Consider the following 54,544-nt stretch of genomic DNA (forward strand, 5'->3'; position numbering starts at 1 on the left):
AGGGGTGCGGTGCGTTGCGCGCCCCGGATTTTGAAGTGGCGGATGCTGAGCATCTGGAGGAGTGGCAGATCGAAGGGCGCCTCGACCTGCGCGGCGAACACGGGCGTGAGCGTGCCTGGTTTCGCTACACGCAGGTGGATGGCGGTTACAGCCTGGCGCTGATGCTCAAGGACCCCGTTGCAGAACCGGATGTCGTGCTCAGCGCGGTGGACCTGTTCGATGGCGCCGCCGAGATTCGCGCCCGCGATCACGAGGCCGCTGCCCTGGCGCGCCAGTTGCGCGATACCCTGCCGATGTCGCATCTGGCGTTCTGGCTGCGTGGTCTGCCTGCCACCCCTGAAGCTGAAATGGACTTCGGTGCACCGGGCCTGCTGACCCGTATGCGCGAAGACGAGTGGGATATCCACTACCGTGACCACATGCGCGTGCATGATTATCTTCTGCCGGAGCGTATGCGTCTGACCCGCAACGGTACACGACTTGATCTGGATATGGTGCGTGCGGAAACCGGTTACCTTTCCGGGCCGTGCCCGCAAGACTTCCTGCCTCAGGCGCTCACGCAGAACGCGCAGGGAGACCTGTCGAACGGCAAAACTGCCAGTGCGGCGTCGAGCCGCGACCGGGTGCGGGAGCTGGTGCCGGAAGACGGTTCTGCGCCGATGGCGCGATGGGTAGATCGCGAAGCCTTCTGCGCACAATTGTACCGGGTGCATGGCCGCATCCCCGACGGCCGCATCGGCCTGTTCGGGCCGGACTCCATGATGTGGACACTGCAGGCGCCGATGGCACCGGGCGCCTTCGGTGCCGGACGGGCGCTGCTGCTGCAGAACGCCCACCCGTGGATTACCCAGGGCATCGATGAGCACTCGGTGGTACGTGAGGATGCGTTAGGCCGCGCGCGGCGTACGTTCCAACACGTTTTCACCATGATCTACGGCAGCATGCCCCAGGTGATGCGCTCCGCCAATCAGGTGCACGCCATCCACGAGGCCATCGAAGGCGAGATGGACTACGATGCCGGCGCTTTCAAACGCGGCACCGAGTATCGCGCCAACGAAATCAACGCCATGATCTGGGTGCACGCCACCCTGTGGGAAACCCTGGCGATGATGTATGAGCAGCTCAAGGGCAAGCTCACGGACGAGCAGAAAGAGCAGTTCTATCAGGAGACCAAACTGTTCGCGATGCTGTTCGGCATTCCCGAGGAGGCCTTGCCGCAGGACTGGGACGAATTTATCGCTTACAACGAAGCCATGTGGGCCAGTCCCCAGCTTACGGTGACTGAGGCCACGATCCAGTTGCGCGATGATCTGTTCAAGCCGCAATCCGTGCTGCTGATTTTCCCCATGTGGGTGCAGAAGATCTCGACCGCGGCCAATCTGCCGCCGGAAGTGCGCGAGCAATATGACATGAACTACGGCGCCTGGCAGCGGATGAACTATTTCTGGATCAGGAACAGCGCCCGTGTGGGCTCCTGGGTGCTGCCCGGCCGTATCGAGAACAACCCGTTTCATCATGAAGCCCATGCCCGGCTGGAAGGGGAGCGTGTCGGCCCCTATCAGCGCTGGCTGATTCGTATGCTGATGGATCAGGAAAGGTTGGTGAACTGATGCGGCGCCGGGCAATGCTGGCTGTGGCAGTGCTGTGTACGCTGGCGTCGGTTGCCGGGGCCTATACCGGTCATATCCGCTATATGTCACAGGACGAGTTCCTGTCGTGGGCGTTCCCCGAGGCGTCACCACGCATGCAGTTCGTCATGATGAATGCGGGCTTGCGCGATGAAGCCGCTCATATCATGCAGCGGCGTGTCAGCGTGGCGCGCCAGCGCTACTGGCAGGCCGACGACCGAACCGCCTGGATCATGGAAGAGATTGGCAAGGAGTACCCCATCACCATGGGCTTCGTGGTGGGCCCGGAGGGCATCGAGCATGTACGCATTCTGGTCTACCGGGAGCCCCGTGGTGGCGAAGTGCATGAGCGCTTTTTCACCCGCCAGTTCGAAGGTGCGGTGCTGGCCAACGGTAACCGTCTGGATCGACCGATCGACAATATTACCGGTGCGACGCTCTCGGTGGATGCGGTAACGCGCGTGGCGCGTCTGGTGCTGCGCCTGCATGAAGAGGCCATGCGCTGATGGCCGCCTCGCGACGTGGCCGCTGGATGCGCTGGCATCGCTGGCTGGGCCTGGCGCTGTGGTTGCCGATCCTGTTTCTGGTCATCACCGGTGTGCTGATCGGCGTCAGCGATCTGCGCGGTTGGCAGCATGAGCCGGTGCAGGCGCGCCTGTTGTCGTCACTCTACGGTGTGCCACCCGATGTGCCCGCCACCGGGTACCGTGTTGGCGATCACTGGCTGACGCAGCAGGGCGGTCGTCTGCGCTTCAATGCCGAAGGCGTCGCGCGTTGTGCCGATACGCTGGTGGGCGCGGTGCGCTATCAGCATCTGGTTGCTGCATTGTGTGGCGAAACGCTGATCCTGCTGGATGACGAGGCTACGCTGGTCGAGATAATGAGCGGTGCGCCAGCGCGTGGGCGACGCCTGGGAACGGATCAGGCCGGACACCTGGTGCTGACGACCGGCACCGGTCAGCATGCGTTCGATGATTTCTCCGGCGCATGGCATGACCGCACCGCAGAGGACGCCGCGTGGGCACACGAGCGCCCGCTGCCCGTTGCCTTGCGGGATCAACTGGCGCAGGGGGCGCCATTGCCCGGCATCAGTCGCGAACGAGTGGTACTGGATCTGCACAGCGGGCGTCTGTTCGGCCGCGCCGGTGTCTGGGTGGTGAATGCTGCCGCCATCCTGATGGCATTGCTGGCCTTGACCGGTGCCTGGACCTGGCTGGGGCGTTGGCGCCGACATTGAATCAGGGCACCAGCGTAATGGTGCTGCGCAGGGTAGCGCCGGGAATCACTATTTCGCCGAGCCGATTACCGCCAAAATAAACGTCGCCCCGCAGGACCTGTCCGGCATCCATCAGTCCCAGACCGGTGGTGCCCTGGGCCAGCCGGGGGGCGGCGCTGGCACCGATGCGTATCTGGTTTGATAACGTCAGGCTGGGCGGTGAGCCAGGCTGCTTCTCGCCCGCCGCCAGTACCTCAAGACGACCTTCTTCGAGCGTGATGTCCCCGCGCAGGTCGGCGAAGGTGAGTGCTACATCGGGACGGCCCGCTTCGTAGATGCTGTACCAGCTGCCCTGGCCGCTGGCGTGCAGGTCAGACGCCGCGTCATGGAGTGGCTCCAGGCGCATGGCGGCGCTGTAAGCAAGATGGTGTGCTCCCGCCGGGGGTGGCGACAGCCGGAAGTTGATCAGCCCTTCAAGATTCAGATCGGAACCGGCAATACGCACGACATCGGCACCGTCCGGCAGGCGAGCCATGCCGAGCAAGCCGCTGAACTGCATTCGGGTGCGGGGCGATAGCAGGTCGATGCCTCCGCTTTCAGGATCGTCGTCATCCATATTGCGAATCCAGATGCGTGTATCGTCAGCGGCGAGCAGGAAGCTTGAGCCCATGAAGCCGATGCCCATATTGACATCCCGATCACAGCCCGGGAGATCGGCTTCGCAGGTGTCGGCGATCATGAAATGCGCACCGTTGGCCCAGTTGTACCCTTGCGTGTCCCCGGCAAAGGTCTGACTCATCAACAGGATGTCAGCCATGAACCCGTGATGGCGGCTGCCGGCACCGGGAGAGGATTCATTGCCCCCGGGGTAGAGCGCGATATTGGCGTTGATATTCGGCAACGTGTAGATCAGCCCCCATCGATAATCCTGCGGGGCAGCGCCCAACGGGTCCACTCGCACCTGACTGGCATAGGCCAAAAGCTGGCCGTCGCGTAGCAGTATCATCAGGGTGTCGCCGTCCGAGCGGTTTATCGGGCCTGGATAACCGCTGACCTGGCCATGGACCAGAGAAAGGTATTGGCCGCCAGCCGCAGAGCAGCCACTGCCGTGCACGTTGGCGCCCCAGCATAGGCCGCCGGGACCGTGTGCGCCAGCGGGGACGACGTCAAAGGTGAGCGGGAAGGAGAAGCCCAGCGGTACCGGGTCGCCGTTGCTGTCCTGCAGGTTGCGCCAGTCCATGAAATCCAGCGCCATACGGTTGTCGCCGACGCGTCCGATACGCCATCGCATATCCTGCTCGGGGTCAAAAACATGCTGGTTGCCGGTGTTGTAATTCCAGCCGATATTGAGGTGCAAGCCGTCGGTGCGCGTATGCGTGTCGTACTGCCCGTCGGCCTCCGTGCCGTCCCATACGCCGCCAGTGCCGAGCAACACCTCGGTATCGTAGAGCCTGCCCTGCCACCCCAGATGCAGCAGCGGCAGGTCATGGGCGCCGTCCTGATAGCGCCAGTCGAACGCCAGTGCATAGTCGACCTGCCCCGCAACGCGAAGCCCCTGTTCTGTCAGGCTGACGGTGCCCGCTGGCAAATCCCAGAGAAAATGCAAGTTGTCCAGCGAAATGCCAGTGCTGGACGTATCTGTGGGGCGATAGCCCAGATGCGCGTCGTCCAGCGACAGCCGCAACCGGGCCAGTCCCTCCGAAGGGTCGGCATCCCGAAACAGACCCTGATTTTGCAGCAGAAAATCATAGCGGCCGTCCAGCGTCCAGCTACCGAAATGCCGGGTGCTGTTACCCAGGTCCAGTGCGGCCATTTCGAAGCGTGTGGGGGCCATGGACAGGGCCAGGGAGAGATATCCATCGCCATCACGGGCACCGGCATCCAGTGACAGATCGAGCCATGATGTGGCAGGGGACAGAGGTGTGTAGCGAATGTCTCGTGCACGCAACGTGCCAGCATCCGGTGTGCCGGGGTCGGCGTGAATGACGACGCTGTCAGCGCCGATGCCCATGCCGGAAAGCACGACCGAGATGCCGTCATGCCCGCTGACGTCAGCAAGCTGGGTATCGTTCAGCGGCTGCATTGCCGCAGCAGCGCAGGGCAGAAGCAGGCAGCCTGCCCAGAGAGCGGCGTTATCCAGGGGGCTCTTAACAGAACGTGCTGCTGCCATAGCAGTTCCTTGCAGGGCGGAGCGCGAACTCGGCGTTCTCGATCAGGTAGCCGGGTGGTCCCAGCAACTGAAGCGCATTGCCAATGGATAAGGTGCCGAGATTGCTGGACGGGTTGTAGACGTCCAGCAGCTTGACGCTGGGAGCGTTGAGCCACCAGCCTGTGTTCGCAGGCACGGCATAAGCGCTATTGCATCGGGGTGTGGCAAAGCCCGATACGGCGCAGGCATCAAAGGCGGTGTCCATGGTGCCATCCGCGATCATTTCCTGAATGGGGGTCTGTTTGCTGTAGCGTGGATAGGCAACCGGTTCTCTTTGGAATGACAGGAAGAAATCACCGGTGTCCTCGAACGTCAGCTTGTGGAGTAACCGCAAATCAGCCTTGAGCTGCGCCGAAACGGTATTCAGGCCGATCAATTCCAGAAAAGCCGTTATCCCACTGCCGGTGAGATCGAGTTCTGCAGCGCGCAGGCCCAGTGACTGCATTCGCGTGCCTGCCAGATCAACAAAGAAAGCATCATTGCGGCCGCTGCCACACAAGTCGCCGCCGTACTCGGTTCGGCCCACGCAGCCCGTGGCATTCAATGGCAAGGTAAAGGACAGGCAGGTGGACCCGACCATGATGCCAGCGCAAACCCTTGCCTCTACGCCCATGGTCAATGACATTTCGGCGCCCAGGAAGCCACTGACGCTATTGATGCCGGAATGACAGCCCACCACGCCAGCGCCGGTCGAGGCAGAAGGGTTGCACTGGTTTGAAAGCATGTTCTCCTGGTTGGTAACGGCTTGCTCGTAGACTCGCCCTATGCTCAGGGCGCCGTCTGCGCTTTGCGACCCGATCTTGATGCCAATGACCTCGCGTAGTGCCGGGTCATGGTCATTGCGTACCGCCAGCTCGATGTAGGGCCGCTTCAGCACAAAAGCACTCATGGGGTCGCCGAGATCTGTGCCATCACGCCCCATCAATGTGGCATAGTCGATGTCAATATCACACCCTGCGTATCCGGACAGATGATCGTTGATGCCGCCGCAGCCTAACTGAAGTTTTGAAATGTTCATGTTCAGTTCGAGTTCCCCTTCGAGACCCATGCGATAGAAGGTGAAGGGGGTCGAGAACGGGTTGCTTCCGGGCAGCTCGGTGCCGCTGATCTTGTCGGTAACAATCAGTCCCTGGGCCATGACATCGCCGAGCGCTTCATCTTCCAGGGGTGCCAGTCCGGTGTAGGGAAGTGCCGGCATGTGTTGATTCGCAGAGGCCTGATCGGGTATGGCGGCAGCCGCAAGAACGGGCAGAGCGCCTCCGAGCAGCGCAAGGCTGAGCGTTGAAAATAACGTCTTAATAGCCATACATCTGCATCCTGCCGTCAAACCGCATCCTTGCTGCTCCGCCGTCGCCGTAGGGACCATCTGCCATGCGGATGCCGAGCGCTGAGCCGGTAATGTTGTCATCCAGGTAGCCGGTGCTGCCGAACTCAGCGGTGATTCGTTCAACAGAGAAATAGAAATACAGGTCGTCATACCAGCTCGTATTGGCGGCGATATCGCTGTGATCGAAAGACAGCTGCAAGACAGGTACGTCATCCGGATCGAAGTCGGCAGGGAAGCGAGCCTGGCAGGCCGCGTCGCAGTACCCGGAAGGTGTCTCGGGTGTGCGCGCCGAGTCGACCCGCAAGGCGTTTATGGATAGCGCGCCGTGATAATCCTTGAGTACCAGCCAGCCATCATCAATGTCGTTGAATTTCAGGGCTAGACGGCAATCCGGTGTGCCGTTGCTGTGCTCGGCTGCGGTGGGGCAGGCCACAGGCGTGATATTGCCCAGCGCATCCATGTCGACATTAATCAGAAATTCGAAATGGAGTCCTATTCCCTGTTGCGCCGACACCTCTGCCAGGTCCTGATCGTCAAGCGGTTGCAAAGACCCGGCGGCGGCACCGCTGCTGAACATCCACAGAGCCAACAGGCGCTTCACAGGTTGGCACCGTAACTGGTGAAACGGATATGGTTAATCAGCATGCCTTCTATACGCGAGTCACCCAGGTTGGCGGTGTTGGTGCGAATAACCGGCTGCGAATGTGCTGCGGCGGGTGCGTGGCCAAAATAATGCGCTGGATTGACGCGGCTGACGTTGGTGATCGCCGCGCTGATGCTGAAGGCGCCACCATAGCCGCAGTTGAAGCGGGCGTTGCCAGTGGTCCCCGGTGTGCAGGATGCCGAGCCAACATAGTATCGGCCGGTTTGTCCGTGGCCGCTTCCCGCCGGGGTGTAAGCCCCGCCGCTTCCACCACTGCATCCGCTGCCTGTATGGCTGGGGCAGGTGTACTCGAACGTGCCAGGACGCACATCCACTGCAGTCAGGCGGTAGGCGTAGGCATCGAACGTCTGCCCTTCGCGCGCGCGGAAGAAGATGCCGCTGTCGATGGCATTGTAGGCATTGCGGGTGGCGTTGACGCTGGTGGGCGGGTTCGGACAGCCCACGCCCTGGCAAGGGAACCAGTTGCCCCAGCGGGAATAGCCATGGGTGACAAAGTAATTGTCCGGCACGGCGGTGGCGGGAGTGGCGCCGGGTGTGTGGTGCAACAGCGCTGCGCGCGCAGTGATGTAGCCAGCGTCCGGAGCGTCGGGAACAGCGAGGCTGTAAAAACGGCGCCATACTGCCGGCTGATCCTCCGGCAACTTCGGTATCTCAAGGATGAAGTTGCCGTCGTTGATGGTATTGCCCTCAGCATCGCGGGGCACATTGAGTACCAGGGCCTGATAGAAAAGTTGGCCCAGGGGCACGTAGGCGTCGACGTTGCGGAAGTGCAAGCCTTCGTGCGGTTCGAAGGCCACGGGTATGCCGAGTTGATCTGAGGCGCTGGCCGCTGTTTGTGCCATGCTGAAACGGAAGTCACCTTGCAGATGACTGTGATACATGAGCGCCAGTGTCTCGTTGCCGGGCTCGGTAAACTGGAACAGACGCAGTACGCTGTTGGCGGCGCTGCCCTGGATAATCGTCTGGCTCTTGAGGAGCCCATTGTTGGCGAGCGTGTCCGGATTTCTGCCTACCTCGATTTCACCCCAGAACGCAAAGCGATAGTCTTCCTGCCGGGTGGGCGCCAGAAGCTCGAGCACGGTGTGTGCTTCGCTGGTACTGCCTGACCAGGTAATAATGCCGTTGCCAATATCTCCGGCCGCGGCGCCGAGGCCGCTGTAATCCTGAACACGCAATACATAAGGGTTGTCGTGTGCAGCAAAGTGGCTGATGGTATTGCCGCGCGGGCAACCGAGGCCGTTGGCGCCCTGGCCGTTGCAGGGGTCCATGTTGCCGCCGCTTTCTGTCCAGGTGTAGCCGGGGCCAACAGCGGAAACACTGACGCCGTACCAACGTAAATCGCCGCGTTGCCAGTTGGTGTCGGGGTCAGTGCCACTGCCGATCTGTTCGAAGTAACTGGTGGGTTGGGTCAGCCAACGAAAATCTTCCCAGGTAAAGGTAATCCCCGCGCCATCCACTTCGGCCAGCTCCTCATCCATAAGCAGCGTCATGCCATCGCCAACCAGCGCGTTGGCAGCGGATAGCACGGGGTAAGTCATCGCAAGGATCAGGATTGCGATGAACATACAGTTAACACTTGTATGCTCAGCTGTGGCATTCATTGCCTTCTTCTTGTTGTTCTGTGGTTGTTATTATCAATCTGCATGGGACGGAGAGCTTGCCCGACCTGTTATGCAGGTGTATTCATGGTGGATGACGAAAGGGACATACGTCTTGCCGAAATGGGTCACAAACTTATGCGGATGGGTCAGTTACCACCAGCGGAACAGCAAGCGGGGTTTCGCACCGGTGTTCCCGGTGTTTACCTGTTGCTCTTGTGCGATGTGTGTCGTGATTTCGGGTTGCGGGATGCGGATCTGCTTGAAGGGTTGGGCATCAGCCGCGTGATGTTGTGCCAACCCGATAGCCAGATCTCGATGCTGACGGCCTACACGGCGGCACAGCGCGCCATCAGAAAACTCAGCGACAAGGGGTTGGGGCTGGCCTATGCCCGCGCATTTCGTGCCACCCTGATGGGGCCGGTCGGACTGCTCGCCCTGTCCAGCCCGTCGGTGCTGGCGGCGCTGGATGCGGTGATTCGCTTTACGGCGCTGCGCACCCCTTTTCTGACGGCCGCCTTCGAGGAAACGGAAGACCGTGTCGCGGTGCATGTGCGCTGCGATTTGCCGGTGAGTCGCGGGGTCATCCAGTTCTCCATGGAGGCCATGCTGGTGGGTCTGGCCAACGTGCTGGAACAGATGTGCGGGAAACGTATACCGGGGCTACGCATTCATATGGCCTGCCCTGAGCCGCCCTATTTTCGTCGATACAGGGACGACCTGCCTGCGCCCGTCATCTTCGATGCCGATTCCTGGTCGCTGGAAGGCGACCGGGATACCTTTCTGGGCGTGCCGCTGTTATCCAATCCGTCAATGGAAGTGTATGCGCGGGAACAGTGCGAACAGGAATTCATGCAGTTGTACGGCTCTCACACGGGTATTGCCGAGCGCATTCGTGACCACCTGTCACGCTGCGAGAGCGGCGAAGCCTTGCCCAGCCTGGAGCAGTTTGCGGACTGGCTGGGTGTCTCGACACGTACCTTGAAGCGGCGCTTGCGTAGCGAGGGCGTCAGTTTCCGGGAGCTGGTGGACGAAGAGCTGTATAGCCGGGCACGCCGTTTGCTGTCCCGCAGCCGTCTGTCTATTGCGGAGGTCGGTTACCAGCTGGGCTATCACGAGGCGGCGAGCTTCTCGCGCGCCTTCTCTCGCTGGGCCGGTATGAGCCCGCGGTCTTACCGGAACCAGCTCACTCATGACGTGCCGCATGCGGAGGCTGAGCGTTTTCGTCCTTGAGCCCGGGCGCCGGACTGTCTAGCCTCAGTGGTCCTGTCTTGTGATCACGATCTGAGGACCACAACAATGACCGAACTCTTTTCCATGACTGGCAAGCGTGTGCTGGTCACCGGCGCGTCGAGCGGTTTTGGCGCCCATTTTGCACGCGTACTGGCGGGGGCCGGTGCCGATCTGGTGCTGGCGGCACGCCGTGTGGAGCGACTGGAGGAAACCGCCGAGGCGGTGCGGGCCCTGGGCCGTGAAGCCACGGTCGTGCCGATGGATGTCTCGGACTATGCCAGTGTGAAAGCGGCGTTCGAGACCATGCCGCCGGTGCAGGTCGTGATTAACAACGCGGGCATCAACCGGATCAGTACCACCCATGAGCTGAGTGAGGGTGACTGGGACGCGGTGCTGGATACCAATCTCAAAGGCGTGTGGGCCGTGGCGCAGCAGGCGATACAGCGCTGGATGGCCGAGGGTCAGGGCGGCAATATCATCAACATTGCCTCGGTGCTGGGCCTGCGCGTCGGCCAGCAGCTGGGCGCTTACACGGCCTCCAAGGCGGCTGTGGTGCAGATGACCAAGTCCATTGCGCTGGATTATGCGCGCTATGGCATTCGCTGCAACGCCATCTGTCCGGGCTACTTCGAAACGGAGATCAATCGTGACTGGTTGCACAGCCCGGCAGGCGAAAAACAGATCAAGCGCATCCCGTTCCACCGTGTGGGCGACATGCCGGAAATGAGCGGCCCGCTATTGCTGCTGGCGTCCGATGCTTCCAGTTACATGAGCGGCGCGGCGGTCCCCGTGGACGGCGCGCATCTGTGCTCTACCCTCTGACGAATCACCAGGATCAATCTGATGGACTTTACCCTTCCCCCGCATATTGAAGCGCTGCGTCTGCAGGTCCGTGAGTTTGTGGCCGAGCATGTGATACCGCTCGAGCAGGACGCTGCCAATTATGACGGCCACGAGAACCTTGACGAGCGCATCGTGGCAGCACTGCGCGAAAAAGCGAAAGCGGCCGGGCTGTGGGCCTTCCAGATGCCGAAAAAACGCGGCGGCCTGGATGTCGGCGTGGTGGGCATGGCGGCGCTGTACGAGGAAGCCTCGCGGTCGCCGTTCGGCCCGCTGGCGTTCAACTGCTCGGCGCCGGATGACGGCACCATGATCCTGCTCAACAAGATTCTTTCCAGTGAGCAGAAAGACCGTTGGCTGCAACCGCTGATCGATGGCAAGGTGCGCTCGGCCTTTGCCATGACCGAACCGGATGGCGGCTGCGGGTCGGACCCGTCGCTGACCTATACCCGAGCCGAAAAGAAAGGCGATAAATGGGTGGTCAATGGTCGCAAATGGTTCATTACTGGCGCCGAGGGCGCGCAGCACTTCGTACTGATCGCCAAAACCGGCGACGACACCCGCAAGGGGCTGACGGCGTTTCTGTTCGATGCCGACCAGCCTGGCTGGGAGGTGGTGCGACGTATCGGCATCATGGGCCCGGAAGAGCATGGCGGTCATTGCGAACTGCGGTTCGACGGCCTGGAAATTCCCGACGAAAACCGGCTTCTTGAAATCGGTGATGGTCTGAAAGTCACCCAGATCCGTCTGGGCACCGCGCGTCTGACGCACTGCATGCGCTGGCTGGGCCTGGCAAAACGCTGCATGGAAATCGCCGGTGAATATGTGGAAAACCGCATGAGTTTCGGCAGCACCCTGGCCGAGCACGAAGGTGTGCAGTGGATGCTGGGCGAGGTCGCCAAGGACATTCATGTCGGGCGTCTGTTGACCATGCAGGCCGCCTGGAAACTGGATCAGGGCGATTTTGCCCGCAGCGAGATTTCCATGGCCAAGATCCATGTGGCGGATACGCTGCACAAGGCCGCCGATACGGCGATCCAGTTGTGCGGTGCGCGCGGCTATTCGAAAGATACCCTGCTGGAGTGGATCTATCGCTACGCCCGTCAGGCGCGTCTGGTAGACGGCGCCAGTGAGATTCACAAGATGGTCCTTTCCCGTGCCTACCTGAAGGAAAAGAACGATTTCTTCCGGTGGGGTGTATGAAGCCTGACGAGATCGAGCGCCTTGAACACTGGCTGACCGAACGTGCCGGTGAGCCGGTTTCACTGGGTGGCATCCGGGCCTTGTCCGGCGGCGCCATCCAGGAAAACTGGGCGGCGGATATCCAGTGCGGTGACGAGCTGATCGAAGCGGTTATTCGTTGTGATGCACCGTCCGCCGTGCCGGACAGTCTGGGGCGTGCTCAGGAATTTGCCCTGCTCAAGGCGGCCTATGCTGCCGGTGTGACGGTGCCAGGCCCCCTGTGGCTGGGAGACATCTCGGTACTGGGACGGGACTTTTTCATCATGCGCCGTGCCGCAGGCACCGCCGCCGGGCATCGGCTGGTCAAGGACCTGTCGCTGGCCCCGGATCGTGAAGCGCTGGTACGCCAGATCGGACGTGAGATGGCGCGGATACACAGCATCCGGCCACCACGCGAGGATCTGGATTTTCTGCCGGTGCCTGAAGACCATCCGGCGCTGGTCTTCATTCGTGAAAGTCGCGACTTCCTGGACAGCTACCACAGTGCCTTCCCGGCGCTGGAGTGGGGGCTGCGCTGGCTCGAAACCCACCTGCCCGAGCAAGCCCCCTTGTGTCTGGTGCACCGTGATTTCCGTACCGGCAATTACATGGTGAATGAGCACGGCCTTACCGCCGTGCTGGACTGGGAATTCACCAGCTGGTCGCAACCTCTGGAGGACCTGGGCTGGTTCTGTGCCCGTTGCTGGCGTTTCGGCCAGCTGGACGAGGCACTGGCCGCCGGGGGAGTCGGTTCCCGCGCCGCCCTGCTGGCCGGATATCAGGAGGTCAGTGGCCAGCAGATTGACGAGCAGGCGCTGTTCTACTGGGAAGTCTTTGCCCATGTGCGCTGGGCCATGATCGCCATCAAGCAGGGGGAGCGGCATATCTCCGGCAATGAGCCCTCTCTGGAACTGGCACTCACCGCGCATATCGTGCCGGAGCTTGAACTGCACATCCTGCGCATGACTGGCCTGTCGGAAAGGAGTTAACAGCAATGCGTATCCAGCCATCTGGTGCCAATCTGCTCGACACAGTGCGCACGCTGCTGCGTGACGACATCTTGCCGCATGTGCCGCGGGACAAGACCTATACCCTGCTCATGTCGCTGAACGCGCTGGGTATTGCCATGCGCCAGCTCGACAACGGCGACGATGCGGAAAACACGGAGTACGAAGCGCTGCGTGTGCTGCTGGACGAAGAGGGTTCCGCCGACGAACTGAACCGCATGTTCGCCACCCTGGTGCGCTCCGGCGCCGCAGACGCCGACGCAACACTGCAGGGCCTGCTCTGGCAGCAAACCCTGCAACGGGTCATCGAAAGCGCACCACGCTATCTGCGTCAGGAAGGGCTGCTCGGCCCGGATGTTTAGTCTGCCCTGTCGCAAAACATAACGAACATCTGGTCTCGTCGGGCGAACAGAAAGGAAGGCGTAACACCGAAATTGTCCCGGAAGGTGCGCGAAAGGTGTGCTGCATCCGAGAAGCCGGCATGGTGTGCGGCTTCCGTCAGGGAAGCGCCATCGAGCGCTGTCTCAATGGCCCGCCGGAGTCGGCGCCATAGCACGTAGCGTCTTACGGGGATGCCGATGGTGTCGGTGAATGCATGTGCAAGCCAGCTTTCCGAGGCCTGCGCGATGCGCGCCAGAGCGGCCAGCCGGACCGGCGTTTCCAGATGATCTCCCAGCCAGTCGAGCACGCGTTGCAAGCGTGGGTCAATCCTGTCGGCGCGAACGGCGGACAAACCGGGTAGCGCGTTGCAGAGGTCGTTGGCCAGCGCGACATCGTGCTGCCCCTCTGCCAATGCACGAAGTTGATCGAGCGGCAGCGCGCTCGTATTGACGGGAGCAATGCGGCCTCCCTTTTCGCCGATCAGGTGCTGTGCCAGCACCTCACACTCCTGGCTTTCCGGGTCGAAATAGAACATGGCCAACAGGCCCTGGTGTTGCATGATCTGATGCGATGTGTCCGACGGTATGAAGAAGGCCGGGCCGGGGGCGAGCAGATCGTCGTTGTCAGCGCGTATCTGCACTGGTGATGCATCAAGGCTGATACACAATTGGGCGGCATGGTGGCGATGGGCATGCGTATCCAGGCCCGGCCCGATAAAAAGCAGACGGTCCGGCCACAGGTAAAGCTGTAGTGCAGGCGTGATGGTCATGGTCTGCCAGTTTATTCAAGCGCCGCCTTGCCGGCCACCGGATACTGTCGGGGATGACAGATGCTGGAGGCGGGTATGGGATACGTAAAGTCGGTGGCGCGCTGGTTGGCCTGGCCGGTGCTTTTTTTCGGATTTGGTGGCGCCATCGTCATGGCGGGCGGCAGGGATAGCGGCGTTATCGTCATGCTGACGATACTGGCGGCCGCGCTAGGTTACTGCTTTCTGCTGGAGCGGCTGATTCCCTACCAGCCCGACTGGAACAGGAGCCAGGGTGATATCGGGAGAGATGTTCTGCATGCACTGGTCAATCTGACGCTCAATCGAGCCTCTCTGTGGCTGCTGCCTGTTTTCGCCATACTGGCCCTGGGTGGCGGGGTGTGGCCGCATCAGTGGCCCTATCTGCTTCAGGTGTTGATGGCCGTGCTGATACTGGATGCGGGGATTGCGATGGCACATCATGCCAGCCATCGTTTTTCATGGTTATGGCGATTTCATGCTGTCCACCATAGCCCGGGTCGGTTGTACGGTCTTAACGGACTGATGAAGCACCCGGTACATCAGAGTATAGAGGTGGGGGCTGGCGTGTTACCGCTGTTGTTGTTGGGTATCCCCTTCAATGTGGCGATCATCTTGCCATTTCTGGCCTCCATTGCACTGCTTTGCCAGCATATGAACGCGGATATTCGCACAGGCCCTTTGCGTTATCTGTTCGCGAATGCCGAGGTGCATCGTTTTCATCATCGCCGTCATGGCGAGGGCGACATCAATTTCGGCCTTTTCACCAATCTTTATGACCATGTGGCGGGCACTTTTCACTATCGATCTGGCGAAGCTCCCCGTGGCAGCCATGAGCTCGGCCTCAGAGGCCGCGAGGATTATCCGAAGGCGTATCTTGTGCAACTGCTTGAGCCGTTTCGGAGCGACAGGCGGCGTCGTGAGCCTTGATGGACAGACCCGGGCCCAGCGTCGATAGCACCTTGGTCAGTGTATCCAGTCGTGGATGGCCATACGGGTGGTATCAGTGCGGCGGGGCGGGGGAGGCCGGGCGGTAGCTGAGGGCTTCCAGCAGGTGCTGTTCCTGGAGGGTGTCTTCGTCGGCCAGATCGGCCAGGGTGCGGGCCACGCGGATCAGGCGATGCAGGCTGCGTGCAGACAGGCCCAGGCGCTCCATGCTGTGTTGCAGCCAGTCGCTGTGGGCGTGCAGCCAGGGGCTGAGTGTGGCCGGATCAAGTTGGCTGTTGAGTTGGCCCTGGCGGTGCAGCTGCCGTTGCCGGGCGGCGATAACGCGCTCGCGTACCGCGTCGCTGGTCTCGCCCTCATTCGGGCTGGCGAGGGCCGCGGCGGACACGGCTTCTACATCCAGGTGCAGGTCAATGCGATCCAGCAGCGGGCCAGACAGCTTTTGCTGATAGCGCCGCGCCTTGTCACAAAAGTAACCGCAGCTTCGTGCCGGGTCGCCCAGCCAGCCGCAGGGGCAGGGGTTCATGGCGGCGATGAGCTGGAAGCGTGCCGGAAATCGTGCCTGGCTTCTGGCCCGGGAGATATGCACTTCGCCGGTTTCGAGTGGTTCGCGCAGCACTTCCAGAACGTGCCGACTGAACTCGGGTAATTCATCCAGAAACAACACGCCGTGGTGCGCCAGCGAGATCTCGCCGGGCCGTGGCGTGCTGCCGCCGCCGACCAGAGCCGGGGCCGAGGCGGTATGGTGCGGCGAGCGAAAAGGCGGCAAGCGGAACTGTCCCAGGTCGCGCGACCGATGCAATGAATGCACGGCGGCGACCTCCAGGGCGGCCTCGTTGTCCAGTGGCGGCAGCAGGCCGGGAAGACGTTGGGCGAGCATGCTCTTGCCGCTGCCAGGCGGACCGCTGAGCAACAGCGAGTGGCCGCCCGCAGCGGCCAGCTCCAGCGCGCGACGAGCCTGGGGTTGGCCGCGCACGTCGCTCAGGCAGGGGGCCGAGAGGGGCGTGGCGGCAATAGTCGGTGCTGTGGCCGCCGCGATGATTTCCCGACCTTCGATATGCGAACACGCCGCGAGCAGCGAATCAGCGCCGTGCACAGCGCGATGCGCCAACGCCGCTTCGCTGGCGTTGCTGGCGGGCAGGATCAGGGCGCGGCCTGTGCGTTGGGCGGCCAGGGCCGCAGGCAATACGCCCTGCCCGGGGCGCAACTCGCCGCCCAGGGCCAGTTCGCCCAGACATTCGAAGGCATCAGGATCAGCGATGCGCAGTTGGCGGCTGGCGGCGAGGATACCCAAAGCGATGGGCAGGTCGTAGCGGCCACCGCCCTTGGGCAGCTCGGCAGGGGCCAGATTCACGGTGATGCGTCGCACCGGAAACTCGAAGCCGCTGTTGATCAGCGCCGAGCGTACCCGGTCGCGGCTTTCGCGCACGGCGGCTTCGGGCAGCCCGACAATGGAAAAACCGGGCAGGCCCGGGGAGAGGTGGGTTTCGACCTGGACATGCAGGGCGTCGATGCCCAGTAATGCGCGGGTGTGGAGCAGTGTGACAGACATGAAAAAGGCTCGCCGGATCTGATCCGACGAGCCTGACAAAGGTGGCCCGCGCTGTCTGTCAGTCAGCGCCGACGATGATTGTCAGTGTTCCGCCACACGAATACGGAAGAACAGGGCGTACAGGGTGGGCACGGCAATCAGCGTCAGTACGGTGGCGAAGGCCAGCCCGCCCATGATCGTGACCGCCATGCTGGAAAAGAATGCATCCCAGAGCAGCGGCACCATACCGAGGATGGTGGTCACGGCTGCCAGAAACACCGGACGCAAACGGCTGACGCTGGCATCCGTGAGCGCCAGCACCGCTTCCTTGCCGCTGTTGATCTGGGCGTCAATTTCATCCACCAGCACGATGGCATTTTTCATCAACATGCCGGAAAGGCTGAGGAAGCCCAGCAGCGCAGTGAACGTAAAGGGCATGCCGGTCAGCAGCAGGCCAAGCGTTACACCGCAAATGGACATGGGTACGATCAGCCAGATTACCGCTGGCTGGCGCAGCTTGCCGAACAGCAGAATGCTGATCACCAGCATGATCAGGAAACTCAGCGGCAATTGTGCGGCCAGTGATGATTGGGCTTCACGGGAGTCCTCGTATTCACCGCCCCATTCCATGCGGTAGCCGGGCGGCAAGGTGATGCCTTCGATGGCACCGCGCACGGCGCGGAACGCCTGGTCAGAGGTCAGATCTCCCTCCGGCTCGGCCTGTACCGTCAATGTGCGTACACGATTGCGTCGATGAATCAGAGCCTCTTCGCTGGTGGTGACGAAACCATCCACGACCTGGGTGACGGGCACATACGCTTGCTCGCTACCGCTCCACACCAGTCGATCGGCGAGGCGGGTAGCGTCGAGACGTTCGTAATCCGGTGGCCGGGCCACAATGGGAATCTGTTCATCGCCTTCCCGATAGGTGCCGGCTCGTACCCCGGCGGTGGCGAACTCCAGTGACTGGGCCAGCTCTGCACGGCCGACGCCGGCCACGCGTGCGCGCTCCTCATTGAACTGCGGCAGTATCACCAACTCGCGTTGTCGCCAGTCGGTGCGCACGTCGGTGACCCCTTCCGTGGCCAGCATGATGCTGCTGGCTTCATTGCCCAGGCGGCGCAACACATCAGTGTCCGGGCCGGAAAAACGGGCTTCGATCTTGGCGCCATCACCAGGGCCGAACATCAGGCGCTGGGTGTAGATCTCGGCGTCCGGGAACAGCGGCGGCAGCCTGTCGCGCAGTTCGTCGATCAGCGGCGGAATCTGGTTGCGGTGGCCGACGCGCACGATCAGCTGGCCGTAGGCGGTATTCGGTTGCTCTGGTGCATAGGTCAGCATGAAGCGACTGGCGCCCTGGCCGATAAAGCTCGACACCGACTGTACCTGCGGATACTCGCGCACCAGCTCATCGATTTTCGCCACATCACGCGCCGTGGCGCGAATATCGGTGCCCTGGGGCAGCGTATAGTTGACGTAGAACAGTGGCGTATTCGAGGCCGGAAAGAACGCCTGTTTGACGAAGCCGAAGCCGAACAGTGCCACCACCGTCAGGCCGGCCAGGGCCGCCAGGGTCTTGCCGCGGGCGCGCAAGGCCTTGCCCAATGCATCACGATAGAGCATGTAAGGCCGACCGGCATAAGGGTCCAGCTCGCTGGCGTTGGCGGCCACACGGAAAAAGTAGAAACCCAGCAGCGGTGTGGCGGTAATGGCCAGCACCCAGCTGAGCATCAGGGAAATTGCGATAACGGCGAACAGGGAAAACAGGAATTCGCCGGTCACATCCGGCGACAGGCCGATGCCGGCAAATGCCATGATGCCGATAACGGTTGCGCCGAGCAGTGGGATCTGTGTGCGTTTGGCCGCGTCACTGGCGGCATTTTTCGCCTGCATGCCGCGCTGCATGTTGATCAGCATGCCTTCGGCCACCACGATGGCGTTATCCACCAGCATGCCCATGGCGATAATCAATGCGCCCAGCGAGATGCGCTCCATCTCGATATGCAGCAGGCGCATGAACAACACGGTGCCGAGCACCGTCAGTAACAGGGTGGCGCCGACGACGATGCCGACCCGCCAGCCCATGGTCAGGCACAGTACGCCGATGACGATCAGCACCGACAACAACAGACTGAGAATGAAGCTGTTGATGGCATCGTCCACCACGACGTGCTGTTCGTAGATGGGGTGCAGGGTGACGCCCAGCGGTATGCGATTCTCCAGTGTCGCCAGATGCCGATCCACCGCGCGACCGACCTCGACGATATTGGCATCGGGCACCCCCGCCACGGCAAGTGTGAAGGCGGGTACGCCGTTGTAGCGAATCAGGTGGTCCGGCACTTCCGTGCTTTGCCGGTAGACATCGGCAATGTCCACCAGGCTGATCTGTTCCGTGGAGCCGGGGCGACCGATACGCAGACTTTCAATGCTGGCAACGGAGTCGAAACCGGGGCGGCTGGTCAGGCGGACACGGCGGTCACCAATGGTGATGGCGCCTGCACTTTCCACGGCATTTTCTGTCTGGATGGTGTTGAGCACCTGTTCAACCGGCAGCCCCAGTGTGGAAAGCCGCTCGTTGCTGATATCCACATAGATGGTTTCCGTCGGCTCGCCGGACGTGGTGACCTTGGCGACGCCCGGAACGGTCAGCAACTCTCGGCGCAGGAAGCGGGCCAGATTGCGGATTTCCTGGTCGCTGAACTCTGGCGCCGTGACGGCATAGAAAATGCCGAACACGTCACCGAAGTCGTCATTGATGCGTGGCGTACGTGCCCCCTCCGGCAGGTCGGGCCGGGCATCATTCACCTTGCGTCGCAGTTCATCCCACACCTGCGGCATCTTGCTGCCGTCGTACTGATCCTTGATCTGCACGGTAATTTCCGACACGCCGGGCATGGACTTCGAGGTGACGCGCTTGAGCTGCGGCAGCTGCTGCAGGGCAGATTCCAGCAGTTCGGTGACTTCTTCCTCGACTTCCTCCGCCGTGGCGCCGGGGTAGGAGGTCACCACCACCGCCTGCTTGAGGGTAAAGGCCGGATCTTCCAGCCGGCCGATCGATGACAGCGCCCAGAGCCCGCCAAGCAGACAGGCGGCAATGATCAGCCAGGTGTTGACCGGACGTTCGATGGAGACGCGGGCGATATCCATGGGGCGCTCCTTCAGTATTTTTCGAACGGGCGCACGCGCATACCGTCACGCAGGAAAACGGTGCCTGCGGTGACCAGCGTGTCGCCAGCGTCGAGTCCATCGATGATGGTGGCCTGGTCCAGCCCGAGCAGGCCGACCTTGACGGCGCGGGGTGAGACGGCGCGGCTTTCTTCATCGTAAATCCAGACACGGAACTCGCCGTCGGCGGTCATGTCCAGTGCGCCCACCGGAATCTGGAAGCTGGTGTCGGCGTGCGCACCGCGTGTGCGGATCTCCACCGTTACGGTCATGCCGGGCAGCACGTTGAAATCCTCCGGGCGCGGCATGCCGAAGCTGACCTGATAGGTCTGGGTCACGGCATCGGGCTCGGTTTCGTGCTCGCGGTATTCGAGCTTGAACGGCCGGTCCGGATGCTGTGAGAAAAAGGCGCTGACATCGAACAGGGATGCTTCGCTGGATATCCGCACCAGATGTTCCGGTACGTTGATATGCACCCGCAGTTCGGTGACATCCTGCACGCGCACGACGGTTGTGTTGGGCTGCACATTGGTGTGCCGGTCCACGAGTCGACGTGTCACCAGTGCATCAAAGGGCGCACTGATACGTGTATAGGAAAGATTTCGCCGTGCGTTATCCAGCGCCACGTCGGCCAGGTCATACTGGGTTTTGGCCTGGTCAAAGGCCGCCGGAGAGACGGTGCCACGTTCCAGCAGCGTGCGTTGGCGGTCCAGATCACGGCGTGCCTGCTCGCGCTGTACCTCGGCTTCGCGCACGGCGAGACGGTAATCGGTGGGGTCGAGCGCGGCAATCAGGCCGCCGGCCTGCACAACGCTGCCCTGTTGTACCGGCAATTCGGCGATCCGGCCGCCCACCTGGAAGGACAGGTCGACCGTGCTGACGGCGTCCACGCGGCCGACAAAGCGGCGGCTGGTCAGGCCGACATCGCCGCCCACCGTCATGACGCGAACCGGACGCAGGCCCGCGTCGTCGTCCTCAGGCGGCGTGTCGCCGCAGCCGCTGAGCAGAAACAGGCTGGCGCTGGCCAGTATCAGGGAAAGATGACGCAGGGTTTTCATGTCAGCAGCTCCTCGGTAAGGGCCAGCAAGCGACGATCAAGGCGTTGGCGGTGATCGGGATCAAGGGGGGACAGCGCCAGCAGGTCCTGAAACAGCAGGCCGTCGGCGGTGGCCCAGAGCAGCAGGGCCAGATCCAGATCGCCATCCCCGTTCTGCGCCACGATGCGTTCATACAATTGCCGGATATGCGCGCGCATCGGGTCCAGCAGTTGCGGTTTTTCTGCCGCGGCCGCCAGCACGGCCATGGCGACATCCGGGTCCAGCGAGCGGTGGGCTGGGTCGCGGGCGTGCATCATGGCGCGCAGCACGGAATGCGGTTTGTCCGTCAGCGATGCCTCCAGTGCCTCACGCGCGGCGGCGTTGCGCTCGATCAGTCGCTCAAGCATGCCATTGATCAGGGCATCCTTGTTCGGAAAGTGATACAGCACACCGCCCTTGCTCAGGCCGCTTTCGCGGGCTACAGCATCCAGCGTGACATGGCCGGCACCGTGCGTGGCGGCAATCTGCTGTGCGGCATCCAGAATCTGATCCCGGGTATTGGGTTCGCCGGGTGAGGGTTTTCGCCGTCGCATGTGGGTCTTCCGTCTGTTCCATACGGCCTGTTCTATACCGTCTGGTTGGTACAGTAAATGAGGCGCCATTATATCGCCGGGTTTCGGGGCGACAAGGGGGTGGCCTCAAAATCGGCGACTATAGGGTCGGGAAAGCCAAGCCAGACATCCCGATACGGACAATATAAGGCCTAGAGCAGAAGTGAGTACAAACTGATTTGTACCGGGAGGCACCAGGCAGGGGGTACATCGGTAGAACAGCGTGGCGGCGGCCAGTGCCATGACCAGCAGCGCCAGCAGGGTCATCAGCGTGATCGGGAGCAGGGGACGGTGCCGGTAGAGCTGCCACCCGGCGAGCACGAAGTAGAACAGCGACACGGGCATGGCGGCCAGCACCAGGAAGGCCAGTGGACGCTGGTTGATCTCGGGCAGCCTGTCGAGCAGGCCCGCGCGGCTGTCCCGGTAGAAACAGTGCAGGTCGCAACCGCTGTCGCTCACGGCATCGGGATTGGCGCCGTGGTGCAGCAGCAGTCGCACCAGGTCATCGCGGCCCAGCCGGGCCGCAGCCAGCACAGCGCTGTCCCCCAGTGCATTGCGTGCCTCAGGGTCGGCGCCATCAAGCAGCAACCATTCGACCACGGCCACATTCTGGCCGCCTTCCCCCAGATAGGCAGCGAGCAGGTCAGGGACACGTTCATGGCGATCAGGCATGGCCTCGGCCAGGGCGCTGATCAGTGGCAGGCGGGCGTTGCGCACCGCGTCGCGGAGCAGGGCGGGTTCGGGCAGGGCGCCCGCATCCAGCAGCGCTCGAACGCGTTGCAAATCACCCTGCCATACTGCGTGATGCAGGGCAGTGTCGCCCGTGCTGTCGGGGAGATCAGGAGGAAAGCCGGTGTCCAGCAGCCAGTCGGCGGTTCGCCGCCGCTCGGCGTGCAGCTCGGCCAGCAGCGTGGGGTGCTGTCGGGCCAGCAAGGTCACGCTTGCACCGTCCTGGTGCAATTGATCGAGGGTCTCGTCCGGCGCCTCGGCGCGCAGCGCCTGGGCCAGTGCGGCGGTCGGGTCCTCGGCCAGCGCTGGCCGAGTGGGCAAACCGAGGGTCAGCAGACCGAGGGTGAGCAGACCAGGCGTCAGGAGGGCCGCCAGACAGCGCAGCAGGAGCATCAGGAGTGGTCCTGATGCTCCAGTGCCGCCACCTGACGCTCCAGGGCCTCCAGCTTTTCGCGGGTGCGCGCCAGAACCTGCTGCTGGATATCAAACTCCTCGCGGCTGACCAGATCCAGCCGACCGATGGCCTCGCGCAGGACGGCCTGCACATTGCGCTCGACCTCCTCGCGGAATTCGCCGAGACCGGCGGGCAGCCGCCGGCTGATATCCGCCACCAGACGATCAATCAGGGGGACGTCATTCATGCTTAAAGCCTGTTATCGTGGGGCCGCCATGGTAACACGGTGTGCGTCGCTCCGGCGCGTGCACCAAATTGGGGAGTGCACCAAACCCGTGCGCTATAATGGCCCCCGCTGCGCAGGGGCAACCCTGTGTATCGCGTTTAACCCTCTGAATTTGCAAGCGATTTCAAAATAGGCATGGATCGTGCAATCAAGCAGGGCAACGCAGGTCGTGTTGCGGTGCGAACCGCGCAAGGCCTGTCAGGCCGGTTGGCAACAGCCGGTGGTAATGAGCAAGAGCCAGGTGCTCGCTGCTGAACAGGTATGAGGCGTCGCCTCATGCCTTAACAGGGGAACGGAAGGCGCCGCGAGTGCGGTGCAAGCCACAGGAGACTGACATGAAACTCGTCACAGCCATTATCAAGCCTTTCAAGCTTGACGACGTGCGCGAGGCGCTGTCCGAGATCGGGGTTCAGGGCATCACTGTCACCGAAGTGAAAGGCTTCGGGCGTCAGAAAGGCCACACCGAACTCTATCGCGGCGCCGAGTATGTCGTTGATTTTCTGCCGAAGGTGAAGATCGAAGTCGCCATCGCCGATGGCTCACTGGACCAGGTCATTGAAGCAATTTCGAAGGCCGCCAACACCGGCAAGATCGGTGACGGCAAGATCTTCGTGACCGAATTGCTGCAAGCGATCCGGATTCGTACTGGGGAGACTGGCGAAGACGCCGTCTGAAACACCGTCAACCAACGATCCATGCCTAATTTAGTTGACTGACGCTTCCATTCGGAGGGTTGCACCGTGGAATACCAAATCTCAGAGCTGCAGTTTGCGCTCGATACTTTCTACTTCCTGATATGCGGCGCGCTGGTAATGTGGATGGCCGCCGGGTTTGCCATGCTCGAAGCCGGTCTGGTGCGTGCCAAGAACACCACCGAGATCCTGACCAAGAACGTGGCCCTGTTCGCCATCGCCTGCACCATGTATCTGGTGTGCGGTTACGCGATCATGTACGAAGGCGGCTTCTTCCTGTCCGGCATCATGGACAAGGGCGTAGAAGAAGGCTTCGCTTACGTGGCTGAAGAAACCTACGCACCGTCTGCCGACTTCTTCTTCCAGGTCGTGTTCGTGGCCACCGCCATGTCCATCGTCTCGGGTGCGGTTGCCGAGCGTATGAAGCTGTGGGCCTTCCTGGCCTTCGCCGTGGTCATGACCGGTTTCATCTACCCGATGTCCGGTGCCTGGACCTGGGGCGGTGCGCCGGTGTTCGGTCTGTATGACCTGGATGCGCTGGGCTTCGCTGACTTCGCAGGCTCCGGCATCGTGCACATGGCAGGTGCTGCTGCAGCGCTGGCCGGTGTCATCCTGCTGGGTGCCCGTAAAGGCAAATACGGCCCGAACGGTCAGGTGAACGCCATTCCGGGTGCCAACCTGCCGCTGGCGACTCTGGGGACCTTCATCCTGTGGATGGGCTGGTTCGGCTTCAACGGTGGCTCCGTACTGGCTACCGCTTCGGCTGACGCGGCCAACGATGTCGCCATCGTGTTCATGAACACCAACGCGGCTGCGGCCGGTGGTGCGCTGGGCGCTCTGGTGCTGGCACGCATCCTGTTCGGCAAGGCTGATCTGACCATGCTGCTCAACGGTGCGCTGGCTGGCCTGGTGACCATCACGGCTGGCCCGGATACCCCGAGCCCGCTGCTGGCCACCCTCTTCGGCGCGCTGGGCGGTCTGCTGGTGGTCATGTCCATCCTGACCCTGGACAAGCTGAAGATCGACGATCCGGTCGGTGCCATCTCCGTACACGGCACCTGCGGTATCCTGGGTCTGATGCTGGTACCGGTCACTGGCGACGCCAGCTTCTCCGGCCAGATCATCGGCGGCCTGACGATCTTTGTCTGGGTATTCGTCACCAGCCTGATCGTGTGGGGCATCCTCAAGGCCGTCATGGGCATCCGTGTCGCCGAGGAAGACGAGTACGCCGGTATGGACCTTGCCGACTGCGGTATGGAAGCCTACCCGGAATTCGTCAAAGGCAACTGATCCACAAACGACAGTCCGGAAACAGGAAGGGCGCCCTCGGGCGCCCTTTTCTGGTTTCGGCTGCCGCTCCCGGTTTTCCGATGCCGGACAAATCTGTGGCGGGGCGTTAAGGTAGGCCTGTGGAGATAGCAGGCTGGAGCAGCACCATGTCAGAACACGCCTCGTCAGAACACGCCTCACGGCTTGTGCTGGTGATCAATTGCGGCAGTTCGTCGATCAAGTTTGCACTGGTGGACGAGCAGCGCAGTGGCTTTGTGCTGCACGGGCTGGCGGACCGGCTCGGCAGTGATGAGGCCTGGCTGCGCTGGCAGCATGGCGATGGGTCATCGTCGCGGCAGGAACGCGCTCTGGGCCAGGCGGACCCTCGGCAGGCGATGGAAGCATTGCTGCCCGTGGTGCGCGAGTGTGCTGGTGACCGTTTGACGGCGGTGGGTCATCGGGTGGTGCATGGCGGTGAGCATTTTACCGCCGCCTGCAGGATTGACGACGCAACACGCCAGGCTATCCAGGACGCGGCGGCGCTGGCGCCGCTGCATAATCCGGCCAATCTCATGGGGATTGAGGCGGCCACTGCACTGTTCCCGCAGTTGCCGCATATCGCCGTATTCGACACGGCGTTTCATCAGAGCATGCCGGCGTATGCGTACCGGTATGCCATACCGGAAGCGTTGTACGCGGAGCAACGGGTGCGGCGTTACGGTTTTCACGGTACCAGTCACCGCTATGTCACTGATGAGGCGGCGCGGATGACCGGCTTGTCACCGGCCGACAGCGGCTGGCTGTCAGCGCATCTGGGCAATGGCTGTTCGACCTGTGCGGTCCAGGCGGGTGCAAGCCGTGATACCAGCATGGGGTTTACCCCACTGGAAGGGCTGGTCATGGGCACGCGCAGCGGTGATGTCGATCCCAACCTGCATGGTTTTCTTGGTCGCACCCTGGGCTGGTCACTGGAAAAAATCGACACGGTGCTGAATCGCGAGAGCGGGCTGCTGGGCTTGTCCGGGTTAAGCAATGACATGCGCGAGCTGGAACAGGCGCGCTCGCAGGGCCATGACGGCGCGACGCTGGCCATCGAGGTATTCTGCTACCGGCTGGCCAAGTCCCTGGCCAGCCTGTGCTGTGCCCTGACACGCCTGGATGGCGTCATCTTTACCGGCGGCATTGGCGAAAATTCCCCGCTGATCCGGGCCACCACCATCGCGCACCTGAGTATGCTGGGCCTGGCACTGGATGACGAGGCCAACCAGCGATGCGTGCGCGGTGTGGCGGGCGCTATCGAGAAGACCTCGACGCCGATACATGTTCTGGTGGTGCCGACAGACGAAGAGCGTCAGATTGCCATGGAATCGCTGGCCTGCCTTGATGCGGACAGCCCGACAGAAAGAGGGACGTAATGCAGGTTTTCTTTCTCGCCCCGACCGGCTTTGGTGTCGGCCTGACCTCCGCCAGCCTTGGCCTGATTCGCGCGCTGGAGCGCGCCGGTCTCAAGGTCGGTTTCTGCAAACTCATTGCCCAGAACCAGCACGGTGACAGCGGGCCGGAGCGCTCCACGGCGCTGGTGGCGGCGACGCTGGGGATGACCCCGCCGGAACCGTTATCGCTGGCGCGGGCAGAGCGCATGCTCAGTGAGGGCCGCATGGCCGATCTGCTGCAGGAGGGCGTCGAGCGTTTCCATCAGGCGGCAAAGGGCAACGATGTCGTCGTGGTGGAAGGCATGGTGCCGACGCGCAAGGTCAGTTACGCCGAGCGCCTGAATGCAGAGTTGGCCAGCAGCGTGGATGCTGATGTGATTCTGGTGGCGGCGTCTGACAACGACAGCGCCGAGGCGTTGGCAGACCGGATCGAAATCAATGCGCGCCAGTTCGGTGGGCCGGGCAATGAGCGCGTGCTGGGCGTCATTCTTAACAAGATTCGTGATGAAGCACTGCATGACGGTTTGCGCGAACGGTTGCCGCAGATGGCCGACAACAGTTTCCGGTTGCTGGGCAGCATTCCGTGGGACGAGACGCTGAGCGCGCCCCGCACCCGTGACGTGGCGGAGTTGCTGGGTGCTGAAATCCTCCATGCCGGGGACTACGAAACACGCCGTGCTGAACGCATCGTGTTGTGCGCGCGTGCGGTGGCCAATACGGTGGACTTGTTGCAGCCGCGTGTGCTGGTGGTGACCCCGGGCGATCGTGACGACATCATTCTGGCGGCGAGTCTGGCCGCCGCGCGCGGGGTGCCGCTGGCCGGGCTGCTGTTATGCACCGGCTTCAAACCGGACCCGCGCATCATGACGCTGTGCCAGGGCGCTCTGGACGCCGGGCTGCCGGTCATGACGGTGGAGACCGGCTCCTATGAAACGGCCACCAATCTGGATCGCATGAGCCGTGAAATTCCGGTGGATGATCGTGAGCGGGCACAACAGGTTACGGATTTTGTGGCCGCGCGGCTGGACGGTGAATGGTTGCTGGCGCGTTGTGGCATGCCGAAGGAGCCGACGCTGTCACCCTCGGCCTTTCGTTACCGGATGGTGGAACAGGCACGGGCCGCCAACAAGCGCATCGTGCTGCCGGAAGGCAGCGAGCCACGCACGATTCAGGCCGCCGTGACCTGCCAGAACCGCGGCATTGCCCGGTGTGTCCTGTTGGCGCCGCCGGCGGAGGTGGAGAAGGTGGCGCGCGCCCAGGGCATCACACTGCCCGAGGCGCTGGAAGTGATCGACCCGGAGGCTATTCGCGAGCAATACGTGGCCCCGATGGTGGCCTTGCGCAAGCACAAGGGGCTTAACCAGCCCATGGCGCTGGCCCAACTGGAAGATACGGTGGTGCTGGGCACCATGATGCTGGCCCAGGGTGATGTGGACGGGCTGGTGTCCGGTGCGGTGAACACCACGGCCAATACCATTCGCCCTGCACTGCAGTTGATCAAGGCGGCGCCGGGCTACCATCTGGTCTCGTCCGTCTTTTTCATGCTGCTGCCGCACCAGGTGCTGGTCTATGGCGATTGCGCGGTGAATCCGGACCCGACGGCGGAAGAACTGGCAGAAATCGCTATCCAGAGCGCGCGCTCCGCGGAGGCCTTTGGCGTCCCGGTGCGTGTGGCCATGGTGAGCTATTCCACCGGCGAGTCCGGCGGTGGCAGTGATGTGGAAAAAGTGCGGGAGGCGACGCGGCTGGCGAAGGCGCGTGACCCGGACCTGCTGATTGATGGCCCCCTGCAATATGACGCTGCCGCGATCCAGAGTGTCGCCCGCGCCAAGGCGCCGGACAGCCCGGTGGCCGGGCGGGCAACCATCTTCATTTTTCCGGATCTGAATACCGGCAACACCACCTACAAGGCGGTGCAGCGCAGCGCCAACTGTGTCAGCGTCGGGCCGATGCTGCAGGGCCTGAACAAGCCGGTGAATGACCTGTCACGCGGCGCGCTGGTGGAAGACATCGTCTACACCATCGCGCTGACCGCGATTCAGGCCACCATGCAGCGCTGACCCGGACTTACAGCCGGGTGCTGGCGCGGTGATTGTCAGGGAAGACCAGCTGCGGGCTGCCCGGCAGGATCGACGGCAGCTCTTCCGGTGAACGCAATTGGTAGGCGTCCTTGTCCATTTGTGCCTTCATGCCTTCCAGCGTTTGCAGCGGGGCGCGTGTGGAGACGAAGTTGGACAGCCACGCGGGAATGGCGCCGCCCGGATTGACGAAGGTCTGGAAGGTGATGCGGGTCCAGCCGTCGTCCAGCGGTTCGAAGCGGAACACATTGTTCAGAGCCGGGATGCGCACGTAACCGCGCTGCTCGTCGAACACGTCATCGGTGGCGGTGGAGTGCACCGTCACCGCCAGCGTATCCGGGTCTTGCTCGTAATGGCTGCGCACCAGCACGTCACGGTCCGACACCGGCCAGATACCGCGAATCATCACCCGCGCGTGCTCCGGCCCCCATTCTTCCTCACGCATTTCCGTGCCCTTGCACTGGAAGACCCAGTTGTCGAAGTTGGCCACATCGCTGATGACGGCCATGACGGTGACCAGCGGGTGGGGCACTTCCACGATGCCGCGGAACTGGTTGATGGAGCTGCCTTCCACCGGGCGGGCATAGGTGCTGACGTCTCCACGCTCACGGGCCTTGCGGTTCTGTTCCCATTCCGCTTCGGAGTCGGGCTGCGCCAGCAGCGTTGTCGGGAAAAGCAGCAACAAAACGGCTGCAATGCGGCGTAGAGGCATGCGGTACTCCATCTGTCTTGCATCATCGAAGGCGCACCAATGTGCCAGAACGGGAGTATGTCCGTGAAGGCCACATTGGCCGTAGCGCCGGGCGCTCCGGTCACCTTTACATCGGTCAATGGTGCTATATTCGATGGCATGAAAGAACAAGGATTGCTGCGGAGGGGCTGAGAACGCCATGGTGCAACAGTTTCGTGTCGATGCGGGGGGCGTCGGGCTGGCGGTCCGCGCCTGGGGTGATGCACGGCGGCCTGCGCTGGTGCTGGTGCATGGCTACCCCGATAACCACAGTGTCTGGCAGCCGGTCGCCGAACGGCTGGCCGAGCAGTTCTATGTGCTGGCCTATGACGTGCGCGGCGCCGGGGCGTCCGATGCGCCCGCCCGGGTGCGGGAATACCGCATGGCCTGCCTGGCGGCGGACCTGAAAGCCGTGGTGGACGCGCTGCTCCCGGGTCGGGATTTCCATCTGGCGGCCCATGACTGGGGCTCGATCCAGAGCTGGGAGTCGGTCACGAGTGGGCCGTTGAAGCCCCGTATTCTTTCCTATACCTCGTTGTCGGGCCCCTGCCTGGATCATGTCGGTTACTGGATGCGCGATCGGGTGCGGAGCCTGTTGCCGGCCCAGCAGGCCAAGGTGCTGCGCCAGCTCGCCAGTTCCTGGTACGTCGGCCTGTTCCAGATTCCGCTGCTGCCGGAGTTGCTCTGGCAAGCTGGAATGGGCCGTCTCTGGCCCCTGTATCTGAGCCGGGTCGAAGGGGTGACCGAAGCACATCCCAACCCCAGCCAGACACAGGATGGCCGCCAGGGCGTGCGTCTTTACCGCGCCAATTTTGTGCCGAAGCTGCTGCGCCCGGAGCCCCGCTATGCGGCCTGCCCGGTGCTGTTGATCGTGCCGAAGCGGGACAACTATGTGGGCACGCAACTGTTTGAGGACATGCAACGCTGGGTGTCGGAGCTGTATCGGCAGGACATTGATGCCAGTCACTGGGTGCCGTTGAGCCACCCGGACCTGATTGCGCGTTCGATCCGTGATTTTGTCAGCGCCGTCGAGCGGGGCGATCAGGCCACGGCACTGGCTTCGTGGCGGGTGACCGGCGCGGGGGCGGCATTACTGAAGAGGCTGGCGTCATGACAGAGCAGGTGGTTTCAGCATTGCAGGTTCGGCGGGTGGCGTTTGACCTGTCCTCATCGCCGTTGCACTGGATACCGGGTGATCCGGTGTCCAGTCACTTGATCAACGGCATCCATCTGCTGCTGCCTGCTGGTGAGCTGTGGTTCTGCCGCGTCTACAACAAGGCGCTGCCTCTGGTGCAGGATGCGCAGTTGCGGGCCGATGTGGAAGCCTTTATTCGCCAGGAAGCCATGCACGCCCAGGCGCACCGCAAGGGCGAGCAATGGCTGGCGGATCAGGGGCTGGACGTGCTGGCTTACCGCGAGCGCATCGACGCATTGTTCCATCAACTGTTGGGTGATGCGCCGCTTGGTCAGCGCTGGTTGCAGCGGCGTTTTCTGGAGCGGCACTGGTTGCTGGCGCGTGTGGGCATTGTCGCCGCCATCGAGCATTTCACCGGCCTGCTCGGTGACTGGTGCATGAACAGCGAGAGCTGGGACAAGGCGGATCCGGTGGTGGCCGATCTGTTTCGCTGGCATCTGGCGGAGGAGGTCGAGCATCGCAGTGTGGCGTTCGATCTGTTCGAGCACTTGTGCCGAACCCAGCTTGGCTTCTACGTGAGCCGACAGGCGCTGATGGCCATCGTGTTTCCGTTGTTCCTGTATTTTATTGCCGAGGGCGGGCGCAGCCTGGCCCGTCAGGATCCGGACCCGCAGGGGCGACGTCTGGCGCGGCAGACCACGGTGCGTGTCTTGCTGGAAATCGAGCGTATCGGTCGGCGCAACGATAACGTACCGACCTTCAGCCTGATTCTGAACCGGACCCTGCGCTGGCTGTCGCCAGGGTTTCACCCGCGCACGGAAGGGGACACTGCGCAGGCGCTCGCCTATATTGCGCGTTCGCCTGCGGCCAATGCCGGGCAATCGGGTTAGCCGAGTTTCTTGACCAGACTCAGCGGCAGATTACGCATCAGGAAACCGACCGCCGTCCACGGCCATGCCGGGACACAGGCGGTCGGTTTTTCGCTTTCAATGGCTTTCACCAGTGCCTTGCAGCCGGTTTCGGTATCCACCATGAACGGCGTGTTCTTTACCTTCTCGTTGATTTCGGAGCGGATGTAACCGGGATAAATCGTGCTGACCTTGATCGGCTTGCCAAGCATCTCGGAGCGAATGCCTTCGGCCAGTGCCGCGACACCCGCCTTGGTGGCGGCGTAGGTGGTCAGGTTCTTTGGCATGCCGCGCATGGCGCTCATGGACGAGATCATCACCAGATGACCGCTGTTCTGTTCGCGGAACATTTCCATCGCCGCTTCGCACTGTGCCAGGGCGGCGACAAAGTTGGTTTCTGCAGTTTGCCGGTTGGCCCAGAAATAGCCCGTGCCCAGTGGCTGCCCCTTGCCCATGCCGGCATTGACGATGACCCGGTCAATCCGGCCGAGCTCGGCGCGAAACGCACGAAATACCTCGAACACCTGATCGTAATCCATGACATCCAGCGGCTTCAGGGTCACGGTGATGCCGGGATGTTTTTGCAGCAATTCGTCGCGCAGGGCTTCAAGTCGTTCCACGCGCCGGGCGCACAGGGCCAGATTATTGCCACGCGCCGCAAAGATGCGGGCCATGCCTTCGCCCAGCCCGGAGCTGGCGCCGGTGATCAGGATGTTCTTGCTCATGATGCAAAACCTCGTGTGCTGTACAGGGGCATTATCGATAGGTCAGCAGATGCTGCTGTTCGCCCTCGAAGTGACTGTGTTCATTGAATGTGCTCAGAAACGCGCCGCGTCGGCCAAACACCACCTTGGTGACGGTGGCATTGGCGATCACCCGGTTGAGCTTGCGCCATTCGCCTTCCGGCAGTTTCCAGAGACGCTGGACCACGGCGCTGATGGCGCCGCCCGATGTGTAGACCAGGGTGGTCGAAGCACGGCCGTCAGCGACGATATCATCCAGCGCCGAGTGCACCCGGGTACGAAAGGCTGACCAGGGCTCACGGTATTCGTGGTCGAAGTCGCCGCCCACCCAGCGATCCAGCGCGTCTTCGAACATGGCCTGAAAACTCTCGCGGGGCTTCAGGGTGCGGGCCAGATCGGCCAGCATGATGGCGCGGTTCGCATACAGCGGCTTGTGCCGCACGATCAACTCTTCATGATCGTACTCGTTCCAGCGTTCGTCGGTATCCCAGGCATTGCCCAGTCCCATTTGCGCGAGACTGAAATGGGCCGTTTGCCGGTGCCGTTTCATGGCCCCGCAAATGACCCGGTCGGGTGTGCCGATCCGTGTCTTGAGGGCATGGCCGAGCAACTCGGACTGCTCTATGCCCTGTGGCGAAAGCTGGTCGTAATCCCGCTTGCTGAACGAGGCCTGGCCGTGGCGAATAAGATAGATGGCACCCATATCAGCGTGCGCCCGCCTTGATCGCGCGCTTGCTGCGCCAGTGCAGATAATGATTGAACAGCCAGAAGTTCCGGAACGCCGGATTGCGCGTTTGCTTGTGGTGATAGCGGTAATAGATCTGCTGCACGATCACTGCCAGCCGGAACAGGCCGTAGACCTCGTAGAAGGTCCAGTTGTCCGGGCTGAGCTGCATCTTGTCGCAGTAATAGTCCACCACCTCGCGGCGCGTGAACATGCCGGGCAAATGCGTGGGCTGGCGGCGTAGCATCTGCTGCAGCCGGTCGTCATTGGCCTCTACCCAGTAGGCCAGGGTGTTGCCCAGATCCATCAGCGGATCGCCGAGTGTGGCCATTTCCCAATCCAGCACACCGATGATGTGTTGCGGGTTGTCGGCGTCGAGCACCAGATTGTCGAAGCGGTAATCATTGTGAATGATCACGGTGGCCACATCGTCGGGCATGTTGGCGCGCAGGTAATCGCGCACATAGGCCCAGCCGGGGACGTTCCATGTCTTTGACTTGTCGTAGCGGTCCGACCAGCCGCTGATCTGGCGCTGCACATAACCGGCGCCCTTGCCGATATGTTCCAGTCCGGCGGACTGATAGTCCACTTGATGCAGTTCAATCAGCTTGTCGATCACGCCCTGGCACAACTGCCGGGTTTCCCCTTCGCTGAGGGATACGCCCTTTGGCAGGTTGGCGCGCGGGATAATGCCCTTGATGCGATCCATGACATAAAAGTCACAGTCCATCACTGCCGGGTCTTCGCACACGGCGACCATGTCCGGCACGCAGGGATAGACAGGTTTGAGCGCTGCCTGCACGCGATACTCGCGCACCATATCGTGCGCGCCCTTGGCCTTGTGGCCGAAAGGTGGGCGACGCAGGATCAGATCCCGCTCCGGGTAGCTGAGCAGGTAGGTCAGGTTCGAAGCGCCCCCTGAAAATTGCTTCACTTCCGGCGTGCCCTTCAGCGAGGGCGCCTGCGTCTTCAGCCACGCATCCATCCGCGCGATATCGAACTGTTCGCCCTCGCGCACGGCTTTGGCCTGGTCGATCACGCTCTTGTTGGCCGTGTTCTGGCTCATGCGTTTACGCCCCTTTATTGTTTTTCCAGTTTGGCTTTCATGCGCTGGCCAGCCTTGCCCGCTTCGCGGTTATACAGGAAGGGCAGGAACTTCTTGATGCGATACAGCATGCGGCCCTCCTTGTGTGGCAGGATCAGGAAGCGTTGCTTGTCGGCATGGCGATAGATGTAGTCGGCCACCTGATCGGCGTTCATGGAACCGCCCGCCAGCAGCTTGCGCACGGTCTGTTCCATACCGGGTTCCGGCGTGCGCAGCGATTCCGCCAGATTGGTGGGGAAAAAGCCCGGACACACCACGGCGGTATGAATACCGTAAGCGCTCAGTTCATGACGCATGGTTTCCGACAGCGACACCACCGCCGACTTGGTGACGTTGTAGCTGCCCATGGCCGGGGCATTGGCGATGGCCGCCAGCGAGGCAATATTGATGATCTGGCCACTGCCTTGCTGCTTCATCAGCGGCACCAGGGCGCGCAGGCCGCGCACGATGCCCTTCAGGTTGATGTCGATGATCCAGTCCCAGTCTTCAATGCTGGTCTTGTCGACCCGTCCGGCGCTGGCCACGCCCGCATTGTTCACCAGCACATCCAGACCCTGCCAGTGCTGCACGCACCAGTCGTGCACCTGTTGCCAGTCAGCATCGCTGCAGATATTGGCCTTGAGGAAATGCACCTTGCCGTATTCGCGCAGGGTGAACTCGGCCTGCTGGCCGCGTTCCTCGTTCATATCGGTAATCAGGACACGATGCCCGGCCTGCAGGTAGCGTTGCGCCAGAGCGAGCCCCAGCCCGGACGCGCCGCCGGTGATCAGAATGCGTTTCGACATCAATCAGCCCTTGTATTTCATCAGTTCGAATTTTGCTATCAGACCACGATGCACTTCATCGGGGCCATCGGCCAGGCGCAGCGAGCGCGCCATGGTCCAGGCCGCCGCCAGCGGGAAGTCGTTGCTCAGGCCGCCACCGCCGTGAATCTGCATGGCCATGTCGATGACCGTCTGGGCGACGTTCGGACAGATCACCTTGATCTGGGAAATTTCGCTCATGGCGGCCATCACGCCCCGGTTGTCGATCAGCCAGGCCGCTTTCAGCACCAGCAGGCGCGCCTGCTCGATCATGATGCGGGCGTCGGCGATGCGCTCGCGGTTGCCGCCCAGATTGACCAGCGGCTTGCCGAACGCGACGCGCTCGGTGCCACGCTCACACATCATCTTCAGCGCCATTTCCGACAGACCGATCAGCCGCATGCAGTGATGAATCCGGCCCGGCCCCAGACGACCCTGGGCAATCTCGAAACCACGGCCGGGTCCGGCAATGATGGCGCTCTTCGGCAGGCGGACGTTATCGAACACCACCTCGCCGTGACCATAGGGCTCATCATACATGCCCATGGTCTGCAGCATGCGTTCCACCCGTACCCCGGGCGTGTCTTTGGGCACCAGCACCATGGAGTGCTGCGCATGGCGGTTGGCGCTCGGGTCGGTCAGGCCCATGAAGATGATGACCTTGCAGTTCGGGTGGCCGATGCCGGTGCTCCACCATTTGCGGCCGTTGAGCACGACTTCATCGCCCTCGACGGTGGCGGTGGCGGCCATATTGGTGGCGTCGGAGGAGGCCACACCGGGCTCGGTCATGCAGAAGGCCGAGCGCACCTCACCCGCCAGCAGTGGCGTCAGCCACTGGGCTTTCTGTTCTTCGCTGCCGTAGTGATACAGCACCTCCATGTTGCCGGTGTCCGGCGCATTGCAGTTGAAGATCTCCGGGGCAATGGCGGACTGGCCGGTGAGCTCGGCGATGGAGGCGTAGTCGGTGACCGACAGCCCGGCGCCCAGCTTCTCGTCCGGCAGGAACATGTTCCACAGGCCCTCGGCCTTGGCCCTGGCCTTCAGCTCTTCGATGATCGGCAGGACCACCCACTTGTTATCCAGGGACTGCAGCTCACGGTGGTAGTCATGCTCGATAGGGTGGATGTGCGTATCCATGAACTGCTTCACGCGGTCATAGAACGACTGGGCTGTGGGGGACAGGCTGAAATCCATGGTGAACCTCCCGGGTCCGTCGATTGCCATTTCCCTGAGTGTATGGAAGGCTTGTCAATGAATCTAATGAATAGTGTGAATATCCTTCCATGCAAAAACTGAATATAGGCCGCCTCGATCTGAATCTGTTCGTAGTCTTCGAGGCGATCTATCGCGAGGGCTCCATCACCCGGGCCGCCGCGCTGCTGAATCTGAGTCAGCCTGCGGTCAGCCATGCTCTGTCGCGCCTGCGGGAGCGCCTGGAGGACCCCCTGTTTGTGCGTCGTGGCCGCGACATGGTGCCCACCCCCCGCGCCCGGGAACTGATCCTGCCCGTGCGCGAGGCGTTGCAAGGGCTGCAAGGCTGCCTCACCCACCAGGACGGCTTCGAGCCGACCCAGGCGCGGCGTACCTTTGTGCTGGGCCTGCGGGATGGACTGGAGGCCCGCGTCCTGCCGCCGCTGATGCAGGCCCTGGCAAACGAGGCGCCGGGCGTGGACCTGCAATCGCTCACGGTGGGGCGCCGTGAACTGGCCTCCAGCCTGGCGGCGGGGCGGCTTGATCTGGCGATGGACGTTCAGTTGCCGGTGGATGCGGACATTCGCCAGGCCCACCTGATGGACGTGCCGCTGATGGTCATGCTGCGGGCCGGGCACCCGTTGGCGGGAGAGACCCTGTCACTGGCGGATTATCTGGCCGCCCGGCACGTGCTGGTGTCATCACGCCGACGCGGACCGGGACTGGAGGATTTCGGCCTGGCCCAGGCAGGGCACCACCGACGTATTGCCCTGCGCTGCCAGCATTATCAGGCGGCCATGGCGACGGTGGCGGCCACCGATCTGCTGCTGACCCTGCCGGACATGCTGGCCCGCGACCTGAGCCCCCCCGGCGTGGTGGTCATGCCACTGCCGGTCAGGTTGCCGCCCCTGTCGCTATACCTCTACTGGCACATGGATCAGGACGCCGACCTGGCCCTGCACTGGCTGCGCCAGCGCGTCCTGGCCTCGGCGGCGGCGCACCGTTAAAGCAGTACGCGGGCGGCGTTCCAGGTCAGGCCAAACAGCATCAGCGACGACAGCATGAACAGCACAAAGCGGACCTCGATGACATTGGTCAGCGATTGCCACAGGCTGTGCACGATGCGCAGGCCGACATAGGCCCAGGCCATCACCAGGCTGCTGCCGTCCCCGGCGTCCAGCAAGGCCAGTGACAGGGCAATGGCGTAGAACAGGGTCGGTTGTTCCATCAGGTGGTTGTAGTTGTCTGCCTTCCAGCGCGTCCGGGCGGGTAACATGTTCATCTGTTCGCCGCGCGGCATCTGCGGGTCGGGTTTCATGCCCGAGCGGGCCATGGCGGGCAGGCGGGTGGCGTACATCCAGAGCCACATGACCAGCGACCAGGCGACCAGGGCGACAACCGGAGCAATGATCGGACTATTCATGGCCTGTATCCTTTTACTGTTTGAGGTGATCCGGATTGTGTCCGGTTGGTGGGGCCAAGCCAAGGTGGAGAGACAGTGGTGATACATGATGATCTGGGCTGGCTGTTGCAGACCCGTTTGCCGGAATCCGGTCAGCGCAATCTGTCGGACTGGCTGGCGAGTTGGCGATGTCTGGCAGAGCAGCATCCGGCACCGGTAACGCTGGCGTTGCGCGGTGGCTTTGTGGCCGACCGGCTGGGCTGGGCCTTTGCGGCAGGGTATCAGGCCGCCATGCGGGCCGCCTTTCCCGGCGGTGGCATGACCGAGGCCTTCTGCGCCACGGAATCGTCGGGGCAAAAGCCGCGAGACCTGACCACGGCGCTGACACGCACCGCAGTCGGTGTCGTGCTGGATGGCGCCAAGAGCTGGAGCACCTTCGGCGCCGCCTGTGACTACCTGCTGGTGGTGGCCCGCGACCCGGCGGCGGAGGAACAGGCCGGGCGTCCTGTGCTGCGGGTGATCCGGGTGCCGGCCTCGGCACCGGGGGTGGCGTTCACGGCGCAATCGCCGTTGCCGTTCATCTCCGAGGTGCCGCATACGGCGGTGACCTTCACGGGGGTTACGCTGCCGGAATCGGCGCTGTTGCAGGGCGACGGCTACAGCGACTATCTGAAGCCGTTTCGCACCATCGAAGATATCCATGTCACCCTGGCCATGCTGGCCCATGCGCTGCGTGAAGTGCGGCGGGTGAACGCGGCGGGCGATACGGCAGGTCTGCTGGCGGAGCTGGGCGTTTGCCTCGCCGCCTGCGCACATCTGGCCGCCGCATCCCCCCTGGCGCCCTCCACGCATCTGCTGCTGGAGACGGTGCAGCAGCAGGCGACAGCGCTCTACGGTCGCGTGGGCGAACGATTGCTGGCGAGCGGTGATGTGGCGGCAGCGCGCTGGCAGCGCGATACGCCGATCTTTGGGGTGGCAGGCAAGGCCCGGGCCTTGCGGGTGCAACGGGCGCGCGAGCAGCTTGGCCTGACCTGAGGCGGTCAATCAATGATAGGCTGGGCCGCATGAGAAAATCTGTCGGCATCCCCCTGGTCCTCACCGCCGTACTGGCGCTCCTCTTCCTGCTGGGTAACATCCTGGTCTTCAACGCCTTGCCGAAGAGCAAGCGATTGCTGGAGCCGGTGGCCCTGGACTATTCAGTGGCTGACCCCGCCTTCCGGCAGACCATGGATGCAATGCTGCACACGCCGATCCGTGCCGGGCATACCATTGAGCCGCTGGAAAACGGGGAGGGCATCTACGCGGCCATGCGCGCGGCGGTACGCGAGGCGCAGCACAGTGTGACCTTCGAAACCTATGAATTCTGGGGTGCCGCCTCGGCAGGGGTCTTTGCAGACGAGTTGGCGCAAGCGGCCGAACGCGGTGTCCGGGTCAAGGCGTTGGTGGATTATATCGGGTCACGCACGGCGGACCCGGAGAAGTTCGAGCGCATGGAGCAGGCCGGTGTCGTGGTGGTGCGCTGGCGTGAGCCTTCCTGGTATCAGTTGTCGCGCTTCAATCACCGCACGCATCGCAAACTGCTGATGATTGATGGGCAGACCGGATTTATCGGTGGCGCCAACAAGGCAGATCACTGGCTGGAAGACGTCGGCGAGCGGGCCTACCGCGATCATCACTTCCGTATTCGCGGGCCGGTGGTGGCCAACATGCAGGGTGCCTTTGCTGAAACCTGGCTGGAGGCCACCGGGCAACTGCTTGAAGGGGAGGCCTTTTTCCCGGCGATGGCAGAGCAGGGCGATGCGATACTGCAGCTGCTCAAGAGCTCACCCCGCGAGGGTCGGCACCGTGTGCGCCCGGTGTTCCTGTATGCCATTGCCGGGGCGCAGACCTCCATCACCGCCGCCACGGCATATTTTTATCCTGACCCGGCGTTTATCGAGGCCCTGACGGCGGCGGCCGAGCGTGGCGTGCGCGTGCGCATTCTGGTGCCCGGCGGCAGTATAGATCAGGGGTATATCCGGCATGCCTCGGTCAATCGCTGGGGGCCGATGCTGGAGGCGGGCGTGGAGCTGTATGAATACGAACCCAGCATGTACCACGCCAAGTTGCTCAGCGTTGACGATGCCTGGGCCAGTCTCGGCTCCAGCAATCTGGATAACCGTTCGTTCCGGATCAACGACGAAGCCAATCTGAATATCTATGACGAGCACACGGCGCGTCAGATTCGCCTGCTGATCGAAAATGATCTGCAGTCAGCGCAACGCTACACGCTGTCGCGCTGGGAGCAGCGCCCCTGGTACAAGCGCCTGGTGGGGCACGGCGCTGCATTGCTCGGGGCGCATCTCTAGGTCGTTCACGCGGAGGCTTTCAGGCTGGCTCGTGCGGAGCTGGCCCGGCGCACGGCGGCGGGTTTCGGATTGGAAAACACCATCACGCCGTCGTCCACCTTGGTGTAGCGCAACTGGGCCAGGTCAAAGGCGTAGTTCTGCTGCACTTTCCAGGGCGCTTTGGAACCCTGTTTCGGGAAGCGGCCCGCCGCACGCTGGATGTACCCGGACTGCATATCGAGAAACGGTGTTTCCACAATCGATGCGTCGTTCATGCGTGGCGTGCACTGGCGCGTGCCGGTCTTGTCCATGTGCTTCAGCACGCGGCAGATGTACTCGCAGCTGATGTCGGCTTTCAATGTCCAGGAGGCATTGGTGTAGCCGAAGATCATGGCCGCGTTGGGCACGTCGCTGAGCATCAGCGCGCGGTAGGCGGTGGCCTGGGTAATGTCGAACGGTTTGCCGTCCACCTTGATCTCGGTGCCGCCGAGCAGCTTCAGATCCAGACCGGTGGCCGAAATCACGATGTCTGCCTCGAGTTCCTTGCCGGATTTCAGGCGGATGCCGTTCTCGGTAAAGGTGTCGATATGATCGGTCACCACCGACGCCTTGCCTTTGCGCAGGACCTTGAACAGATCGCCATCCGGCACGGCGCACAGACGCTCGTCCCAGGGATTGTAGCTGGGCGAGAAGTGCGACATGTCGAAGTCTTTGCCCAGCTGCATCTGTGCCTGTTTCAGCAGCAGTTTGCGCACCAGCTTCGGTTGCTTCTTGCTGAGCTTGTAGACGAACATCTGCAAACCCACGTTGCGGGTGCGGGCCAGACGATAAACCACTTTCTCTGGCAGGAAGCGACGCAGCTGCTTCGAGATGGCGTCCTTTTCCGGCACGGTGGCCACGTAGGTGGGCGAGCGCTGCAACATGGTGACGTGTGCGGCCTTGTCCGTCATCGCAGGCACCAGTGTGACGGCGGTGGCGCCGGAGCCGATCACCACCACTTTCTTGCCGCTGTAATCGAGATCTTCCGGCCAGTGCTGCGGATGAATAAAGGTGCCCTGGTAATCATCCTTGCCCGGGAAGTCGGGGGTGAAACCGGCTTCGTAGTTGTAGTAGCCGGTGCACGACAGCAGGAAGTTGCAGGTGAAGGTGGTCTTGCGGCGTGTCTTCTTGTTGAGCGCGGTGACCGTCCAGGTGGCGTCCTCGGTGGACCACTCGGCGGATTCCACCATGTGCCCGAAGTGGATCTTGTCGGTCACGTTATATTCGTCGGCGGTTTCGCAGATGTAGTTGCGGATCGACTCGCCATCCGCGATCGCCTTTTCGTTGGTCCACGGCTTGAAGCTGTAGCCCAGCGTGTACATGTCGGAATCGGAGCGGATGCCCGGGTAGCGGAACAGGTCCCAGGTGCCGCCGATGGCATCGCGGCCTTCGAGCAGGGCGAAGGTTTTGTCCGGGCACTGCATGGTCAGGTGGCAGGCTGCTCCCACGCCGGACAGACCCGCCCCGATTATCAGCACATCAACATGTTTGCTCGGCATAGCGACATTCCTGTTATTCACCAGAAAGGGCATCCTGACATCCCCGGGCACAGACGCACGGTCGGATCAGGACAAAACATTGACATTGTCTGATGTAATGGTGGCCCGATTCGGGCGCGGGGGCCAGCCCCCGGCTTGGCTGCATGGCCGCCGGGGGTGGGGCGCTGGGGTCAGCGCAGCGCGGGCCTGGCAGCGTCGATCAGGCGGCGCAGCTCGGCGGCGTCCAGGGGGCCTGGCCAGGTGGACACCAGGGTGCCTTCGGCATCGAACAGCAGGAAGGTGATGGCCTCGGCCTGATGCCGGGCCATGAGCTCACGAGCAGCCGGGTGGCCGGTGTCCGCGATCAGCAGTTGCACCTGTTCTTCCAGGGCGGCGCGCTGGCGGTTCATCTCTTCGGTCTGCCGGGCGCTGGCCAGCAGATCCCGCTCATACACGAACACCAGTGCCGGTTCACCATTGCCGATCTTCGACAGATCGGTGTCGAAGCCTTTGGGAATGGACAGCCAGATCGCCACGGCGAGGGCGGCAATCACGATAATGACGGACAGGATCATGGCGAGGGAGGCACTACGGCGTTTGCCGGCGGACATGATGCGTTGCTCCTTGGTCAATGGCCGGCACAGGGTACACTGCCGGCCAGTGAAAGCCGAGTCGCCTTTGGTCGCGTAGCGCTGGCGCGTGCAACGGTTCAGGGATGCTGGCGCAAACTGATGGCGACCCGGTTGAGCGCATTGATGGTGGCCACGGCAAGGGTCAGGTCGACCAGCTCGGCATCGCTCAGGACCTCGCGGGCCTGGGCATAGACGTCATCAGGCGCCTGCCCGTTGGTGATGTGCGTGAGTGCTTCTGTCCAGGCCAGCACCGCCCGGGTACGTTCATCGAAACCGGGCGCTTCACGCCAGGCAGGCAGTATGTCCAGCTGCGCCGCGCTGAATCCGGCGCGCCGTGCCTCCGGGCCGTGCAGGCTCAGGCAGTAGGCGCAGCCATTGAGCTGCGATGCCCGCAACTCGGCCAGCACCAGCAGCGGCTGGGGCAAGGCGCTCAGGTGCTGGCGTGTGCCAGCCAGATGGCTGATGGCCTTCGGGTTGATGGCAGCGTAATCAAGTCTCATGGGCGTTTCCTCGCGGTTCCGGATGGGGGATGATGTGGCCATTCTCGTTTGCGCTGCGGACCCTGACTTGTAGATATGCGGCGCTGCTCCGGAGATCTGCCGTGCACTTGCCCGCTCTGAGATTGCAACCTCCCTCAATACCGCTGCGTGGCGTCGTTCAGGCGCTCTGGTGTGTGGACGTCCGGCCCGGACAAAAGGCGCCTGACTGGTCTTTCATGCATCCGGATGGCGGTGCCGGTCTGGTCTTCAATGTCGGTCAGCCGCTGAGCATCAGCCACCGTGCGGCTACAGCGGATGGTCCGCCCGGCGTCTGCTGGGAGGGGGTGAGTGAAGTTTCCGGTCGTTTCTGGCCCCGGGAAGGGCAGCGGGCTTTCGGTGTGCGCTTCTGGCCGGCGGGGGCTGTGGCTCTCTGGGGCGAGCGAACACCGCTGTCCGAGGTGGGGCAGTTGCTTGCGGGGGCGGGGCGTCCTCCGGCGGTAGCCAGCGCGCTGGGTGATCTGGCGGCCCGGTTGGTGGACATGACGCCGGAAGCCGGGCTGGCCTGTCTCGATCAATGGTTGCGCAGATACCTGCGGCCGCCGCCATCGTCACCGGTGGTGGCGGCCGCGTTGCGCGCGTTACCTGCCGCCGGGTCCGTCGCCGAGGTCGTGGCCGGTGCAGCGGTTGCACGGCGCACCCTGGAGCGTCATTTCCGCGAGCAGGTCGGCCTGTCGCCAAAAGGTTATATGCGTTTGTGCCGTCTCGCCCAGGCCCGGGACTTGCTCAAGGCGCGCGCGCTGCAGGGCACGCCGATGCCGCAGGTGGATATCGCGTTGCGCCTCGGCTATTGCGACGAGGCGCATTTCATTCGCGATTTTCAGCGTGTGATCGGCATGACGCCGGGCCACTATGGTCGGCGTTACCGGCAGGGCTAGTGCCCTGAAGCGTGTTTCAGCCCAGCGCCCTGGTCATGAACGGCGGCAGCGTCAGCGCGCCGCGATGGATGGCGGCACTGTAATACAGCGTCTCGAACGGCTTGGCGTCGGCATCCGCGTGGCGGAAGTCCGTCACGTCGGTAGCCTTGCCCGCCATGGTGCAACTCCACCAGCCACTCGGGTAGGACGTTTGCGGAAAGGGCAGGGTCTGGGTGCTGCTGAAACCGGCTTCACGCATGTTGGCATGCAGGTCGCGGATGATGGTGTCGCTGTGCAGCAGCGGTGATTCGCTCTGCTGCACGATGATGCCGCCGTCGCGCAGTACCCGGTGGCAATCGCGGAAGAAGTCGGCCTTGAACAGGCCTTCTGCCGGGCCCACCGGATCGGTGGAGTCCACGATGATCACGTCGATGCTGGCATCGGCACACTCACGCATCCATTTCACGCCGTCGATGAACAGCAGCTCGGCGCGTGGATCATTGTTGGATTCGCACAGCTCGGGAAAGTATTTTTCCGACATGCGCGTGACCATTTCGTCGATGTCGATCTGGGTCGCTTTCTCGACGCCAGGGTGGCGCAGGACTTCACGCAGGGTGCCGCAGTCACCGCCGCCGATGATGACGACATTTTTCGGCGCGGCATGGGTAAACAGCACCGGGTGTGACATCATCTCGTGATACAGGAAGTTGTCGCGGCTGGTGACCATGGTGCAGCCGTCGATGGTCATGAGGTAGCCGAAGGTGTCGGTCTCCCACATCTCGATGTGCTGGTACTCCGTCTGCACGTCTTCCAGCTTCTTCTTCAGGCGCAGGCCGAAGGCCGTGCCTGCACTGTCGAAATGTTCGAAAAACCACTTTTCACCGGACATGATGCCACCTCTATGACCTGTTGGAGCCCGCCAGACCCTTTCGGGGCCGCATTCTACAGACTTGAAGATGTCTGGCCCATGACTATTTGCCCGGCCCGCCGGTACTGCGATAATGCCCGCATCTTACGGGAGCCATCATGAGCAACTGGACCACAGAAGACGCCCTGCGTATCTACAATGTCGAGCGCTGGGGTGAGGGGTATTTCGACGTCGATGCGGCGGGCAAGGTCCGGGTGCGCCCCAATGGCGCCGAATCCGGCGGCGTGGCGCGCCTGGAAGACGTGCTGGCGGCGTGCCGCGAGGCGGGCCTGCGCTCCCCGGTACTGGTGCGTTTCGACGGCATTCTGCGGCACCGGGTGCGCATGCTGGCGGGCGCCTTCCGCACGGCCATCGCCGAGCAGGGCTACGGCGGCGCCTACACGCCGGTATACCCGATCAAGGTCAACCAGCAGCGTCGGGTGGTGGACGAGATCGTCAACGCCCGCGAGCAGGGCGAGTCGGTGGGGCTGGAGGCGGGTTCCAAGCCGGAATTGCTGGCCGTGCTGGCACTGTCCGGCTCGCGCAGCGGTGAGGCGACGGGCAACACCATCGTCTGTAACGGCTACAAGGACCGTGAATATATCCGCCTGGCGCTGACCGGTGAAAAGCTGGGCCATCGCGTCTATATCGTCGTGGAGAAGCTCTCCGAACTCGGCATGATCCTGGAGGAGGCTCGCGCGCTCGACGTGACGCCGCGCATCGGTCTGCGCGTGCGCCTCATGTCCATCGGCAAGGGCAACTGGCAGAACACCGGCGGTGAAAAATCCAAGTTCGGCCTGTCTGCGGCGCAGCTGGTGCGCGCCGTGGACATCTGCCATGAGGCAGGCTGCCTGGGCAGCCTGCGCATGCTGCATTTTCATCTGGGCTCGCAGGTGGCCAACCTGCAGGACATCAAGTCCGGCATGCGTGAAGCGGCCCGTTATTATCAGGAATTGCGTGCGCTGGGTGCGCCGGTGGACACCATGGACGTGGGCGGCGGTCTGGGGGTGGACTATGAGGGCACCCGTTCGCGCTCCTTCTGTTCCATGAACTACGGCATCGCCGATTACGCCTGGCATATCGTGCAGACGCTGCGCGAGGCGTGTGTCCGGGCAGACCTGCCGGAACCGGCCATTATCAGCGAGTCGGGCCGGGCGCTGACGGCGCACCACGCCGTCTTGCTGGTGAACGTGATCGACCGGGAAACCCTGCGCCCGCAACCGGTACCTGCGCTGGAGGCGGATGCGCCCCAGGAACTGGTGCTGCTGGCCGATCTGTTCCGCAACCTGAGTGCTGCACGGCCGCATTTGCTGGAAGCGCATCAAGAGGTGCTGGGGGCCTGGCAGGATGTGCATCAGCGTTATCTGGCGGGTGAGTTGTCGTTGCCGCAAAGGGCGGCCGCTGAAACCCTCTACTTCAACTGCCTGCTGCTGCTGCGCGACAAGCTCGACCCGGTGCGCAAGCACCAGCGCGCGCTGCGCGACGAACTCAATGCGGTACTGGCGGACAAGCTGTTCGTCAATTTCTCCGTGTTCCAGTCAGTGCCGGATGTCTGGGGCATTGACCAGGTCTTTCCGATCCTGCCCCTCACCGGGCTCGACGCCCCGCCAGCCCTGCGCGCCGTGTTGCAGGACATCACCTGCGACTCGGACGGTCGTATTGACCAGTATGTGGACGGTGAAGGGCTGGAAAGCACCCTGCCGCTACCGGCCGGTTATGGTGACGAACTGGGCATTTTCATGGTGGGCGCCTATCAGGAAATTCTTGGCGACATGCACAACCTGTTCGGTGATACCGATTCCGTGGATGTGGATATCGACGAGCAGGGCGTTATTCATCTGGATCAGGCGATCCAGGGCGACAGCGTCAGCTCGGTGCTGCGTTACGTGAATTACGATCCCGACGCGCTGCTGGCGCTCTTGGCCGATCAGTTCGGGCGTACCCGAATGCCGCAAGCGGAACGGGATATGCTGCTGGGCGAGATACGGGAAGGGTTGGCGGGCTACACCTATCTGGAATAGCCCGCGCTGGATTGCAAGGGAGGCGGTTCAGTCGCCCCAGAATCGGTACCAGGGCCGCTGTTGGCCACGCTGTCCGGTGTCGGCTTCCGCCTCAACCTCGGCGTTGGCGCCGTTCGTGCCCGCGTTGACGGAGGCGCCGCCCCGGGCGGCATCCCGTTGAGCGTCGCCGCGCTCACGGGCCTCGGCGGCTCGCTCCTGGCCTTCCGCGCGGCGGGCTTCGCCTTCTGCGCGCGCTTCTTCCGCGCGGGCCTGGCCGCGCTGGCGTTCAGCCTCGGTCCGCTTTTCGGCGGCCTCGCGCTCTGTCCTGGCCCGTTCGCGTGCCTCCGCTTCGCGTTCTGCGCCAGCACTCTGCGCGTCGCGCGCGCTGTCGCGGGTGGCATCGCGGCGCTCCCGCAGTGCGCGTTCGCTGCCACGCACATCTGCTTCAACCGACGCCTCTGCCGAGACGCCAGTCCCGGTGTCAGCGTGCGCCGCCGGCGCCCCGATCAATGTTGCGGTGGCCGCGGCCAGTAGCCATGTCGATTTCATCCTGTTTCTCCCTGGATTGTTGCGGTACGGACTCTTCAATCTAGCCCGTGAAGGGGTTAGCACAAGTACCATTATGTAACCTGGAGAGCCGCGTCACCGTTTCTGTCCGGTTAACCCGTTTTGGGTACGAAGGTTTCAGTATCGCGCACGTCGGCCTCCGGATGCCGGCGGGTGACGAACCGCTTGTAGTCATCCACCTCGTCAGCGGGCACATCCACCATCATCAGTACCTGACCGGCGCGGATGGCGGCCTCGCTGGCTTCCACTTCTTCATCGGTGACGCTGGCACCGAGCATGGCCGAGGTCCAGGCGCCAAAACCGGTGCCGGCCAGAGTAATGCCGAGCACCGCCGCACCACCGAGTGCCAGGCCTCCGGTGGGCAGCGCCATGGCGGTGAGGCCAGCGAGCAGCCCGGAGGTGCCACCGAGTGCGGCCCCTCGCTTGAGCGCCGGACCGATATCGGACTCGTCGAGGGCGCTGGCCTCCGGCAGCTCGCCCAGCGGCACGTCATCGCGTGCCACCAGGTGGATGCTGTCATCACCGATGCCGTGTTCCCGCAGATCACGAACCAGTGTTTCGGCGGCGGATACATCTGGCAGCAGGAAATAGATTCTGCGCATGGTGTACTCCTTCTTGTCGATGCGTATACCTCATACCTTATGCCGCCCGCCTGTGTTTTCAATCGCAGGCCTCCGCGCGCAGCTCCGCTTTTACTGTGTTATACGTTGATCAACGGCCAGTGAATCCGACACCTTGTGGAGGGCAGCATGACAAGGGTGTGGCAGCGTTTCTGGCGATGGTTGCGCGGCGCGCGTGACACCTCGCCTGACAGGGCGTCCGAGGACGAGGCGGCGCCGCAGCGCCCACCGCGCGGTGAAGCCCATGCGGCGCACCCGGTGACGGATGCGCCGCCAGAGCATCACCCCGGGCGGCGTGCGCTGAAGGAGTGGTACACGAGCCACTGGGATCTGGATTACATGTCGCAGGACGAGATCGAGCGGTTGCAGGCCGAACAGGAACGTGACAGGAAATGACTCAGCGTGCCAGCCAGGCACGCAGGCGCGCGCCGGTGTCGCCGGGCAGGGCGCAAACCGCATCACGCAGCGGGGCGGGCCAGGTGTCCCGCCGCCAGCGCTGCCGTTGGCGGTGCAGATAGACGCTCAGCACAAACACTTCGATATCGGTGGCGCTCGCCAGTTGCTCCTCGTGCACGGCAGGCAGCGCGGGCCAGCGTTCGCGCACGCGTGCCGCGAAGGCGCCGTCGGTGACGCCGATCTTCCGGCCGTCTGGCGAATGCAGCGGCGTATTGCCCAGACCGCAACTGGGCGAGCGGGCCTTGAGAATGACGCCACACAGGTTTGAGGGCAGGCGATCCGTTTCGGCGCGCAAGGCGTCGGTGACGTCGGCAGTGCGGCCATCCAGCCCGTAGACCCGCTGACCGGCAGACGTTTCAATGACATCAATCGGCGGCCTGGGTACCGGCAACCCGATGCCGGTTTCCGGGCAGGTGCCGCGCAGTTGCAACCAGCGTGGCAGCACATCTGCAATGGTCGCATGGCGCTTGTCATCGCCGTCATAACGCACCGGCTGCCCGAGCAGGCAGGCGCTCACCAGCACGGCTGGTTTATCATCTGCGGAGGCGCGCAGCGCCAGGTGATCCAGCCATTGATCCAGACGGCTGACGCTGGCGATGCCCTGTGTGTCCTGACCGCTGCCAGAGGAGAACTGATTTATCATGCTGGGCGTTTTCCTGGATACCGCGACCATGGGGCCGGAGGACCTGGATTTTTCCGGGTTGCGCGAGGCGCTGACCGGCCCTGACAACAGCTTGCCCGAGTGGCGCTTCCACGACCAGACCGCCCCGGCACAGGTTGCGGCACGCATCGCCGAGGCCGACGTGGTGGTGACCAATAAAGTGGTGCTGGATGCCGGCCTTGTTGCCGGGGCGCCGCGTCTGAAGCTGATCTGCGTGAGTGCCACCGGCACCAACAACGTTGATCTGGATGCTGCAGCCGCGCGCGGCATCCCGGTGTGTAACGTGCGCGACTATGCGGGCGCCAGCCTGGCCCAGCACACGCTGGCGCTGATGCTCGGGCTGGCCACGCGCTGGCATGATTACCAGGCCGATGTGCGTGCCGGCGTCTGGAGTCAGTCCCCCACTTTTTGCCTGATGCATCGCCCGGTCATGGAGCTGGCGGGCAAGACCCTGGGCATTGTCGGTTATGGCACCCTGGGCCGGGCGGTGGCGACGCTGGCGCAGGCGTTCGGGATGCAGGTGAAGGTGGCCGCCAGCCTGCGCCCCGGCGCCTCCGTCGAACCCGGTCGCGTGCCGCTGGACGTGCTGCTTGCAGAGGTCGACGTGCTGTCGCTGCACTGCCCGCTCACCGACGACACCCGGCACCTGATCGGCGCGGCCCAGTTGGCCGCCATGAAGCCGGAGGCGTTTCTGATCAACACGGCACGCGGCGCCCTGATCGACGAGGCCGCGCTCGCGTCGGCCCTGCGCCAGGGCGAGATAGCGGGTGCCGCACTGGATGTGCTCGGGCAGGAACCTCCGCCCGCAGACCATGTGCTGCTGGCGCCAGACATTCCCAACCTGATCATCACCCCGCACAATGCCTGGATCAGCCGCGAGTGCCGCCAGCGCCTGCTGGAGGGGGTGGCTGACAACATTCGTGACTGGGTTCGCGGCGCGGCTACAGGGCGAGGCAATCCCTGATCGGCAGGTAAAGCGTGAGGCTGTTGTCGTCCATCTGATGAAAACCGAAGTGGCGGTAAAACGCCGCGGCTCCGTCATCTTTTGCATCCACCAGCAGCCCGTACAGGGCAGTGGCCTCGCGGTGGATGCGGGCGGCGTCCTCAATGGCGGAGACCAGCGCCAGTTCACCGAAACCCTGCCCTCTGGCGCTCAGATCGGTGGCCAGCCGCGCCATGCGCAAAAAAGGAATCTGATGGGGGTAACCCGCCAGACCGGGCAGGGTCCCGGCGGGACTGATTTCGCAGGGCGCGGTGGAATAGAAAGCGAGAATACGCGTGGGCCGCGCGATCTCGACCAGCACGGTGGTGCGGCTCAGATGCCGATCATTGACCTGTCTTGCCTGCTGTCGCAGAAAGCGGTTCAGCGCGTCCTGGCCGCAGTCGAAGCCTGCGCGGTCATGGTTTCGGGTCAGTATTTCTTTCCGGATCCTGTGGCGGATGCTCGTCACTCATCACCTCCCTGTATCGGTGAGCGGCCTGTTGCAGTCGCGGCGCGGGGTTCGCGGGTTGATCCAGCACCGCCATCATCTGCACAAAGGCGTCGCGACTGACGCGCAACCGGGTGGCTTCCTGCGTGACCCGGTTGGCGCGCTCGAGCGCGGAGTCTATCAGGAACTGGGAGACGGTGGCGCCGAGAAGGTCTGCCGCATCGGCGATACGCTGATGGACGTCCGCATTGGTGCGCGCGACCAGCCGCCGTTCAGCTGCCTTGTCTTTTGTCGCGGAGCTCATAACGCTTCTCCCTGATGCCTCGTTCCTGAATGTCATAGGTGCCAATTTGGCACACGATGCTTTGCCATGTCAATATGTGTGCCAGATTGGCACCAGACTATGCTGGCGATGGTGGAGGTGATAGCCGTGTGGCAACAACAGGAGATTGTGCTGAGGCCCCGTTCAAGAGGTTTTCATCTGGTGACGGATGAGGTGTATGCGGCTTTGCCCGCCCTGGCGCAGGTCAGGGTCGGCTTGCTGCACCTGTTCATTCGCCACACCTCCGCGTCCCTCGCGATCAACGAGAACGCCGACCCGGACGTGCGCGGGGACCTGGAGCGGCATTTCAATGTGATGGTGCCTGAGCGGGCGCCGCATTATGAACACACCCTGGAAGGGCCGGATGACATGCCCGCGCACATCAAGAGCGTGTTGATCGGGCCGGACCTGATGATTCCGATCGGGAACGGGCGGTTGCAGTTGGGGACCTGGCAGGGCATCTACCTGTGCGAGCACCGCGATCACGGCGGTGCCCGCACCCTGGTGGCGACGATTCAGGGCGACATGTCGCCCTGGTAGTGCGTGTGTCGAGTGTTATTCCGCCACCCAGCGCAGGAAGGCGCGGCGTTCTTCGGCGCTGGCCTGGGACCACCAGGCCTTGAGCATGTCCAGGGATTCGACGCCGTCGTTTTGCGTGGCTTGGGCGGGCGTCGCGTGTGCCGGGGCGATGGCCTGCGCTTCTGGTTCGGTTGTGCCCGTGGTCAGGCCGCCGATCAGGCCGGGGCGGGTCATGCCGCTGGGGCGCGTCGGGCGGCGTTCGCCGCTGGCAATATGTTCGCTCCAGCCGCTGAAATCGCGGGCCAGTTCGCGGGCAGCGGGCAGGGTCTCCGGGGCGTCATAGCCCAGGCGGAAGAAGCTGCCGGGGCGGCCTTCCACATCGAACACCACGGGTTCGGAGCGCACCACCACATGGCTGCTGGTGGAATCCGGTTCCCAGATTTCCTTGTAGAAGGCCACGATCTGGTACTCGCCCGGGGCCAGGTGCAGATCCTTGTAGCCACTGGAGAACAGCGTGTTGACGCCCGCCGGGCGCTGGCCGTTGATGTTCAGGATCTCCAGTGTTTCCGGTACCCGCACCACGGCCACTTCGCTGTCCGGGCGCTGCGGGCCGTCATAAAGGCGTACCACGGGGCTGCGCTCGCAAGCGGCGAGCAGCAGGGCCAGCAGGATCAGGGTCGCGGAGCGTAACCGGTGACGCATGGAAGTGTCCTCTTCAAACGGTACAGGCCAGTATGCCGGGCCTTTATGACGCTTTATAGCCTGTCAGCCCGCGGTCTTTCAGAACGACAGCCCCTGCTTGACCGGGGCGGCCGGGGCATCACTGGAGGCCGGGGCCCGGCAGGCGCTCTGGCAGCTCTCCATGGTGTCGAACGGCACATTGCCGCCACAGCCACCCCAGATGAAGCTGCGGCATTCACCGCGATCCGCGTCGTAGTAGTAGCGGGTAAAGGCGGCCCGGCACATGCCCGATTCCGGCTTTTCGTTGCAAGTGGCGGGCAGCGCGTCCTCGGCCATCGGCGTCACGCAGCCGCTGAGCAGCAGCAGGAGTGCAGAAACCGGGAGCAGCAGAGTCAGCGAACGTGTTTTTTGTCGCATGGGATGTCCTTGTTGGCGGAGAGGCGGATCACGGTGCGCTGGAACACCATGTTGTTGGGGATATTGTAGTGATGGCCGTCGGTGTCACGCAGCGTAATGGTGACCAGGCCCATGTCGACCACCTCGCCGGTGACGGTGTTATCGCCATCGAGCATGCGGATGCGATCGCCGACACGGAAAGGCGCGCTGAAGAACAGGATCAGCGCGGCGGTGGTGTTGCTGAGCAGTGACCAGGCGGCAAACAGGGCCACGCCCACCAGCGCAAACACGGAGGAGGCGAAGACAACAAAGCCCTGACCGGAAAAGCCCCAGGTGGCGCCGAGGGCAAACAGCAGCACCATCAGCGTGGTCAGATTGATCAGCACCTTGACCTGGAACATGCGTGAGGCGGCATAGCCGTGCCCTTCGCCCAGCCGCTGTACCAGCCGGCGCAGCAGTGAACTCAGCACCAGCGCGGCGACGACAACGCTGGTGCTGATCAGCAGGCGAAGCAGGGTCTGGTCGAGTTCAGCCATAGCGCGGATCACTCACGAACGGGTTGCTGCGCCGCTCCTGGCCCAGGGTCGACATGGGGCCATGGCCGGGGATGAAGGCAATGTCGTCACCCAGCGGGAACAGCTTGCCGCGAATGGCGCCCACCAGTTCCTCGAAGTTGCCACGCGGAAAATCGGTGCGGCCGATGGAACCGGCAAACAGCACGTCGCCGACGACGGCCAGTTGGCTTTCCGGCTGATAAAACACCACATGACCGGGCGTGTGCCCGGGGCAATGCAGCACCTGAAGCGAGGTATCGCCGACGGTAACGGTGTCGCCGTCGTCCAGCCAGCGGTCCGGGGTGAAGGCGCGCGCCGGGGCAAAGCCGAACATCTGCGCCTGTTGCGGCAGCATGTCGATCCAGAACTGGTCTTCCCGGTGCGGCCCCTCCACCGGCACGCCAAGGCGCTCGGCCAGTTCGGCCACGGCGCCTGCGTGGTCGATATGGGCGTGGGTGACCAGGATTTTCTCCGGTTCCCCACCTGTCTGCTCAATGGCGGCCAGAATCTGCTCGATATCCCCACCTGGATCGCAAATAGCCAGCTTGTTGCTGGTTTCGCACAGCAGCAGGGAGCAATTCTGCTCAAAAGGCGTAACCGGGAGGATCGCGTATTTCATCGGGGGTAACCGGGCCTGACTCGGGAAGCGCCAGAGTATATCAGGCCCGGTGCGGCCCGCTCAGGTCTGGCGGGCTGTTTTACAAATGACCCGGGCTCAGCGCGGCGTGATCGACACCGGCAAGCCATCCTTCGGCACCGCCAACGGCACCAGCTGATGCGGCATCACGTAGCCGGGTTTGACGCTGACCCGGTACTGTCGCAGGAAGTGATACAGGAACGTCTTGGTCTGCAACTCGGCAAAGTTCAGGCCGATGCACTTGTGGTGGCCGCCGCCGAAGGGCACCCACTGGAAGAAGTGCTTCTTGTCTTCGGCGCGCTCTGGAGAGAAGCGATCCGGGTCAAAGGTATACGGGTTGCTCCAGTACTCTTCCATGTAATGGGTGTGCAGCGGCACCACGCTGACCAGAGTGTTTTTCGGGATCTTGTAGCCTTGCCATTCGACGTCACGCACGGTGCGGCGTGGCATGGTGGGCAGCGGCGGGAACATGCGCAGCGCTTCCTTGAACACGCGGGTGGTCTGCACCAGCTGGTCCAGATCGTCGTATTCCAGTTCGTCCTTGCCCAGTGCCTCGAACTCCGCCACCAGCTTGTCCTGCCATTCCGGGTAACGGGCCAGGGTGAAGATGATCGAGCTGAGCGTGCTGGTGGTGGTGTCGTGGGCGGCGAACAGCAGGAAGATCATGTGGTTCATGACATCCCGGTCGGTCAGGGTCACGTCGGTTTCTTCATCGGCCGCACGGCACAGTTCAGAGAAGAAGTCGTTGTCGCCGCCGGCGCGTTTGACCGGGATCAGATCCATCATGAACTGTTCCAGGAAGCGTCGGCCTTTCATGCCGCGGTGCCAGGTGGTGCCCGGGATTTCCACGCGCAACACGGCCAGGGAAGCATCCACGGCGGCCACGAACGCTTCATTCACTTGCTGTGCTTCCGGGCCCATCTTCAGCCCCAGGAAAATACCTGCGCCGACATCCAGCAGCAGCGATTTGATCTGTTCGAAGAACAGGAACTCCTCGCCCTGTGGCCAGTGAGTAATGCCTTCGGCAATGTGCGGATTCATGCGAGCCATGTAACCGGCCAGCGCGTTCTTCTTGAAGGCTTGCTGAAGCATGCGGCGATGGTATTTGTGATCGGCAAAATCACGCAGCATCAGGCCGTCGGTAAACAGCTTTTCCAGGATCGGGTTCCAGGCTGCACGGCTGGAAAACACATGCTGGGTATCGCGCAGCACGAACTCGTTGGCCTCGGGCCCGAGCACGGTGACGCCGCGCTGGAAGAAGGAGCTGGCACGGAAGACCGGACCATGCTCGGCGGCCATGCGGTTGATCAGGCCATGAAAGTCACGCAGGAACTCGAACGTCTGGCCAAACAAGGGCATGCCGTAATCGCCGGGAATATGATCCAGCTTGCGCTGCGGCATGCGCGGCAAGCGTTCGGCATCGGCCTGGGCGGTATGCATGGATGAAGTCATGATGCGGTCTCCGGCATGGCGGTCACGGTACGGTATACACCGAATGTACCCCTCCAGTCCGGGAAAGCCAGCCCTTGCGCCGAAGTGTCAACACGGCGTGTCCGGTGCCGCCGGGGTGGCGGCGCGCCGGGGCCTGAACTGCGCTACTATTCATAGCCGTACCCATACCCGTATCCAAACCCACATCAACACGCGCCCCGGGATCTGCAATGAGCAAGACGGACAAACCTTTCGTGCCCCTGAAACTGGCCGTGCTGACGGTCAGCGATACCCGTTCACCGGCCGAGGACACTTCTGGCGATCTGCTGGTGGCGCGGCTCACGGACGCCGGCCACCAGCTGGTGGCGCGTGAGCTGGTGCGTGACGACATCTATCAGCTGCGGGCGGTGGTGTCGCGCTGGATTGTCGATGAAGGGGTTCAGGGCGTGATCGTGACCGGCGGCACCGGTTTTTC

Annotated in this window: 56 protein-coding genes (2 of these 56 cut by a window edge); 24 read left to right on the forward strand and 32 right to left on the reverse strand. The window is 62.9% G+C overall.

Translation table 11 applies throughout. The features are described 5' to 3' along the window. The 3 genes in view from DKW65_RS00780 to DKW65_RS00790 are tightly spaced (at most 14 nt apart) and all read left to right on the forward strand, a layout consistent with a single transcriptional unit that may run on beyond the window. A protein-coding gene (locus tag DKW65_RS00780; protein ID WP_111655457.1) for a lipoprotein insertase outer membrane protein LolB crosses the window boundary here: on the forward strand, positions 1-1,610 show its 3' portion. The gene continues 58 nt to the left of window position 1, outside the view; 1,610 of the gene's 1,668 nt are visible here — the last part of the coding sequence; its start codon lies beyond the left edge, outside the window; it ends in the stop codon at positions 1,608-1,610. Positions 1,611-1,624: 14 nt separating this feature from the next. Beyond that, positions 1,625-2,134, forward strand: a complete 510-nt coding sequence (locus DKW65_RS00785; RefSeq protein WP_111655458.1) for an FMN-binding protein — start codon at positions 1,625-1,627, stop codon at positions 2,132-2,134. Next, complete coding sequence (locus tag DKW65_RS00790; RefSeq protein WP_111655459.1) at positions 2,134-2,865, forward strand: PepSY domain-containing protein; 732 nt, start codon at positions 2,134-2,136, stop codon at positions 2,863-2,865. Before DKW65_RS00785 ends, DKW65_RS00790 begins: the two co-directional genes overlap by 1 nt. A 1-nt stretch (position 2,866) precedes the next feature. Here the strand turns inward: DKW65_RS00790 and DKW65_RS00795 are convergent, their stop codons facing one another. Genes DKW65_RS00795 through DKW65_RS00810 form a run of 4 tightly spaced genes read right to left on the reverse strand, consistent with a single transcriptional unit; the run spans position 2,867 to position 8,582 of the window. After that, positions 2,867-5,014, reverse strand: a complete 2,148-nt coding sequence (locus DKW65_RS00795; protein ID WP_162925625.1) for a DUF6160 family protein — start codon at positions 5,012-5,014, stop codon at positions 2,867-2,869. Next, entirely contained in the window at positions 4,992-6,359 is a 1,368-nt protein-coding gene (locus tag DKW65_RS00800; RefSeq protein WP_162925626.1) for a hypothetical protein, read from the reverse strand. The genes DKW65_RS00795 and DKW65_RS00800 overlap by 23 nt, the downstream gene beginning before the upstream one ends. Further along, entirely contained in the window at positions 6,349-6,981 is a 633-nt protein-coding gene (locus DKW65_RS00805; protein ID WP_111655462.1) for a hypothetical protein, read from the reverse strand. The genes DKW65_RS00800 and DKW65_RS00805 overlap by 11 nt, the downstream gene beginning before the upstream one ends. Further along, a complete protein-coding gene (locus tag DKW65_RS00810; RefSeq protein WP_162925627.1) occupies positions 6,978-8,582 on the reverse strand; it encodes a hypothetical protein in 1,605 nt (534 codons plus the stop codon). The genes DKW65_RS00805 and DKW65_RS00810 overlap by 4 nt, the downstream gene beginning before the upstream one ends. Positions 8,583-8,786: 204 nt before the next feature. Between DKW65_RS00810 and DKW65_RS00815 the strand changes: the two genes are divergently transcribed. The 5 genes from DKW65_RS00815 to DKW65_RS00835 all read left to right on the forward strand — a co-directional run bounded on the left by DKW65_RS00815 (position 8,787) and on the right by DKW65_RS00835 (position 13,305). Then, positions 8,787-9,875 carry an AraC family transcriptional regulator gene (locus DKW65_RS00815; protein ID WP_162925628.1) on the forward strand — a complete coding sequence of 363 codons (1,089 nt, stop codon included), beginning with the start codon at positions 8,787-8,789 and terminating at the stop codon, positions 9,873-9,875. A 66-nt stretch (positions 9,876-9,941) separates the two neighbouring features. Then, positions 9,942-10,697 (forward strand): SDR family NAD(P)-dependent oxidoreductase, encoded by a 756-nt coding sequence (locus DKW65_RS00820; RefSeq protein ID WP_111655465.1) that lies wholly within the window; start codon positions 9,942-9,944, stop codon positions 10,695-10,697. 21 nt (positions 10,698-10,718) lie between these two features. After that, the gene (locus DKW65_RS00825; RefSeq protein WP_111655466.1) at positions 10,719-11,918 is read left to right on the forward strand and encodes an acyl-CoA dehydrogenase family protein; all 1,200 of its coding nucleotides are present in this window, start codon (positions 10,719-10,721) and stop codon (positions 11,916-11,918) included. Continuing rightward, positions 11,915-12,925 carry a phosphotransferase family protein gene (locus DKW65_RS00830; protein WP_111655467.1) on the forward strand — a complete coding sequence of 337 codons (1,011 nt, stop codon included), beginning with the start codon at positions 11,915-11,917 and terminating at the stop codon, positions 12,923-12,925. The genes DKW65_RS00825 and DKW65_RS00830 overlap by 4 nt, the downstream gene beginning before the upstream one ends. A 5-nt stretch (positions 12,926-12,930) precedes the next feature. Beyond that, positions 12,931-13,305: a DUF6285 domain-containing protein gene (locus DKW65_RS00835; protein ID WP_111655468.1), complete on the forward strand. Its 375-nt coding sequence runs from the start codon at positions 12,931-12,933 to the stop codon at positions 13,303-13,305. Here DKW65_RS00835 and DKW65_RS00840 read toward each other — a convergent pair. Beyond that, positions 13,302-14,093, reverse strand: coding sequence for a helix-turn-helix domain-containing protein (locus DKW65_RS00840; protein ID WP_111655469.1), 792 nt, complete (start codon positions 14,091-14,093; stop codon positions 13,302-13,304). The two genes, DKW65_RS00835 and DKW65_RS00840, sit on opposite strands and share 4 nt — an antisense overlap. A 75-nt stretch (positions 14,094-14,168) precedes the next feature. Between DKW65_RS00840 and DKW65_RS00845 the strand changes: the two genes are divergently transcribed. After that, complete coding sequence (locus DKW65_RS00845; protein WP_111657464.1) at positions 14,169-15,038, forward strand: sterol desaturase family protein; 870 nt, start codon at positions 14,169-14,171, stop codon at positions 15,036-15,038. Between the two features lie 73 nt (positions 15,039-15,111). On the opposite strand, the gene DKW65_RS00850 is transcribed toward DKW65_RS00845, so the two are convergent. From DKW65_RS00850 to DKW65_RS00875, 6 genes are all read right to left on the reverse strand, one after another. Further along, complete coding sequence (locus tag DKW65_RS00850; RefSeq protein ID WP_111655470.1) at positions 15,112-16,605, reverse strand: YifB family Mg chelatase-like AAA ATPase; 1,494 nt, start codon at positions 16,603-16,605, stop codon at positions 15,112-15,114. 81 nt (positions 16,606-16,686) lie between these two features. Then, complete coding sequence (locus DKW65_RS00855; RefSeq protein ID WP_111655471.1) at positions 16,687-19,731, reverse strand: efflux RND transporter permease subunit; 3,045 nt, start codon at positions 19,729-19,731, stop codon at positions 16,687-16,689. A gap of 11 nt (positions 19,732-19,742) precedes the next feature. Next, positions 19,743-20,807, reverse strand: coding sequence for an efflux RND transporter periplasmic adaptor subunit (locus DKW65_RS00860; RefSeq protein WP_111655472.1), 1,065 nt, complete (start codon positions 20,805-20,807; stop codon positions 19,743-19,745). Continuing rightward, entirely contained in the window at positions 20,804-21,379 is a 576-nt protein-coding gene (locus tag DKW65_RS00865) for a TetR/AcrR family transcriptional regulator (protein WP_162925629.1), read from the reverse strand. Before DKW65_RS00865 ends, DKW65_RS00860 begins: the two co-directional genes overlap by 4 nt. Before the next feature lie 105 nt (positions 21,380-21,484). Continuing rightward, positions 21,485-22,519 carry an ankyrin repeat domain-containing protein gene (locus tag DKW65_RS00870; RefSeq protein WP_111655474.1) on the reverse strand — a complete coding sequence of 345 codons (1,035 nt, stop codon included), beginning with the start codon at positions 22,517-22,519 and terminating at the stop codon, positions 21,485-21,487. Further along, positions 22,519-22,767, reverse strand: coding sequence for an accessory factor UbiK family protein (locus DKW65_RS00875; RefSeq protein WP_111655475.1), 249 nt, complete (start codon positions 22,765-22,767; stop codon positions 22,519-22,521). The genes DKW65_RS00870 and DKW65_RS00875 overlap by 1 nt, the downstream gene beginning before the upstream one ends. A 374-nt stretch (positions 22,768-23,141) precedes the next feature. Between DKW65_RS00875 and glnK the strand changes: the two genes are divergently transcribed. The 4 genes from glnK (at position 23,142) to pta (ending at position 28,260) form a co-directional block, all read left to right on the forward strand. Next, positions 23,142-23,480, forward strand: a complete 339-nt coding sequence (glnK, locus tag DKW65_RS00880; RefSeq protein ID WP_111655476.1) for a P-II family nitrogen regulator — start codon at positions 23,142-23,144, stop codon at positions 23,478-23,480. A gap of 66 nt (positions 23,481-23,546) precedes the next feature. Continuing rightward, positions 23,547-24,788 carry an ammonium transporter gene (locus DKW65_RS00885; RefSeq protein WP_111655477.1) on the forward strand — a complete coding sequence of 414 codons (1,242 nt, stop codon included), beginning with the start codon at positions 23,547-23,549 and terminating at the stop codon, positions 24,786-24,788. 146 nt (positions 24,789-24,934) lie between these two features. Beyond that, positions 24,935-26,182, forward strand: coding sequence for an acetate kinase (locus DKW65_RS00890; protein WP_111655478.1), 1,248 nt, complete (start codon positions 24,935-24,937; stop codon positions 26,180-26,182). Then, complete coding sequence (pta, locus tag DKW65_RS00895; RefSeq protein ID WP_111655479.1) at positions 26,182-28,260, forward strand: phosphate acetyltransferase; 2,079 nt, start codon at positions 26,182-26,184, stop codon at positions 28,258-28,260. Before DKW65_RS00890 ends, pta begins: the two co-directional genes overlap by 1 nt. Before the next feature lie 7 nt (positions 28,261-28,267). Here pta and DKW65_RS00900 read toward each other — a convergent pair whose 3' ends face one another. Next, complete coding sequence (locus tag DKW65_RS00900) at positions 28,268-28,990, reverse strand: START domain-containing protein (RefSeq protein ID WP_162925630.1); 723 nt, start codon at positions 28,988-28,990, stop codon at positions 28,268-28,270. A gap of 178 nt (positions 28,991-29,168) precedes the next feature. Here DKW65_RS00900 and DKW65_RS00905 point away from each other — a divergent pair, with 178 nt between their 5' ends. Beyond that, on the forward strand, positions 29,169-30,122 hold the full coding sequence (locus DKW65_RS00905) for an alpha/beta fold hydrolase (RefSeq protein WP_111655481.1): 954 nt from the start codon (positions 29,169-29,171) through the stop codon (positions 30,120-30,122). After that, positions 30,119-31,033: a metal-dependent hydrolase gene (locus DKW65_RS00910; protein ID WP_111655482.1), complete on the forward strand. Its 915-nt coding sequence runs from the start codon at positions 30,119-30,121 to the stop codon at positions 31,031-31,033. Before DKW65_RS00905 ends, DKW65_RS00910 begins: the two co-directional genes overlap by 4 nt. Here the strand turns inward: DKW65_RS00910 and DKW65_RS00915 are convergent. The 5 genes from DKW65_RS00915 to DKW65_RS00935 are packed head-to-tail and all read right to left on the reverse strand — an operon-like array spanning position 31,030 to position 35,620. Continuing rightward, positions 31,030-31,776, reverse strand: a complete 747-nt coding sequence (locus DKW65_RS00915) for an SDR family oxidoreductase (RefSeq protein ID WP_111655483.1) — start codon at positions 31,774-31,776, stop codon at positions 31,030-31,032. The genes DKW65_RS00910 and DKW65_RS00915 overlap by 4 nt on opposite strands. 31 nt (positions 31,777-31,807) lie before the next feature. Beyond that, a complete protein-coding gene (locus DKW65_RS00920) occupies positions 31,808-32,497 on the reverse strand; it encodes a histidine phosphatase family protein (RefSeq protein ID WP_111655484.1) in 690 nt (229 codons plus the stop codon). 1 nt (position 32,498) lies between these two features. Then, on the reverse strand, positions 32,499-33,584 hold the full coding sequence (locus DKW65_RS00925) for a phosphotransferase family protein (protein WP_111655485.1): 1,086 nt from the start codon (positions 33,582-33,584) through the stop codon (positions 32,499-32,501). A 14-nt stretch (positions 33,585-33,598) separates the two neighbouring features. Then, positions 33,599-34,408, reverse strand: a complete 810-nt coding sequence (locus DKW65_RS00930) for an SDR family oxidoreductase (RefSeq protein WP_111655486.1) — start codon at positions 34,406-34,408, stop codon at positions 33,599-33,601. A 3-nt stretch (positions 34,409-34,411) separates the two neighbouring features. Then, positions 34,412-35,620: an acyl-CoA dehydrogenase family protein gene (locus DKW65_RS00935; RefSeq protein WP_111655487.1), complete on the reverse strand. Its 1,209-nt coding sequence runs from the start codon at positions 35,618-35,620 to the stop codon at positions 34,412-34,414. An 89-nt stretch (positions 35,621-35,709) separates the two neighbouring features. Here DKW65_RS00935 and DKW65_RS00940 point away from each other — a divergent pair, with 89 nt between their 5' ends. Further along, positions 35,710-36,624, forward strand: coding sequence for a LysR family transcriptional regulator (locus tag DKW65_RS00940; protein WP_111655488.1), 915 nt, complete (start codon positions 35,710-35,712; stop codon positions 36,622-36,624). Here DKW65_RS00940 and DKW65_RS00945 read toward each other — a convergent pair. Continuing rightward, positions 36,621-37,040 (reverse strand): MAPEG family protein, encoded by a 420-nt coding sequence (locus tag DKW65_RS00945; RefSeq protein ID WP_111655489.1) that lies wholly within the window; start codon positions 37,038-37,040, stop codon positions 36,621-36,623. The genes DKW65_RS00940 and DKW65_RS00945 overlap by 4 nt on opposite strands. 75 nt (positions 37,041-37,115) lie before the next feature. Here DKW65_RS00945 and DKW65_RS00950 point away from each other — a divergent pair, with 75 nt between their 5' ends. After that, positions 37,116-38,054, forward strand: coding sequence for an acyl-CoA dehydrogenase family protein (locus DKW65_RS00950; protein WP_111655490.1), 939 nt, complete (start codon positions 37,116-37,118; stop codon positions 38,052-38,054). A gap of 29 nt (positions 38,055-38,083) precedes the next feature. Further along, entirely contained in the window at positions 38,084-39,367 is a 1,284-nt protein-coding gene (locus tag DKW65_RS00955; protein ID WP_111655491.1) for a phospholipase D-like domain-containing protein, read from the forward strand. Positions 39,368-39,372: 5 nt separating this feature from the next. Here DKW65_RS00955 and DKW65_RS00960 read toward each other — a convergent pair whose 3' ends face one another. The 3 genes from DKW65_RS00960 to DKW65_RS00970 all read right to left on the reverse strand — a co-directional run bounded on the left by DKW65_RS00960 (position 39,373) and on the right by DKW65_RS00970 (position 41,995). Next, positions 39,373-40,884, reverse strand: a complete 1,512-nt coding sequence (locus DKW65_RS00960) for a flavin-containing monooxygenase (protein ID WP_111655492.1) — start codon at positions 40,882-40,884, stop codon at positions 39,373-39,375. 170 nt (positions 40,885-41,054) lie between these two features. Next, positions 41,055-41,474, reverse strand: coding sequence for a hypothetical protein (locus tag DKW65_RS00965; protein WP_111655493.1), 420 nt, complete (start codon positions 41,472-41,474; stop codon positions 41,055-41,057). A gap of 98 nt (positions 41,475-41,572) precedes the next feature. After that, positions 41,573-41,995 (reverse strand): carboxymuconolactone decarboxylase family protein, encoded by a 423-nt coding sequence (locus DKW65_RS00970; RefSeq protein ID WP_111655494.1) that lies wholly within the window; start codon positions 41,993-41,995, stop codon positions 41,573-41,575. A gap of 32 nt (positions 41,996-42,027) precedes the next feature. Between DKW65_RS00970 and DKW65_RS00975 the strand changes: the two genes are divergently transcribed. Then, positions 42,028-42,909, forward strand: a complete 882-nt coding sequence (locus DKW65_RS00975) for a helix-turn-helix domain-containing protein (RefSeq protein ID WP_342767599.1) — start codon at positions 42,028-42,030, stop codon at positions 42,907-42,909. A gap of 16 nt (positions 42,910-42,925) precedes the next feature. Here DKW65_RS00975 and speE read toward each other — a convergent pair whose 3' ends face one another. Then, a complete protein-coding gene (speE, locus tag DKW65_RS00980; RefSeq protein ID WP_111655496.1) occupies positions 42,926-43,777 on the reverse strand; it encodes a polyamine aminopropyltransferase in 852 nt (283 codons plus the stop codon). Between the two features lie 137 nt (positions 43,778-43,914). Here speE and speA point away from each other — a divergent pair, with 137 nt between their 5' ends. Then, positions 43,915-45,816, forward strand: coding sequence for a biosynthetic arginine decarboxylase (gene speA / locus DKW65_RS00985; RefSeq protein ID WP_111655497.1), 1,902 nt, complete (start codon positions 43,915-43,917; stop codon positions 45,814-45,816). A 27-nt stretch (positions 45,817-45,843) separates the two neighbouring features. Here speA and DKW65_RS00990 read toward each other — a convergent pair whose 3' ends face one another. Next, positions 45,844-46,344: a hypothetical protein gene (locus tag DKW65_RS00990; RefSeq protein WP_111655498.1), complete on the reverse strand. Its 501-nt coding sequence runs from the start codon at positions 46,342-46,344 to the stop codon at positions 45,844-45,846. A 110-nt stretch (positions 46,345-46,454) separates the two neighbouring features. Beyond that, positions 46,455-46,964 (reverse strand): DUF1269 domain-containing protein, encoded by a 510-nt coding sequence (locus DKW65_RS00995; protein ID WP_111655499.1) that lies wholly within the window; start codon positions 46,962-46,964, stop codon positions 46,455-46,457. Positions 46,965-47,111: 147 nt separating this feature from the next. Between DKW65_RS00995 and DKW65_RS01000 the strand changes: the two genes are divergently transcribed. After that, positions 47,112-47,378: a hypothetical protein gene (locus DKW65_RS01000; protein WP_162925632.1), complete on the forward strand. Its 267-nt coding sequence runs from the start codon at positions 47,112-47,114 to the stop codon at positions 47,376-47,378. A 1-nt stretch (position 47,379) separates the two neighbouring features. On the opposite strand, the gene DKW65_RS01005 is transcribed toward DKW65_RS01000, so the two are convergent. Next, a complete protein-coding gene (locus DKW65_RS01005) occupies positions 47,380-48,081 on the reverse strand; it encodes a 2-thiouracil desulfurase family protein (protein ID WP_162925633.1) in 702 nt (233 codons plus the stop codon). On the opposite strand from DKW65_RS01005, the gene DKW65_RS01010 reads away from it, so the two are divergent. Next, positions 48,080-49,063 (forward strand): D-2-hydroxyacid dehydrogenase, encoded by a 984-nt coding sequence (locus DKW65_RS01010; protein WP_111655502.1) that lies wholly within the window; start codon positions 48,080-48,082, stop codon positions 49,061-49,063. The two genes, DKW65_RS01005 and DKW65_RS01010, sit on opposite strands and share 2 nt — an antisense overlap. Here DKW65_RS01010 and DKW65_RS01015 read toward each other — a convergent pair. After that, the gene (locus DKW65_RS01015; protein WP_211315719.1) at positions 49,041-49,550 is read right to left on the reverse strand and encodes a GNAT family N-acetyltransferase; all 510 of its coding nucleotides are present in this window, start codon (positions 49,548-49,550) and stop codon (positions 49,041-49,043) included. The genes DKW65_RS01010 and DKW65_RS01015 overlap by 23 nt on opposite strands. Next, positions 49,498-49,833, reverse strand: a complete 336-nt coding sequence (locus DKW65_RS01020) for a type II toxin-antitoxin system TacA family antitoxin (RefSeq protein WP_111655503.1) — start codon at positions 49,831-49,833, stop codon at positions 49,498-49,500. Before DKW65_RS01020 ends, DKW65_RS01015 begins: the two co-directional genes overlap by 53 nt. Positions 49,834-49,959: 126 nt before the next feature. Between DKW65_RS01020 and DKW65_RS01025 the strand changes: the two genes are divergently transcribed. Next, a complete protein-coding gene (locus tag DKW65_RS01025; RefSeq protein WP_211315720.1) occupies positions 49,960-50,391 on the forward strand; it encodes a secondary thiamine-phosphate synthase enzyme YjbQ in 432 nt (143 codons plus the stop codon). 15 nt (positions 50,392-50,406) lie between these two features. Here the strand turns inward: DKW65_RS01025 and DKW65_RS01030 are convergent, their stop codons facing one another. The 5 genes from DKW65_RS01030 to DKW65_RS01050 all read right to left on the reverse strand — a co-directional run bounded on the left by DKW65_RS01030 (position 50,407) and on the right by DKW65_RS01050 (position 54,090). Beyond that, positions 50,407-51,072, reverse strand: a complete 666-nt coding sequence (locus tag DKW65_RS01030; RefSeq protein WP_111655504.1) for a DUF2057 domain-containing protein — start codon at positions 51,070-51,072, stop codon at positions 50,407-50,409. 78 nt (positions 51,073-51,150) lie between these two features. Beyond that, entirely contained in the window at positions 51,151-51,468 is a 318-nt protein-coding gene (locus tag DKW65_RS01035) for a BPTI/Kunitz domain-containing protein (protein ID WP_111655505.1), read from the reverse strand. Beyond that, complete coding sequence (locus tag DKW65_RS01040; RefSeq protein WP_111655506.1) at positions 51,444-51,983, reverse strand: mechanosensitive ion channel domain-containing protein; 540 nt, start codon at positions 51,981-51,983, stop codon at positions 51,444-51,446. Before DKW65_RS01040 ends, DKW65_RS01035 begins: the two co-directional genes overlap by 25 nt. Beyond that, on the reverse strand, positions 51,976-52,620 hold the full coding sequence (locus tag DKW65_RS01045) for an MBL fold metallo-hydrolase (protein WP_111655507.1): 645 nt from the start codon (positions 52,618-52,620) through the stop codon (positions 51,976-51,978). The genes DKW65_RS01040 and DKW65_RS01045 overlap by 8 nt, the downstream gene beginning before the upstream one ends. Before the next feature lie 96 nt (positions 52,621-52,716). Then, the gene (locus DKW65_RS01050) at positions 52,717-54,090 is read right to left on the reverse strand and encodes a cytochrome P450 (protein ID WP_111655508.1); all 1,374 of its coding nucleotides are present in this window, start codon (positions 54,088-54,090) and stop codon (positions 52,717-52,719) included. Between the two features lie 209 nt (positions 54,091-54,299). Here DKW65_RS01050 and moaB point away from each other — a divergent pair, with 209 nt between their 5' ends. Continuing rightward, positions 54,300-54,544, forward strand: partial view of a molybdenum cofactor biosynthesis protein B gene (gene moaB / locus DKW65_RS01055; protein ID WP_111655509.1) — the start only. The gene runs 271 nt beyond the window's last position; only the first 245 of its 516 coding nucleotides appear in the window; the start codon lies at positions 54,300-54,302; its stop codon lies off the right edge, out of view.

It is taken from the genome of Isoalcanivorax indicus, from assembly GCF_003259185.1.
GTDB lineage: Bacteria > Pseudomonadota > Gammaproteobacteria > Pseudomonadales > Alcanivoracaceae > Isoalcanivorax > Isoalcanivorax indicus.

Excerpts from the sequence above, each read along its gene's own strand:
- DKW65_RS00925 (WP_111655485.1), bottom strand. The coding sequence starts at position 33,584 with ATGAGCCAGAACACGGCCAACAAGAGCGTGATCGACCAGGCCAAAGCC.
- DKW65_RS00905 (WP_111655481.1), top strand. The coding sequence starts at position 29,169 with ATGGTGCAACAGTTTCGTGTCGATGCGGGGGGCGTCGGGCTGGCGGTC.
- glnK (WP_111655476.1), top strand. The coding sequence starts at position 23,142 with ATGAAACTCGTCACAGCCATTATCAAGCCTTTCAAGCTTGACGACGTG.
- DKW65_RS00900 (WP_162925630.1), bottom strand. The coding sequence starts at position 28,990 with ATGCCTCTACGCCGCATTGCAGCCGTTTTGTTGCTGCTTTTCCCGACA.
- DKW65_RS00870 (WP_111655474.1), bottom strand. The coding sequence starts at position 22,519 with ATGCTCCTGCTGCGCTGTCTGGCGGCCCTCCTGACGCCTGGTCTGCTC.
- DKW65_RS00915 (WP_111655483.1), bottom strand. The coding sequence starts at position 31,776 with ATGAGCAAGAACATCCTGATCACCGGCGCCAGCTCCGGGCTGGGCGAA.
- DKW65_RS00965 (WP_111655493.1), bottom strand. The coding sequence starts at position 41,474 with ATGTCCGCCGGCAAACGCCGTAGTGCCTCCCTCGCCATGATCCTGTCC.
- DKW65_RS00920 (WP_111655484.1), bottom strand. The coding sequence starts at position 32,497 with ATGGGTGCCATCTATCTTATTCGCCACGGCCAGGCCTCGTTCAGCAAG.
- DKW65_RS01040 (WP_111655506.1), bottom strand. The coding sequence starts at position 51,983 with ATGGCTGAACTCGACCAGACCCTGCTTCGCCTGCTGATCAGCACCAGC.
- DKW65_RS01030 (WP_111655504.1), bottom strand. The coding sequence starts at position 51,072 with ATGCGTCACCGGTTACGCTCCGCGACCCTGATCCTGCTGGCCCTGCTG.
- DKW65_RS00930 (WP_111655486.1), bottom strand. The coding sequence starts at position 34,408 with ATGTCGAAACGCATTCTGATCACCGGCGGCGCGTCCGGGCTGGGGCTC.
- DKW65_RS01010 (WP_111655502.1), top strand. The coding sequence starts at position 48,080 with ATGCTGGGCGTTTTCCTGGATACCGCGACCATGGGGCCGGAGGACCTG.
- DKW65_RS00860 (WP_111655472.1), bottom strand. The coding sequence starts at position 20,807 with ATGAAAACCCTGCGTCATCTTTCCCTGATACTGGCCAGCGCCAGCCTG.
- DKW65_RS00955 (WP_111655491.1), top strand. The coding sequence starts at position 38,084 with ATGAGAAAATCTGTCGGCATCCCCCTGGTCCTCACCGCCGTACTGGCG.
- DKW65_RS00935 (WP_111655487.1), bottom strand. The coding sequence starts at position 35,620 with ATGGATTTCAGCCTGTCCCCCACAGCCCAGTCGTTCTATGACCGCGTG.
- DKW65_RS00830 (WP_111655467.1), top strand. The coding sequence starts at position 11,915 with ATGAAGCCTGACGAGATCGAGCGCCTTGAACACTGGCTGACCGAACGT.
- DKW65_RS00785 (WP_111655458.1), top strand. The coding sequence starts at position 1,625 with ATGCTGGCTGTGGCAGTGCTGTGTACGCTGGCGTCGGTTGCCGGGGCC.
- speE (WP_111655496.1), bottom strand. The coding sequence starts at position 43,777 with ATGTCCGGTGAAAAGTGGTTTTTCGAACATTTCGACAGTGCAGGCACG.
- DKW65_RS00990 (WP_111655498.1), bottom strand. The coding sequence starts at position 46,344 with ATGAAATCGACATGGCTACTGGCCGCGGCCACCGCAACATTGATCGGG.
- DKW65_RS00960 (WP_111655492.1), bottom strand. The coding sequence starts at position 40,884 with ATGCCGAGCAAACATGTTGATGTGCTGATAATCGGGGCGGGTCTGTCC.
- DKW65_RS00815 (WP_162925628.1), top strand. The coding sequence starts at position 8,787 with ATGGGTCAGTTACCACCAGCGGAACAGCAAGCGGGGTTTCGCACCGGT.
- DKW65_RS01050 (WP_111655508.1), bottom strand. The coding sequence starts at position 54,090 with ATGACTTCATCCATGCATACCGCCCAGGCCGATGCCGAACGCTTGCCG.
- speA (WP_111655497.1), top strand. The coding sequence starts at position 43,915 with ATGAGCAACTGGACCACAGAAGACGCCCTGCGTATCTACAATGTCGAG.
- DKW65_RS00795 (WP_162925625.1), bottom strand. The coding sequence starts at position 5,014 with ATGGCAGCAGCACGTTCTGTTAAGAGCCCCCTGGATAACGCCGCTCTC.
- DKW65_RS00790 (WP_111655459.1), top strand. The coding sequence starts at position 2,134 with ATGGCCGCCTCGCGACGTGGCCGCTGGATGCGCTGGCATCGCTGGCTG.
- pta (WP_111655479.1), top strand. The coding sequence starts at position 26,182 with ATGCAGGTTTTCTTTCTCGCCCCGACCGGCTTTGGTGTCGGCCTGACC.
- DKW65_RS00940 (WP_111655488.1), top strand. The coding sequence starts at position 35,710 with ATGCAAAAACTGAATATAGGCCGCCTCGATCTGAATCTGTTCGTAGTC.
- DKW65_RS00800 (WP_162925626.1), bottom strand. The coding sequence starts at position 6,359 with ATGGCTATTAAGACGTTATTTTCAACGCTCAGCCTTGCGCTGCTCGGA.
- DKW65_RS01035 (WP_111655505.1), bottom strand. The coding sequence starts at position 51,468 with ATGCGACAAAAAACACGTTCGCTGACTCTGCTGCTCCCGGTTTCTGCA.
- DKW65_RS00850 (WP_111655470.1), bottom strand. The coding sequence starts at position 16,605 with ATGTCTGTCACACTGCTCCACACCCGCGCATTACTGGGCATCGACGCC.
- DKW65_RS00890 (WP_111655478.1), top strand. The coding sequence starts at position 24,935 with ATGTCAGAACACGCCTCGTCAGAACACGCCTCACGGCTTGTGCTGGTG.
- DKW65_RS01020 (WP_111655503.1), bottom strand. The coding sequence starts at position 49,833 with ATGAGCTCCGCGACAAAAGACAAGGCAGCTGAACGGCGGCTGGTCGCG.
- DKW65_RS00840 (WP_111655469.1), bottom strand. The coding sequence starts at position 14,093 with ATGACCATCACGCCTGCACTACAGCTTTACCTGTGGCCGGACCGTCTG.
- DKW65_RS00825 (WP_111655466.1), top strand. The coding sequence starts at position 10,719 with ATGGACTTTACCCTTCCCCCGCATATTGAAGCGCTGCGTCTGCAGGTC.
- DKW65_RS00865 (WP_162925629.1), bottom strand. The coding sequence starts at position 21,379 with ATGCGACGGCGAAAACCCTCACCCGGCGAACCCAATACCCGGGATCAG.
- DKW65_RS00810 (WP_162925627.1), bottom strand. The coding sequence starts at position 8,582 with ATGACTTACCCCGTGCTATCCGCTGCCAACGCGCTGGTTGGCGATGGC.
- DKW65_RS00875 (WP_111655475.1), bottom strand. The coding sequence starts at position 22,767 with ATGAATGACGTCCCCCTGATTGATCGTCTGGTGGCGGATATCAGCCGG.
- DKW65_RS01045 (WP_111655507.1), bottom strand. The coding sequence starts at position 52,620 with ATGAAATACGCGATCCTCCCGGTTACGCCTTTTGAGCAGAATTGCTCC.
- DKW65_RS01005 (WP_162925633.1), bottom strand. The coding sequence starts at position 48,081 with ATGATAAATCAGTTCTCCTCTGGCAGCGGTCAGGACACACAGGGCATC.
- DKW65_RS00975 (WP_342767599.1), top strand. The coding sequence starts at position 42,028 with ATGTGGCCATTCTCGTTTGCGCTGCGGACCCTGACTTGTAGATATGCG.
- DKW65_RS01000 (WP_162925632.1), top strand. The coding sequence starts at position 47,112 with ATGACAAGGGTGTGGCAGCGTTTCTGGCGATGGTTGCGCGGCGCGCGT.
- DKW65_RS00970 (WP_111655494.1), bottom strand. The coding sequence starts at position 41,995 with ATGAGACTTGATTACGCTGCCATCAACCCGAAGGCCATCAGCCATCTG.
- DKW65_RS00945 (WP_111655489.1), bottom strand. The coding sequence starts at position 37,040 with ATGAATAGTCCGATCATTGCTCCGGTTGTCGCCCTGGTCGCCTGGTCG.
- DKW65_RS00910 (WP_111655482.1), top strand. The coding sequence starts at position 30,119 with ATGACAGAGCAGGTGGTTTCAGCATTGCAGGTTCGGCGGGTGGCGTTT.
- DKW65_RS00820 (WP_111655465.1), top strand. The coding sequence starts at position 9,942 with ATGACCGAACTCTTTTCCATGACTGGCAAGCGTGTGCTGGTCACCGGC.
- DKW65_RS00995 (WP_111655499.1), bottom strand. The coding sequence starts at position 46,964 with ATGCGCAGAATCTATTTCCTGCTGCCAGATGTATCCGCCGCCGAAACA.
- DKW65_RS00845 (WP_111657464.1), top strand. The coding sequence starts at position 14,169 with ATGGGATACGTAAAGTCGGTGGCGCGCTGGTTGGCCTGGCCGGTGCTT.
- DKW65_RS00835 (WP_111655468.1), top strand. The coding sequence starts at position 12,931 with ATGCGTATCCAGCCATCTGGTGCCAATCTGCTCGACACAGTGCGCACG.
- DKW65_RS00855 (WP_111655471.1), bottom strand. The coding sequence starts at position 19,731 with ATGGATATCGCCCGCGTCTCCATCGAACGTCCGGTCAACACCTGGCTG.